The organism is Streptomyces sp. a15 (assembly GCF_059026085.1).
Genome location: NZ_JBWLKM010000043.1, coordinates 1 through 54,547, shown reverse-complemented (window position 1 = coordinate 54,547; position 54,547 = coordinate 1). Strand labels below are relative to the sequence as shown.

57 protein-coding genes and 12 pseudogenes (1 of these 69 cut by a window edge) are annotated in these 54,547 nt (G+C 69.6%); 40 read left to right on the top strand and 29 right to left on the bottom strand.

What is annotated here, in order from left to right:
* The 4 genes from AC5P09_RS32875 to AC5P09_RS32860 form a co-directional block, all read left to right on the top strand.
* Window positions 1-617, top strand: the 3' portion of a protein-coding gene (locus AC5P09_RS32875; RefSeq protein WP_493877363.1) for an extracellular solute-binding protein. Its footprint begins 694 nt before the window's first position; only the last 617 of its 1,311 coding nucleotides appear in the window; its start codon lies beyond the left edge, outside the window; its stop codon occupies window positions 615-617.
* A 109-nt stretch (window positions 618-726) separates the two neighbouring features.
* Window positions 727-1,731 (top strand): carbohydrate ABC transporter permease, encoded by a 1,005-nt coding sequence (locus AC5P09_RS32870; protein ID WP_493877362.1) that lies wholly within the window; start codon window positions 727-729, stop codon window positions 1,729-1,731.
* Window positions 1,728-2,669, top strand: a complete 942-nt coding sequence (locus AC5P09_RS32865) for a carbohydrate ABC transporter permease (protein WP_493877361.1) — start codon at window positions 1,728-1,730, stop codon at window positions 2,667-2,669. The genes AC5P09_RS32870 and AC5P09_RS32865 overlap by 4 nt, the downstream gene beginning before the upstream one ends.
* A 96-nt stretch (window positions 2,670-2,765) precedes the next feature.
* Window positions 2,766-4,229, top strand: a complete 1,464-nt coding sequence (locus tag AC5P09_RS32860) for a GH1 family beta-glucosidase (RefSeq protein ID WP_493877360.1) — start codon at window positions 2,766-2,768, stop codon at window positions 4,227-4,229.
* Between the two features lie 283 nt (window positions 4,230-4,512).
* Here the strand turns inward: AC5P09_RS32860 and AC5P09_RS32855 are convergent, their stop codons facing one another.
* The 9 genes and pseudogenes from AC5P09_RS32855 to AC5P09_RS32815 form a co-directional block, all read right to left on the bottom strand.
* The gene (locus AC5P09_RS32855) at window positions 4,513-4,899 is read right to left on the bottom strand and encodes a fic family toxin-antitoxin system, toxin component (RefSeq protein WP_493877359.1); all 387 of its coding nucleotides are present in this window, start codon (window positions 4,897-4,899) and stop codon (window positions 4,513-4,515) included.
* Window positions 4,896-5,189, bottom strand: coding sequence for a type II toxin -antitoxin system TacA 1-like antitoxin (locus AC5P09_RS32850; RefSeq protein ID WP_493877358.1), 294 nt, complete (start codon window positions 5,187-5,189; stop codon window positions 4,896-4,898). The genes AC5P09_RS32855 and AC5P09_RS32850 overlap by 4 nt, the downstream gene beginning before the upstream one ends.
* A gap of 139 nt (window positions 5,190-5,328) precedes the next feature.
* A complete protein-coding gene (locus AC5P09_RS32845; RefSeq protein WP_493877357.1) occupies window positions 5,329-5,511 on the bottom strand; it encodes a TetR family transcriptional regulator C-terminal domain-containing protein in 183 nt (60 codons plus the stop codon).
* A gap of 12 nt (window positions 5,512-5,523) precedes the next feature.
* The gene (locus AC5P09_RS32840) at window positions 5,524-6,081 is read right to left on the bottom strand and encodes a dihydrofolate reductase family protein (protein WP_493877356.1); all 558 of its coding nucleotides are present in this window, start codon (window positions 6,079-6,081) and stop codon (window positions 5,524-5,526) included.
* A gap of 56 nt (window positions 6,082-6,137) precedes the next feature.
* Window positions 6,138-7,076 (bottom strand): sigma-70 family RNA polymerase sigma factor, encoded by a 939-nt coding sequence (locus tag AC5P09_RS32835; RefSeq protein WP_493877355.1) that lies wholly within the window; start codon window positions 7,074-7,076, stop codon window positions 6,138-6,140.
* A gap of 83 nt (window positions 7,077-7,159) precedes the next feature.
* A pseudogene (locus AC5P09_RS32830) lies at window positions 7,160-7,314 on the bottom strand (IS5/IS1182 family transposase); the annotation flags it as partial.
* Between the two features lie 7 nt (window positions 7,315-7,321).
* Window positions 7,322-7,660 (bottom strand): hypothetical protein, encoded by a 339-nt coding sequence (locus AC5P09_RS32825; protein ID WP_493877354.1) that lies wholly within the window; start codon window positions 7,658-7,660, stop codon window positions 7,322-7,324.
* A 279-nt stretch (window positions 7,661-7,939) separates the two neighbouring features.
* On the bottom strand, window positions 7,940-8,482 hold the full coding sequence (locus AC5P09_RS32820) for a barstar family protein (protein ID WP_493877353.1): 543 nt from the start codon (window positions 8,480-8,482) through the stop codon (window positions 7,940-7,942).
* Between the two features lie 21 nt (window positions 8,483-8,503).
* Window positions 8,504-8,935 carry an imine reductase family protein gene (locus tag AC5P09_RS32815; RefSeq protein WP_493877352.1) on the bottom strand — a complete coding sequence of 144 codons (432 nt, stop codon included), beginning with the start codon at window positions 8,933-8,935 and terminating at the stop codon, window positions 8,504-8,506.
* 125 nt (window positions 8,936-9,060) lie between these two features.
* Here AC5P09_RS32815 and AC5P09_RS32810 point away from each other — a divergent pair, with 125 nt between their 5' ends.
* The 4 genes from AC5P09_RS32810 to AC5P09_RS32795 all read left to right on the top strand — a co-directional run bounded on the left by AC5P09_RS32810 (window position 9,061) and on the right by AC5P09_RS32795 (window position 11,794).
* Window positions 9,061-9,303, top strand: a complete 243-nt coding sequence (locus AC5P09_RS32810; RefSeq protein ID WP_493877351.1) for an ArsR/SmtB family transcription factor — start codon at window positions 9,061-9,063, stop codon at window positions 9,301-9,303.
* Window positions 9,278-9,613 carry a hypothetical protein gene (locus AC5P09_RS32805; RefSeq protein ID WP_493877350.1) on the top strand — a complete coding sequence of 112 codons (336 nt, stop codon included), beginning with the start codon at window positions 9,278-9,280 and terminating at the stop codon, window positions 9,611-9,613. Before AC5P09_RS32810 ends, AC5P09_RS32805 begins: the two co-directional genes overlap by 26 nt.
* A gap of 374 nt (window positions 9,614-9,987) precedes the next feature.
* Complete coding sequence (locus AC5P09_RS32800) at window positions 9,988-10,224, top strand: XRE family transcriptional regulator (protein WP_493877349.1); 237 nt, start codon at window positions 9,988-9,990, stop codon at window positions 10,222-10,224.
* A 439-nt stretch (window positions 10,225-10,663) separates the two neighbouring features.
* Window positions 10,664-11,794 (top strand): PP2C family protein-serine/threonine phosphatase, encoded by a 1,131-nt coding sequence (locus AC5P09_RS32795; protein ID WP_493877387.1) that lies wholly within the window; start codon window positions 10,664-10,666, stop codon window positions 11,792-11,794.
* A gap of 71 nt (window positions 11,795-11,865) precedes the next feature.
* Here the strand turns inward: AC5P09_RS32795 and AC5P09_RS32790 are convergent, their stop codons facing one another.
* Window positions 11,866-12,060 (bottom strand): VanZ family protein, encoded by a 195-nt coding sequence (locus AC5P09_RS32790; RefSeq protein ID WP_493877348.1) that lies wholly within the window; start codon window positions 12,058-12,060, stop codon window positions 11,866-11,868.
* On the opposite strand from AC5P09_RS32790, the gene AC5P09_RS32785 reads away from it, so the two are divergent.
* From AC5P09_RS32785 to AC5P09_RS32775, 3 genes and pseudogenes are all read left to right on the top strand, one after another.
* On the top strand, window positions 12,052-12,219 hold the full coding sequence (locus tag AC5P09_RS32785; RefSeq protein WP_493877347.1) for an FhaA domain-containing protein: 168 nt from the start codon (window positions 12,052-12,054) through the stop codon (window positions 12,217-12,219). The two genes, AC5P09_RS32790 and AC5P09_RS32785, sit on opposite strands and share 9 nt — an antisense overlap.
* Before the next feature lie 233 nt (window positions 12,220-12,452).
* On the top strand, window positions 12,453-12,872 hold the full coding sequence (locus AC5P09_RS32780; RefSeq protein WP_493877346.1) for an ATP-binding protein: 420 nt from the start codon (window positions 12,453-12,455) through the stop codon (window positions 12,870-12,872).
* A gap of 33 nt (window positions 12,873-12,905) precedes the next feature.
* Window positions 12,906-13,028: pseudogene (locus AC5P09_RS32775) on the top strand (S24 family peptidase); the annotation flags it as partial.
* Here AC5P09_RS32775 and AC5P09_RS32770 read toward each other — a convergent pair.
* Window positions 12,973-13,566 carry an SDR family NAD(P)-dependent oxidoreductase gene (locus AC5P09_RS32770; RefSeq protein ID WP_493877345.1) on the bottom strand — a complete coding sequence of 198 codons (594 nt, stop codon included), beginning with the start codon at window positions 13,564-13,566 and terminating at the stop codon, window positions 12,973-12,975. The pseudogene AC5P09_RS32775 and the gene AC5P09_RS32770 overlap by 56 nt on opposite strands.
* A gap of 130 nt (window positions 13,567-13,696) precedes the next feature.
* Window positions 13,697-13,963, bottom strand: a complete 267-nt coding sequence (locus AC5P09_RS32765; protein WP_493877344.1) for an Atu4866 domain-containing protein — start codon at window positions 13,961-13,963, stop codon at window positions 13,697-13,699.
* Between the two features lie 139 nt (window positions 13,964-14,102).
* Here AC5P09_RS32765 and AC5P09_RS32760 point away from each other — a divergent pair, with 139 nt between their 5' ends.
* Window positions 14,103-14,954 (top strand): helix-turn-helix domain-containing protein, encoded by an 852-nt coding sequence (locus tag AC5P09_RS32760; RefSeq protein WP_493877343.1) that lies wholly within the window; start codon window positions 14,103-14,105, stop codon window positions 14,952-14,954.
* A 202-nt stretch (window positions 14,955-15,156) separates the two neighbouring features.
* Here AC5P09_RS32760 and AC5P09_RS32755 read toward each other — a convergent pair.
* Window positions 15,157-15,378 (bottom strand): annotated as a pseudogene (locus AC5P09_RS32755) (IS5 family transposase); the annotation flags it as partial.
* 128 nt (window positions 15,379-15,506) lie between these two features.
* Here AC5P09_RS32755 and AC5P09_RS32750 point away from each other — a divergent pair.
* The 3 genes and pseudogenes from AC5P09_RS32750 to AC5P09_RS32740 all read left to right on the top strand — a co-directional run.
* A complete protein-coding gene (locus AC5P09_RS32750; protein ID WP_493877342.1) occupies window positions 15,507-16,565 on the top strand; it encodes a vWA domain-containing protein in 1,059 nt (352 codons plus the stop codon).
* Window positions 16,566-16,779: 214 nt separating this feature from the next.
* On the top strand, window positions 16,780-16,908 hold the full coding sequence (locus AC5P09_RS32745) for a hypothetical protein (protein WP_493877390.1): 129 nt from the start codon (window positions 16,780-16,782) through the stop codon (window positions 16,906-16,908).
* Window positions 16,872-17,665: pseudogene (locus tag AC5P09_RS32740) on the top strand (NF041680 family putative transposase); the annotation flags it as partial. The gene AC5P09_RS32745 and the pseudogene AC5P09_RS32740, both read left to right, overlap by 37 nt.
* A 19-nt stretch (window positions 17,666-17,684) precedes the next feature.
* Here the strand turns inward: AC5P09_RS32740 and abc-f are convergent.
* The gene (gene abc-f, locus AC5P09_RS32735; RefSeq protein ID WP_493877386.1) at window positions 17,685-19,352 is read right to left on the bottom strand and encodes a ribosomal protection-like ABC-F family protein; all 1,668 of its coding nucleotides are present in this window, start codon (window positions 19,350-19,352) and stop codon (window positions 17,685-17,687) included.
* A 379-nt stretch (window positions 19,353-19,731) separates the two neighbouring features.
* On the opposite strand from abc-f, the gene AC5P09_RS32730 reads away from it, so the two are divergent.
* On the top strand, window positions 19,732-19,890 hold the full coding sequence (locus AC5P09_RS32730) for a hypothetical protein (protein WP_493877341.1): 159 nt from the start codon (window positions 19,732-19,734) through the stop codon (window positions 19,888-19,890).
* Window positions 19,891-20,278: 388 nt separating this feature from the next.
* Here the strand turns inward: AC5P09_RS32730 and AC5P09_RS32725 are convergent, their stop codons facing one another.
* From AC5P09_RS32725 to AC5P09_RS32705, 5 genes are all read right to left on the bottom strand, one after another.
* Window positions 20,279-20,926 carry a response regulator gene (locus AC5P09_RS32725; RefSeq protein ID WP_493877340.1) on the bottom strand — a complete coding sequence of 216 codons (648 nt, stop codon included), beginning with the start codon at window positions 20,924-20,926 and terminating at the stop codon, window positions 20,279-20,281.
* A complete protein-coding gene (locus tag AC5P09_RS32720) occupies window positions 20,923-22,170 on the bottom strand; it encodes a sensor histidine kinase (RefSeq protein ID WP_493877339.1) in 1,248 nt (415 codons plus the stop codon). The genes AC5P09_RS32725 and AC5P09_RS32720 overlap by 4 nt, the downstream gene beginning before the upstream one ends.
* A 30-nt stretch (window positions 22,171-22,200) precedes the next feature.
* Window positions 22,201-22,902, bottom strand: a complete 702-nt coding sequence (locus AC5P09_RS32715; protein ID WP_493877338.1) for a transposase — start codon at window positions 22,900-22,902, stop codon at window positions 22,201-22,203.
* A gap of 88 nt (window positions 22,903-22,990) precedes the next feature.
* Window positions 22,991-24,334, bottom strand: a complete 1,344-nt coding sequence (locus AC5P09_RS32710; protein WP_493877337.1) for an MFS transporter — start codon at window positions 24,332-24,334, stop codon at window positions 22,991-22,993.
* Between the two features lie 439 nt (window positions 24,335-24,773).
* Entirely contained in the window at window positions 24,774-25,607 is an 834-nt protein-coding gene (locus tag AC5P09_RS32705) for a winged helix-turn-helix domain-containing protein (protein WP_493877336.1), read from the bottom strand.
* A 231-nt stretch (window positions 25,608-25,838) separates the two neighbouring features.
* Here AC5P09_RS32705 and AC5P09_RS32700 point away from each other — a divergent pair, with 231 nt between their 5' ends.
* The 8 genes and pseudogenes from AC5P09_RS32700 (at window position 25,839) to AC5P09_RS32665 (ending at window position 32,542) form a co-directional block, all read left to right on the top strand.
* Complete coding sequence (locus AC5P09_RS32700) at window positions 25,839-26,747, top strand: aldo/keto reductase (protein ID WP_493877335.1); 909 nt, start codon at window positions 25,839-25,841, stop codon at window positions 26,745-26,747.
* Window positions 26,671-27,042 (top strand): annotated as a pseudogene (locus tag AC5P09_RS32695) (helix-turn-helix domain-containing protein); the annotation flags it as partial. The gene AC5P09_RS32700 and the pseudogene AC5P09_RS32695, both read left to right, overlap by 77 nt.
* The gene (locus AC5P09_RS32690; protein WP_493877334.1) at window positions 26,963-27,955 is read left to right on the top strand and encodes an IS630 family transposase; all 993 of its coding nucleotides are present in this window, start codon (window positions 26,963-26,965) and stop codon (window positions 27,953-27,955) included. The pseudogene AC5P09_RS32695 and the gene AC5P09_RS32690, both read left to right, overlap by 80 nt.
* A 202-nt stretch (window positions 27,956-28,157) precedes the next feature.
* Complete coding sequence (gene lgt, locus AC5P09_RS32685; protein WP_493877333.1) at window positions 28,158-29,024, top strand: prolipoprotein diacylglyceryl transferase; 867 nt, start codon at window positions 28,158-28,160, stop codon at window positions 29,022-29,024.
* A gap of 79 nt (window positions 29,025-29,103) precedes the next feature.
* Entirely contained in the window at window positions 29,104-29,478 is a 375-nt protein-coding gene (locus AC5P09_RS32680) for a DUF6069 family protein (RefSeq protein ID WP_493877332.1), read from the top strand.
* Window positions 29,479-29,964: 486 nt separating this feature from the next.
* On the top strand, window positions 29,965-30,450 hold the full coding sequence (locus AC5P09_RS32675; RefSeq protein WP_329333517.1) for a MarR family winged helix-turn-helix transcriptional regulator: 486 nt from the start codon (window positions 29,965-29,967) through the stop codon (window positions 30,448-30,450).
* Between the two features lie 110 nt (window positions 30,451-30,560).
* On the top strand, window positions 30,561-32,054 hold the full coding sequence (locus AC5P09_RS32670; RefSeq protein WP_493877331.1) for an MFS transporter: 1,494 nt from the start codon (window positions 30,561-30,563) through the stop codon (window positions 32,052-32,054).
* A gap of 47 nt (window positions 32,055-32,101) precedes the next feature.
* Window positions 32,102-32,542, top strand: a complete 441-nt coding sequence (locus tag AC5P09_RS32665) for a pyridoxamine 5'-phosphate oxidase family protein (RefSeq protein WP_493877330.1) — start codon at window positions 32,102-32,104, stop codon at window positions 32,540-32,542.
* Between the two features lie 198 nt (window positions 32,543-32,740).
* Here AC5P09_RS32665 and AC5P09_RS32660 read toward each other — a convergent pair.
* Window positions 32,741-33,762: pseudogene (locus tag AC5P09_RS32660) on the bottom strand (zinc-dependent alcohol dehydrogenase family protein).
* Between the two features lie 334 nt (window positions 33,763-34,096).
* On the opposite strand from AC5P09_RS32660, the gene AC5P09_RS32655 reads away from it, so the two are divergent.
* Window positions 34,097-35,008, top strand: coding sequence for a helix-turn-helix transcriptional regulator (locus AC5P09_RS32655; protein WP_493877329.1), 912 nt, complete (start codon window positions 34,097-34,099; stop codon window positions 35,006-35,008).
* A 381-nt stretch (window positions 35,009-35,389) separates the two neighbouring features.
* On the opposite strand, the gene AC5P09_RS32650 is transcribed toward AC5P09_RS32655, so the two are convergent.
* A complete protein-coding gene (locus AC5P09_RS32650) occupies window positions 35,390-36,094 on the bottom strand; it encodes an SDR family NAD(P)-dependent oxidoreductase (RefSeq protein ID WP_493877328.1) in 705 nt (234 codons plus the stop codon).
* Between the two features lie 6 nt (window positions 36,095-36,100).
* Between AC5P09_RS32650 and AC5P09_RS32645 the strand changes: the two are divergent.
* Window positions 36,101-37,131, top strand: a pseudogene (locus AC5P09_RS32645) (tyrosine-type recombinase/integrase).
* Window positions 37,128-37,352: pseudogene (locus tag AC5P09_RS32640) on the top strand (helix-turn-helix domain-containing protein); the annotation flags it as partial. The pseudogenes AC5P09_RS32645 and AC5P09_RS32640, both read left to right, overlap by 4 nt.
* Before the next feature lie 329 nt (window positions 37,353-37,681).
* On the opposite strand, the pseudogene AC5P09_RS32635 reads toward AC5P09_RS32640, so the two are convergent.
* The 3 genes and pseudogenes from AC5P09_RS32635 to AC5P09_RS32625 all read right to left on the bottom strand — a co-directional run.
* Window positions 37,682-38,419, bottom strand: a pseudogene (locus AC5P09_RS32635) (ABC transporter substrate-binding protein); the annotation flags it as partial.
* A complete protein-coding gene (locus AC5P09_RS32630) occupies window positions 38,371-38,592 on the bottom strand; it encodes a hypothetical protein (protein ID WP_493877327.1) in 222 nt (73 codons plus the stop codon). The gene AC5P09_RS32630 and the pseudogene AC5P09_RS32635, both read right to left, overlap by 49 nt.
* 64 nt (window positions 38,593-38,656) lie before the next feature.
* On the bottom strand, window positions 38,657-40,696 hold the full coding sequence (locus AC5P09_RS32625) for a beta-galactosidase (protein ID WP_493877326.1): 2,040 nt from the start codon (window positions 40,694-40,696) through the stop codon (window positions 38,657-38,659).
* A gap of 119 nt (window positions 40,697-40,815) precedes the next feature.
* Here AC5P09_RS32625 and AC5P09_RS32620 point away from each other — a divergent pair, with 119 nt between their 5' ends.
* The 7 genes and pseudogenes from AC5P09_RS32620 to AC5P09_RS32590 form a co-directional block, all read left to right on the top strand.
* The gene (locus AC5P09_RS32620; protein ID WP_493877325.1) at window positions 40,816-41,559 is read left to right on the top strand and encodes an SDR family NAD(P)-dependent oxidoreductase; all 744 of its coding nucleotides are present in this window, start codon (window positions 40,816-40,818) and stop codon (window positions 41,557-41,559) included.
* A gap of 58 nt (window positions 41,560-41,617) precedes the next feature.
* Complete coding sequence (locus AC5P09_RS32615) at window positions 41,618-42,388, top strand: FadR/GntR family transcriptional regulator (protein WP_493877324.1); 771 nt, start codon at window positions 41,618-41,620, stop codon at window positions 42,386-42,388.
* A complete protein-coding gene (gene dgoD / locus AC5P09_RS32610) occupies window positions 42,385-43,530 on the top strand; it encodes a galactonate dehydratase (RefSeq protein ID WP_493877323.1) in 1,146 nt (381 codons plus the stop codon). The genes AC5P09_RS32615 and dgoD overlap by 4 nt, the downstream gene beginning before the upstream one ends.
* A gap of 62 nt (window positions 43,531-43,592) precedes the next feature.
* Window positions 43,593-44,213, top strand: coding sequence for a bifunctional 4-hydroxy-2-oxoglutarate aldolase/2-dehydro-3-deoxy-phosphogluconate aldolase (locus tag AC5P09_RS32605; protein ID WP_493877322.1), 621 nt, complete (start codon window positions 43,593-43,595; stop codon window positions 44,211-44,213).
* 50 nt (window positions 44,214-44,263) lie between these two features.
* Entirely contained in the window at window positions 44,264-45,184 is a 921-nt protein-coding gene (locus AC5P09_RS32600; RefSeq protein ID WP_493877385.1) for a sugar kinase, read from the top strand.
* A gap of 14 nt (window positions 45,185-45,198) precedes the next feature.
* Window positions 45,199-45,516, top strand: coding sequence for a hypothetical protein (locus AC5P09_RS32595; RefSeq protein WP_493877321.1), 318 nt, complete (start codon window positions 45,199-45,201; stop codon window positions 45,514-45,516).
* Window positions 45,414-45,848 (top strand): annotated as a pseudogene (locus AC5P09_RS32590) (SMP-30/gluconolactonase/LRE family protein); the annotation flags it as partial. The gene AC5P09_RS32595 and the pseudogene AC5P09_RS32590, both read left to right, overlap by 103 nt.
* Before the next feature lie 704 nt (window positions 45,849-46,552).
* Here the strand turns inward: AC5P09_RS32590 and AC5P09_RS32585 are convergent.
* The 3 genes and pseudogenes from AC5P09_RS32585 to AC5P09_RS32575 form a co-directional block, all read right to left on the bottom strand.
* Window positions 46,553-47,518 carry a YihY/virulence factor BrkB family protein gene (locus AC5P09_RS32585; protein ID WP_493877320.1) on the bottom strand — a complete coding sequence of 322 codons (966 nt, stop codon included), beginning with the start codon at window positions 47,516-47,518 and terminating at the stop codon, window positions 46,553-46,555.
* Window positions 47,519-48,030: 512 nt separating this feature from the next.
* Window positions 48,031-48,189, bottom strand: a pseudogene (locus tag AC5P09_RS32580) (peptidase); the annotation flags it as partial.
* Between the two features lie 220 nt (window positions 48,190-48,409).
* Window positions 48,410-49,105: a TetR/AcrR family transcriptional regulator gene (locus tag AC5P09_RS32575; RefSeq protein ID WP_493877319.1), complete on the bottom strand. Its 696-nt coding sequence runs from the start codon at window positions 49,103-49,105 to the stop codon at window positions 48,410-48,412.
* Between the two features lie 100 nt (window positions 49,106-49,205).
* On the opposite strand from AC5P09_RS32575, the gene AC5P09_RS32570 reads away from it, so the two are divergent.
* The 6 genes from AC5P09_RS32570 to AC5P09_RS32545 all read left to right on the top strand — a co-directional run bounded on the left by AC5P09_RS32570 (window position 49,206) and on the right by AC5P09_RS32545 (window position 52,172).
* A complete protein-coding gene (locus AC5P09_RS32570; protein WP_493877318.1) occupies window positions 49,206-50,144 on the top strand; it encodes an NADP-dependent oxidoreductase in 939 nt (312 codons plus the stop codon).
* Window positions 50,135-50,728: an SDR family NAD(P)-dependent oxidoreductase gene (locus tag AC5P09_RS32565; protein WP_493877384.1), complete on the top strand. Its 594-nt coding sequence runs from the start codon at window positions 50,135-50,137 to the stop codon at window positions 50,726-50,728. Before AC5P09_RS32570 ends, AC5P09_RS32565 begins: the two co-directional genes overlap by 10 nt.
* A 163-nt stretch (window positions 50,729-50,891) precedes the next feature.
* The gene (locus AC5P09_RS32560; protein ID WP_493877317.1) at window positions 50,892-51,296 is read left to right on the top strand and encodes a DoxX family protein; all 405 of its coding nucleotides are present in this window, start codon (window positions 50,892-50,894) and stop codon (window positions 51,294-51,296) included.
* A 52-nt stretch (window positions 51,297-51,348) separates the two neighbouring features.
* Window positions 51,349-51,744 carry an NAD(P)-dependent oxidoreductase gene (locus AC5P09_RS32555; RefSeq protein ID WP_493877316.1) on the top strand — a complete coding sequence of 132 codons (396 nt, stop codon included), beginning with the start codon at window positions 51,349-51,351 and terminating at the stop codon, window positions 51,742-51,744.
* Window positions 51,729-51,989, top strand: coding sequence for an NAD(P)H-binding protein (locus tag AC5P09_RS32550; RefSeq protein ID WP_493877315.1), 261 nt, complete (start codon window positions 51,729-51,731; stop codon window positions 51,987-51,989). The genes AC5P09_RS32555 and AC5P09_RS32550 overlap by 16 nt, the downstream gene beginning before the upstream one ends.
* 15 nt (window positions 51,990-52,004) lie before the next feature.
* Window positions 52,005-52,172, top strand: coding sequence for a hypothetical protein (locus AC5P09_RS32545; protein WP_493877314.1), 168 nt, complete (start codon window positions 52,005-52,007; stop codon window positions 52,170-52,172).
* Between the two features lie 165 nt (window positions 52,173-52,337).
* Here the strand turns inward: AC5P09_RS32545 and AC5P09_RS32540 are convergent, their stop codons facing one another.
* A complete protein-coding gene (locus tag AC5P09_RS32540) occupies window positions 52,338-54,353 on the bottom strand; it encodes a beta-galactosidase (protein ID WP_493877313.1) in 2,016 nt (671 codons plus the stop codon).
* A gap of 47 nt (window positions 54,354-54,400) precedes the next feature.
* Window positions 54,401-54,547: pseudogene (locus AC5P09_RS32535) on the bottom strand (carbohydrate ABC transporter permease); the annotation flags it as partial.

Genomic DNA, 54,547 nt, shown 5'->3' with positions numbered 1-54,547 from the left:
GCGAGTTGATCTACAAGACCAACCCTGTGGTGAAGGACGCGTGGAAGCTGGCCTCCGAGGCGGCCACGTCCGATCTGACCGCGAAGCTCCGCCAGTTCCAGCCCGGTTGGGACCCCGGCCTGGCCAACAGCACCTTCGCCACCACCGTCTGCCCGGCGTGGATGCTCGCGCACATCAGCGAGAAGGCGGGCCCGAAGAACAAGGGCAAGTGGGACGTCGCCAAGGCGCCCAAGGGCGCCAACTGGGGCGGAGCCTTCCTCGGCGTGATGGAGAAGAGCCCTGTCAAGAAGGAGGCGCAGGAGCTCGTGGCCTGGCTCACCGCCCCCGAGCAGCAGGCCTACCTCTTCAAGGAGATCGGCAACTTCCCCTCGTCGCAGACCGCGTTGTCCCTGCCCGAAGTGGTCGATGCCAAGTCGGACTACTTCAGTGGCGCGCCCATTGGCAAGATCTTCAGCGCCGCGGCCCAGGAGATTCCCGACGAGCAGGTGCTCGGCCGTAAGGACGGCACCATCAAGGACATCTTCTCGCAGGGTCTGACCTTGATCGAGGCGCAGAACAAGAGCCCGAACGAGGCATGGAAGACCACTGACACGCGCATCGAGAAGGCCGCCGGCTGACCGAGGGCCCTGTTGCCCATCTCCGCAGCAGCTCGGCGCCCCATGCACTGCCTGTTGGGCCGCCGGGCCCCTGCTCGCCTCTCCCACCCTCCAGGAAGGACGCCTTCCGGTGGCCATCTCCACCTCGACACCCCCACACGGTGCGGCCGGCACCGCCCCTCCGGGCGGCACCGGCGGGGACCGTCAGCGGCGCCGTACGCTGCTGCACCGCCTCGACCTCCGGGGCGCCCCGTACGCCTTCGTCGCCCCGTTCTTCATCGTCTTCGCCGCCTTCAGCTTCTACCCGCTCATCTACACCTCGTGGATCTCGCTGCACCGCGTCGAACTGTCGACCCTGAACCTCATGGAGTGGGTCGGCTTCGACAACTACACGGCCCTGTGGGACGACGACCGCTTCTGGAACGCGCTGCTCAACACCATCACCATCGGCGTCCTGTCGACCGTGCCGCAGCTGCTGATGGCGCTCGGGCTGGCACACCTGCTCAACTACCGGCTGCGCGGCTCGACGTTCTTCCGCGTCGCCGCCCTGACGCCGTACGCCACGTCGGTGGGCGCCGCGGCCCTCGTGTTCACGATGCTCTTCGAACGCGACTTCGGCATGATCAACTGGATGTTGAGCCTGGTCGGTGTCGACAACATCGACTGGGAGAACAACAAGTGGGCCGCGCAGACGGCGATTTCCTCGATCGTCATCTGGCGCTGGACCGGCTACAACGCCCTGCTCTATCTCGCCGCGATGCAGGCGATCCCGCGCGACCGGTACGAAGCCGCGGCCATCGACGGTGCCTCGCGGTGGCAGCAGTTCCTGAAGGTCACCGTTCCCGGCATCCGCTCCACCATCGTGTTCACCATCGTCCTGTCCACGATCGGCGCCACCCAGCTCTTCGGTGAGCCCCTGATCTTCGGCCAGGGCCCCAACGGCATCACCGGGGGAGCGGACAACCAGTACCAGACGCTGGGTCTGCTGCTGTACGAGGAGGGCTGGAAGAACTACCAGATGGGCCGGGCCGCCACGGTCGCCTGGGCGATGTTCCTGCTGCTCATTGTCGTGTTCGTCGTCCAACGAGTCGTCAAGCGCGTCCTGGCGCAAGGCCTGACCGGGAGGTTTCCATGACCACAGACAGCATCCCGGTCCGGACGGCGGACGCACGCCCCGGGACCGGGCGGAACGCCCGCAAGACCACCCCGTCCGGCAGACGCCGCCGAGGACTGTTCCGGCACCCGGGCGCCGGACGACAGCACCACGCGGGTCCCGTCGCCTACATCCTCCTGGGAATCGCGGCGCTGTTCTCGCTCTTCCCGCTCTACTGGACGATGGTGGCGGCGTCGACCGACAACACGCGTGTCACCCAGACGCCTCCGCCGTTCCTGCCGGGACCCCACCTGCTGGAGAACCTCGGCAAGGCCTGGCAGGACGCCGCGCTGGGCAAGGCCATGCTCAACAGCCTGATCGTGGCCGGCGTGATCGCCCTGTCCACGGTGCTGTTCGCCACCCTCGCCGGCTTCGCGTTCGCCAAACTCCGCTTCAAGGGCCGCAACATCCTGCTGATGCTCGTCATCGGCACCATGATGGTGCCGCCGCAGCTCGGCGTCGTACCGCTGTTCATGATGATGACCGAACTGGGCTGGGGCCAGAAGCTGCCCGCCGTCATCTTCCCCACGCTCGTCAGCGCCGTCGGCGTGTTCTTCATGCGGCAGTACCTGTCCGAGGCGCTGCCCGACGAACTCGTCGAGGCCGGGCGAGTGGACGGTGCGCACTCCCTGCGCATCTTCTGGAGCATCGTGCTGCCGATCGCCCGGCCTCCCATGGCCGTGCTGTTCATGATCACGTTCGTGCACGCCTGGAACGACTTCTTCTGGCCGTTCATCGTGCTCGACATGACCAATCCGACGGTGCCCGTCGCCCTCACCCAGCTCAGCGCGGGATACGTGCGCGACCAGTCGCTGATCATGGCGGGCGCGCTCCTCGGCACGCTGCCCCTGCTTGCCCTGTTCATCGTCTTCGGCCGTCAGATCGTCGGCGGCATCATGCAGGGAGCGGTCAAGGGATGAACACCCTGCCGTTCCCCCGATGCCGAGGCCCATCGACGCCGGCCACCCCGCTTCGCCGCTCCCGCCCCGCCTCGCAGTCCATCTGGAAGGACCCACGTGACCACCACCGCAGCCCGACCTGTCGCGCCCGCCCCGGAGAGCACCGCCGCCCTCAGGTTCCCGCAGGGATTCACCTGGGGCACGGCGACCGCCGCGTACCAGATCGAGGGTGCCGCCGCCGAGGACGGACGCACCCCTTCCATCTGGGACACCTACTCGCACACGCCCGGCAGAGTGCGCAACGGCGACACCGGTGACGTCGCCACCGACCACTACCACCGCTGGCGCGAAGACATCGCGATCATGGCCGATCTGGGCGTCAGCGCCTACCGGTTCTCCGTGTCGTGGCCGCGCGTGCAGCCGACCGGCCGCGGCCCGGCCGTCGAGAAGGGGCTCGACTTCTACCGCGCCCTGACCGACGCACTGCTGGAGAAGGGCATCGAACCGGTCGTCACCCTCTACCACTGGGACCTGCCCCAGGAGCTGGAGGACGCGGGCGGCTGGCCGGAGCGCGCCACCGCAGACCGGTTCGCCGACTACGCGACGCTGGCGGCCCGTGCGCTGGGGGACCGGGTGAAGACCTGGATCACCCTCAACGAGCCCTGGTGCAGCGCCTTCCTCGGATACGGCTCGGGTGTCCACGCACCCGGGCGCACCGACCCGGTCGCGGCCCTGCGCGCGGCGCACCACCTCAACCTCGCCCACGGCAAGGCCGTCTCTGCGCTGCGCGCCGAACTGCCCGCCCGGGCGCAGGCGTCCATCACGCTCAACATCCACCACGTCCGCGCGCTGACCGAGGCCGCCGAGGACCTCGACGCGGCCCGCCGGATCGACGCACTGGCCAACCGCGTCTTCACCGGCCCTGTGCTCGAAGGCCAGTACCCCCAGGATCTCCTCCAGGACACGGCGAGCCTGACCGACTGGTCCTTCGTACGGGACGGCGACACCGCCACGATCCACCAGCCGCTGGACTTCCTGGGCGTCAACTACTACACACCCACGCTCGTTTCCGCCGCCACCGGCGAGGCCAGCCACGGCTCCGACGGCCACGGGCAGAGCGAGCACAGCCCCTGGCCGGGCGCCGACAAGGTCGCCTTCCACCGCCCGCCGGGCCGTACCACCGCGATGGGCTGGGCGGTCGACCCCAGCGGCCTGTACGACCTGCTGATGCGACTGAAGGCAGACTTCCCCGCCATGCCTCTGATGATCACCGAGAACGGGGCCGCGTTCGACGACTACGTGAACCCGCAGGGCGAGGTGGCCGACCCCGAACGCATCGACTACCTCCACGGCCATCTGTCGGCCGTGCACCGCGCGATCGGCGCCGGCGTCGACGTGCGGGGCTACTTCCTGTGGTCCCTGCTGGACAACTTCGAATGGGGCTACGGCTACAGCAAGCGCTTCGGTGCCGTCTACGTCGACTACCCGACCGGCAAGCGCATCCCCAAAGCCAGCGCGCGGTGGTACGCCGACGTGGCCCGTACCGGCATTTTGCCGGAGGGTAGCGGCGGGAACCGCTGAGCAAGGGGGAGAGCCGCATGGCCGGCCGGGCCGCTGGGGCCCTCGCCACGGAGCGGTCTCCAAGCGGCAGCGCCCCTGTCGCTTGGAGACGCTCCGCGTCGGCCTTCGGATCCAACTCGCGCGGCGTAGCCGGTCACCGGTCATGGCGCTGGTGAGTCTCCTCCGGGGCTGTCGCGGGCGGCTGCTCGTCTGCCGGATCCGGCGCGGAGCGGTATCCCCCGAGACCAGGGTGTCCGGCCCGCACTCGGGTCAGAGCCCGCGGTGCCCCGGGCCAGGGAACAGATCAGGCGACGGTCCAGTCGTGCAGCTGGCGGGCGAGCAGGGCAACGCCGAGCGCTCCGGAACCGGCTTCGCGGACGAGCACGACGGCCGCCTTGGGCGGATAGTCGAGCCGCCGCCCGTTGAGGAACAGATACGCCTCCGTGGCGTGCCAGGTGAAGGCCTCGTTCGAGTGCTCCAGGCACGGCAGCTTTGCCAGGGTCTGCAGCAGCGCTGCCCCCTTGAGATGCAGAGATGCATAGATGTCACGCTCCATCGCCCGGGCATTGACCCGGGCGACAGCGGCATAGAGCGGTCCGTAGTCGTCGACCTGAGGATCACCGTCGAGCAGTTGAGCAGCATGCAGCAGGAACGTCACGTCGAGCGGGTGAAGCGGTTCCGGCTGGGTCACGCCGCATCCCCGCGCTGCTGCTGCTCAAGCTTCCGCCGCGCCTCCTGCTCGGCCGCCCGCTGCTCTGCGCTGGGATCCAGGCTGCCGGGTTCGGCCGCGAAACCCGCGCCACTGCGGGCCATGGACTCCTTGAAGCCCTCCAGGAACCGCTGCTCGACAGCGATCGCGCGGGAATAGGCAGCCGACAGGATGTACTCCTGCATGCTGACCCCCTCCTGCCTCGCGGCGGCCGCGATAGCCGCCCGCTGCTCAGGATCAGGAAAGCGCAGATTGATCGCCTTGGGTTCCATGGCCCCCACGGTACCAGCGGTACCACATGGAGGCCCACAGTGCGCACACAGGACCGCGCGCCCGCCGCTTCCGCCGTACGTCGCCCAGGGTGGCCTGCTTGGCTCTGAGTGCAGTGCGAGATCGGGCAGGCCGGGACCTTCACTGGCGCAGGAGTGGGAGGAAGACGCCGTCGACGATCTCTTCCAGCGTCTCCTCCGGTACGGGTGCCTGCGTGCGGAAGAGTTCGTGGCGTACCAGGTCGACCGGCAGCGAGGCCACGCGGGACGTGATGCGTTCGAGTTGCACCTCATCGCGCGCGTCGGCGCGCTCCAGGATGGACATGGAATCGAACCGTCATCGTGCTGCCCTCCCGTACTGCGCGAGCACGGTGGCGTCGGCCTGCTCGGCCGACAGGCACTCCAGGTGCGAGGGCGGGCCGCCGGCGGGGAAGAGTCGCTCGCCGCTGCCGAGGATCGTGGGGAAGGTCAGGAGCCGGTACTCATCGATCAGGTCCTCGGCCATCAGCGCGTGCACGACGCTCAGGCTGCCGGTGATGATCACATCGCGTCGCTCGCGCTTGACGGCGTCGACGAGGTCGCCGTCGACGACCTGTGAGTTCGCCCATGCCGACACGTCGGTCAGCGTGCGGGAGGCGACCAGTTTCGGCACGGCGTTCATCCGCGCGGAGAACGGGTCGTCGCGTCGCGGCCAGAGCCGCGAGAACAACTGCCAGGTGGTGCGCCCCAGCAGCATGACTCCGTCGTCCAACGCACTCCCGAGCCGGAACTTGTCTCCGGCGACCGTCTCGGGGCCGTGCCGGAACGCCCAGCCGCCGGTCGGCGTGTTCCCGGACCCGTCCGGGTCGGACACGATCCCGTCCAGGGTGATGAATTCGATGACGATGACGCTCACGATGGGTGTCCCTTCGACCGATGCTCACCCGTACGTACCGGCGGCATCGGCCGGACTCATCGCGTCTGGCGAAACTCGTCGGAAGAAATCTGCTGGGGCAGGTCGAATGCCTCGAACACGAGTGGATCGGCGAACACGACGTTGTGCGCGACCCGGCCGCTGGTGACCGTGAGGACCTGGAGCGTGTGCAGCCGATGCCCGCCGCCGGGCTCCGGCGCGTACGCCGCGAGCGCGGGCTGTCCGTTGGCGGTGAGGTGCCTCATGCCCCAGCCCGTTCCGCGCATCTCGAACACGCGGTGCATGAACAGGCCGTAGTCGCGGCTGCCCCGGTACCACAGCGGCACCGGCGGCATCTCCAGGACCGCCTCGTCCGTGAGGAGTTGTACGAGCGCGGGGACGTCCGCCGCCTCGAACGCCCGCGCATACCGTTGGATCACCGCGAGGACCTCGGGATCGTCCGGCTCGGCGATCTCCCCCATGTCGCCCACGTCCGCGAGAGCGGCGCGGGCCCGCTGGAGAGCGCTGTTGACGGCCGTGACCGTGGTCCCGAGCTGCGTGGCGACCTCGGCGGCACTGAACTCCAGTACCTCGCGGAGCACGAGCACGGCCCGCTGCCGCGGCGGCAGGACCTGCATCGCCGCCACCAGCGCGAGCCGCATGTCGGCCCGCGCCTCTGCGTCGAACCGCGCGTCGGGGAACGGTTGCAGCCAGGGGATGTCGAACGTCGGTGTGAGCGGCGCCCCGGGATCGTCGCTCGGCGCGGCAAGGCCGGACGGCAACGGCCGCCGCGCACGACCCTCCAACGCGGTCAGGCACGCGTTGGTCGCGATCCGGTACAGCCAGGTCCGTACGGACGCGCGCGTGCGGTCGTACCGGTCGCGGGCCTTCCACGCGCGCAGCATCGTCTCCTGCACCAGGTCCTCGGCCTCGTGAAACGAGCCCAGCATGCGGTAGCAGTACGCCACCAGCTCACCCCGGTAGGGTTCGAAGTCCACGAGCCCATCATGGCGTACGTGGCAGGTCCGGACGGCCGCCCGCGATCCCCAGCATGGGGTCGTCGGGTTGGACGATCAACGTCGCGGTCCTCCAACTGCAGACTCCAAGGCCGGCCCTTGCGCACCGGATCTGCACCCTCGCGCCCAGCGCGGTGATCGGCGTGGCGAACTGACGCAGGCTCAGCCCGCTGAACGGGGCTGTCCAGGACGGCTCCGTTGCCGTGATCACACCAGTCATCGCGTGATCATTCCACTGCTTCAGGCTCTCCCTGTTCGAACGCGATGCGGCAGCGTTCAACCTGCTCGGCCACGTGCTCCGTGAACCAGCGCATGATCTCGTAGGGAATGACGTGCTCGTCGTGGCTGTGGATGTGGACGGTCGGCTCCAGGTCCGGATCCTCGTCTGGTATCACCGCCACCAGGAAGGCAGATCCAGGCAAATGCGCTGCCGCGTTGGGAATCTCGGCCCACGCGGCCGGCGCCGGGACGGCCTCGCTCAGCTCCACACACCATGCGTCGTCCGGCAAGGCGTAGTGGAACTGGATGGCGTAGTGACGGCCTGCATGAACACGCAGCTCTGGCATGTCCGCAGGCTGCCACAGCCCCGCGTGGGAGTCTCGCGAGTATCTGGCTCAGCACCTGGTGCGCGCCCCAGTCAGCCTTTGCGGGACAGCACTTGGCCGTGACTCGGATCTCGTTCGACCGCGTGAACGCAAGGGCAGGGTCGTTCAGTCGGCGACGCGCGGCGTTGCACAAGATCTCCCTCGTCTCAGTGCACCTGCTGCAGGCAACCCCCCCCCCCGTATCGCGTACGAACACAGATCAGGTGTCCGTGGGGCGCTAGCGCGGCGCGGAAGACCCGGTCAGTCCTCGCCGGTGAAGGTGGCGGTCAGCCGTCCGTCCGTCAGGGCCACCCCCACGCCCGCCCCGCCCGCCGCCGCTTCGGCGAAGGCGGCGGGTGGGGTGTGGTCCAGCAGTAGGACGAAGTGCAGAGCGAACGGCGGACGGTCCTCGCACGGGATGCCGTCGGCGTCGAGCTGGAAGTTCGCGGTCCAGGCCGCCTGACAGAGCACCGAGACGAACAGTCCCAGGAACTCCGCGCCGAGCAGGTCGTCGGCGTTGTCGATCAGGATGACGACATCTCGGTGGCCGTGCCCGGGGCCATGCCAGTCGTGGAGGCAGTCCACCAGCGCGTCCCAGTTGTGGCCGAAGTATCCGAGGAAGGACAACTCCCGCGCGAAGGTACGGAACAGTGAAGCCGGTTGGAGCAGCTCTCGGCCATTCAGTCGGAAGGCGATCCCACCCTGCTCCTGGAGCGCGGCTGTTTCGGCGGTCACCCACGGGTCGCTGCTGGAGGTGAAGACGACCCAGGGTGATCTGCGCGCGGCGAGGGTGGGCGCATTCATGATGGGGATCCTCGCACGGGGTTACACCATCTGCTCCCGCTTCCTGAGCACCTCGGTCAGGGCGGCGATGCTGTGGTCTCCATGGCCGGCCTCGACGGCCCGCCTCAGCAAGTCGTGCAGGGGGGCGTGCCAGGCCACGTCGATGTTGGCCTCCTGGCCGAGCTGTTCGTCGTAGGCGATTCCCGCGTGGAAGACGTTGACGGTGGAAAAGGGCTTGCTGTAGTCACCGCTGTCGATCTCCTGAGCCAGCAGCGGAAGGATGGAGTTGATCATCTCCAGCCACTTGACGGTGAACCGCACCAGCGTGCGCGCTTCCAGCCCGCGTGCCTGGACTACGGCGGCCCCCTGGAAGAAGCCGACAAGCGCCGGCAGCAGGGTGCCGCCCACCGCCATCTCGTAGAGGGCGGCCAGGTCGGGCTCGTCGCCGAGATGGACGGTGTCACCGCCCCGCACCTTCAGCGTCGACTCGTACGCGTCGAAGACGGTCTTGTCGCCGCCGTAGTACAGCAGGGTGTCTGGCGCCGCGTGGCGCAGCCCCGGCCGGACAGCTGACCCTGCGGGATCTGCACCACCGGCTGATGGCGCTGACCTCGCCCGCCCGGATGGACCTGTGCCGCCATCTGCTGGGCGAGCCCATCACCACCTCGGAACTCGCCGCCCGGCTGGGCTCCAGCGAACCACAGGTCTCCCGCGCCCTGCGCACCCTGCGCGACGCGGGCCTGGTGCGCTCCACCCGAGACGGCAAACTGGTGCGGCACCGGCTCGCCACGGACGTCATCCAGCGACTGGGCCACGATGTCCTCGCCACCGTGGCACGGTGAACCGACGAGGAAAACCCTGGCCGTCTCCGGCGCCCCGGTCGAGCGGACCCGGGAAGAGGCAGACCACCGGGTCGCGGGCATCCGCGTCGACCGGGTGGCCACCTGTCCGCCGGCCCTCATCGACCCCGGCTCCGACATCGACATCGACCCCGGCTCCGACACGTGCACTATCTCCGGCGCGAGTCATCCTCCGCCGCCCGGAGAGGTGCTCCTGCTGTACACCGACGATCTGGTCGAACACCGCCGGACGGACAGCGATGCCTCACTGCGGCGCCTGTTCTGGTGCACGGACTCACCGAAGACGACGTGACCCTGTCGCCGCCGGCTGCGGGCCGCACCACTCGGGCTGGGGGACGGCGGGACAAGCTTCCCGCAGTCTCTGTCCGACTCCGCGGGTGAGATGCGCGAGGTCAACGGCAGGGAAGTTGGCCAGGTGGCGTGCGAGCAGTGGCCGACCTCCCGGCTCAGAGCTTCCTTGCGTCCCACCGGCCCGTGTTGGGGTGGTTGCCTCGGGGTGGTGCCTACCGCCGCGCGGAGAGCTTCGCTTCGAGCCGGTTCAGGGTGCGGTTCAGGGTGCGGGAGACGTGCATCTGGGTGATCCCGAGTTCCTCACCGCCGTGCCTCAGAGTCACGCATGCAGGTGAGGGCGGCTATAAGTCGGATAGTTCAGGGCAGGTGAAACAAATGGCCGAACTTTCACAGCTGTTGCAACAGACCATGCGACGCAGGCACCTGAACGCACAGGACCTCGCCGACCGTACGGGCATTCGCACCCCGCGGATCCGCGTCTTCGCCGCGGACGGCGCCCACGGCCCAGTGCGGCCCACCCCGGAGGAACTGTCGGAGCTCGCCGAGGCTCTGGCACTGCCCTTGCTGGATGTCCAGGAAGCTGCCCGCACCGCTGCACCGGCGCCGGCCTGACGGCTGCCGCGGGACTCCCCCGTCACGCCGCAGTCCCGAGACCTCGGACGTGGCGGATTCGGGACCTGATCACTTTCGCCCCGGCCGGGTTGGCCGGGGCGGCAGCCGAATGGGCCTGGAGGCGAGGCGCACCAGCGCGGCCCGCGCCACATGCCCCGCAGGCCCGCAACGTCCCAAGGCGGCGCCATGGCCAGTGATGCAGGGCATCAGGCTCTGCCGCGGCTGCGCAGAACACCATAAGGACATGATCCGCCCCGTGCCCTGCCTCTGCTGGGCCGGTCGCCCAGCCAGGCAGCTGCGTGTGCCCAAAGGATGGAGGTTCGCCGGGCCAGGAAGACTAGAGTGAGCGAGCCCCCTACACAGCGCCGTGCCGGGGTCGGTTGAGGATGCGGGGTGAGGGAGAACGCCTGTGAACGATCAGGGCCGGGGTGGCGGGAAGATGCTGGCCGGTCTGCTGGCCTCGAGTCGGCTGATACCCCTGGAGTGGTTGCCGGCCAAGACGGCCGAGCATGCGGCGTCCGCAGGTTTCACGCAAGCACTGATCTATCTGGCCGACCTGCAGCGCGAGACGCTGCACCTGCTGACCGGGCAGGGACTGGACGCCGCAGGTGAACCCGGCGGTGAGGAAGCCGGCATCAAGATCGAGGGCACGCTGCCGGGCCGGGCCTACCAGTACGGGCAGATACTGCACGGTGGCCGCTCGGATCCCGAAGAACAGCAGTGGTGGGTGCCGTTGCTCAACGGCACCGAGCGCCTGGGCGTACTGCGCCTCACCACGCAGGCGGACGACGCGCGCACACGCGAGAACATGGAACTGCTGGCCTCCCTGCTCGCACTGATCATCGTGAGCAAACGGCAGAGCAGTGACTCCTATGCCCGGCTGATGCGCACCGAACCGCTGAACATCGCCGCCGAGATGCAATGGCACCTGATGCCGCCTCCCACCTACGCCGACAGCCGCGTGGCGATCTCCGCCGCGATGGGCCACGACACCGCTGCCGGCCTGACCGCGGCCCTGGCCATGGGGACCTGCCGCAACACACGCCGCCAGGGCGGGAGCCTGCTCGACATCGGCGAAGCGGTCGAGAACGCGCTGATCAAGCAATACGACAGGACGCGATACGTCACCGGCATCCTCGCCGATCTCGACACCGACACCGGAGTCCTGACGTGGGTCAACCGAGGCCACCTGCCGCCGGTACTCATCCGTGACGGCCGCTCCAGCAGCCAGCTGAACTGCAAACCCGCACACCCGATGGGCACGGCACTGGGGCTGGAAGCCACCATGTGCCGTGAACAGCTGGAACCCGGTGACCGCATCGTGTTCTACACCGACGGCATCACCGAAGCCCGCGGCAGCGGCGATACCGAACTCGGTGTGGAACGCTTCACCGACTTCCTGATCCGCCACCACGCCGACGGACTGCCCGTCCCCGAAACCCTGCGCCGCCTCATCCACACACTCCTCGACTACCACGACGGCCAGCTCCAGGACGATGCCACCATCCTGATCTGCCAATGGCTCGGCCCCGCCGATGCCCCCGTGGCAGACGAGACGGACCGCACCTGAACCCGCCCCTCCATCCGTCTGTCGGCGGGCCCTCAGCCGGCGGCAGTGGCCGATCGTTGCGTGAAGCGGTGCTACCAGTGGCGGCGCCTGGGGTACACGGCGCGGCTCAGCTGACGACCGATCAGCAGGTAGCCCAGCAAGGCGCCCGACGTGTTGAGCAGGACGTCGTCGATGTCGAAGGCCCGTCCGGTGATCACGGCGCCTGGGACGAGTTCGACCAGCAGCATCACCAGCGCCATCACGCCGACGTGGTCAGAATGCTGCACCGGGAGTGCGACGACCGCGCCTTGATCCTGGACCGGCGACGTGTCTTGGTACCCAATGCATTCGTCATCGAGCTCCCACCGGAATCACACCAGCAACTGTCCAGCTCATCCCGGCGGAGGGGAACGAGGTCCACCGCTTCAGTGTCCGCAGACACATAGTCCCCATAGGTGACGGTCCTGCGGCCTCTCTGCACCAAGTCCCCAGGTGAGCGCGGGTTGCGTGGCCCTCCGGCAGGCCGGCCCCGTCAAGTCGCCCGCATGCATGCGGGTTGGCGATCACCGTCCAGGGGCATCAGGACTGGGCAGGACCGGCCGCCCAAGATTTGGCGCGGCCCCGGCGAGCGGCCAGGCCGCGGGCATGCCGGGTGTCCTAGGAGGGGAAGTGATCCGCCATGCGTACGCATCGGCGTACCCATCGGCGTTCCGTACGAGTGGAGTATCTGCTGCCCGACGAGGCCACTTCGGCCGGACTGGCGCGGAGGCTGACCTCAGCGTTTCTCGCCCGGCCTCGCCACCGGATGGCGCCGGTGCATGCCGAGCAGATCGACGACGCGACGCTCATCGTGTCCGAACTGGTCGCCAACGCCACCCGGCACGGCCATGGTGGCTGCCGCCTGCGCCTGTGGGTGACCGATGGGCAGGTGACCGTCGAGGTCTCCGACGACAGCTCGGCCCGGCCCCGTCTACGGCCACCCGCGGCCGATGCCGAGAGCGGGCGGGGCCTGGCCATGGTGCGGTGCCTGGCCGAGCGCTTCGACGTCACTCCGGTCACCGGGGGCGGCAAGCGGGTACGCGCGGTCCTGGCCATCTGACACTGCACCCACGCCCGGTCGACCGCCGAGGGGATCGCCGCGCTCCTGGAAGACGAAGCAACCGTCAACGTATTGGGCCGGCAGGAGCGGCAGGTGGGGCTCATCCCCCGCAACCCCGCCTACGAGCCGATCCCCGACGACCAGGCGCAGATCCTCGGCAAGGTCGTCGGCGTGCTCCGCCTGCTCCAGAACCGCGAGGCGCGGTAGGCGGCGCCTCGGGCAGGGCGACGGTGCAGGTGTAGGAGCCGGTGCTGACGATGGCTCCGCCGCCGCGGGCCCTCATGGCCCGGAAGGCTTCGCGGGCGCAGAAGCAGGAGCCGCGGGCGTTGACTGCCATCATGGCGTCCCAGTCCTCAGCGGTGGTTTCGGTGACGGGCTTGTTCAGGGTGCGTCCGGCGTTGTTCACCAGGATGTCCAGCCCGCCGAAGGTGTCCACGGCTGACTGCACCGCGCGGGCAGCGGTCTCTTCCTGCGTGATGTCGCCACGCGCGGAGGAGACATCGAGGCGGGCAGCGAGGACCTCCACGCCGTGGGCCTCGATCCGGTGGGCCAAGTCCCGCAGGGGACCTTCGGCGACTTCAGTGATCACTATCCGGGCGCCTTCGCGGGCGAAGAGTTCGGCGGTTGCTGTGCCGAGGCCGCCGGTCGCGCCAGTGATCAGGGCGACCCTGCCGTCAAGTCGTGGTCCTGGCATGGAAATGGTCCTTTGATTCTCGTTGATGCTGACTGCTGTGTCGGGCTTCTTTGTGCCGCCGATCCCGCTGCCCGCTGCGGTGACAGGAGGACCTTGGCGCGTGACCAGGAGGACCTTGGCGCGGCCTCCGTTACGGTGACTTCTGCTCCCGGTAGAGCACGAGGTGCTCGTGGTAGAGCACTCCGTCCCGGATGTCGCCCGTCGCGGTGAACCCGGTGTCGTCGATGTAGTCCAGGTGACTGCCGGTCACCGTGTACCGGCCCGTGTACGCGCTGCGCCGCTTGCCGCGGGCTTCGTCGTAGCGGCCGTCCGGCAGCAGCTCCTGGCGGATGTGACCGTCCGCGGTCACCCACATCCCGACCACGTCGACGTGGTCGCTCTCAGCGGTCCCGGCCATGGCGGACTCCTCTCCTCGGTTGGTGCGGTCCTTCCCGTTCCACCGAGTCTGGGCAGGTCGGCGGCCATCAACCAGGACGCGTGCTGCCTGGGTGTGGCACACCCAGGCAGCACACCGGGCCGCCGCCTAGCCTGAACTCATGGACGACAACCACCTGGGAGACTTCCTGCGCTCACGCCGTGCCGGCCTGCGGCCGGAGGACGTCGGCATGGCGAGCTACGGGGCCCGCAGAGTCGCCGGACTGCGCCGCGAGGAGGTCGCCGTCCTGGCCGGAGTGAACGCCGACTACTACACCCGCCTGGAACAAGGGCGCGAGCGCAACCCCTCACCCCAGGTACTCGAAGCGCTGAGCCGCGCGCTGCGCCTGGACGCGGATGCCGGCGCGCACCTGTACCGGCTGGCCGGGGCCACACCGAGTGACCGGCCTGCCGTTCACGCCGCCGAGCGGGTCAGTCCCGCGCTGCGCCAGTTGATGGACGGCTACCCGAACACACCGGCGTTCGTCATGAGCCGAACCCTGGACCTCCTCGCCGCCAACGCCCTGGCCAACGCCCTCTACGCACCGTTCGAGCCGGCGGACAACCTGGCCCGCATGACCTTCCTCGACCCCGCGGGCCGGCACTTCTACTCGGACTGGAACCGGGCGGCCCAGGCCACCGTCGCCAATCTGCGCCAGGCGGCCGGCTTCGACCCCGACAACCCACGGCTGCGCGAACTCGTCCGCACCCTCACCGAGCACAGCACGGACTTCACCCGCCTCTGGAACGCCCACACCGTGCGCGGCAAGACCCAGGACGCCAAGCAATTCCTCCACCCGGACGTCGGCCCCCTCACCCTCACCTACCAGGCCTTCGACGTACGCGACGCCCCCGGCCAGCAACTCGTCATCTACCACGCCGAACCAGGCAGCCCCAGCGCCCAGGCCCTCAATCTCCTCGGCTCCATCCACGCCACCCGGCGCCAGGCCGAACCCAGGCCCCACCACTACTGAGTCGACGCACATGGAGATCGGCGGCAATGGTGCCCGGCAATCCTCACCTTGGCGTGGCTGAGGTCGGAGACAAGAGTCTGGGGCCGATGCACTGCGGCTGCCATCGGGTGGAGGCGGCCGAGGTTTTCGTATGCCGCGATGGTGATCAAGTCGGTGCTCGGCGTGTCCATAGCGACCATGATGCTGGGCGATCGTGCAGGTGTCATAGCCATTCGTTGAGAACGGCGATGAGGAGGGTGGCCTCGTAGCGGACCGCGAGCTTGTCATAGCGAGTGGCCACCGTCCGGTGCCGCTTGAGCCGGTTGATCCCGGACTCGACAGCGTGCCGAGCTTTGTAGTCCTCACGGTCGAAGCGTGGCGGTCGGTCACCATCGGGGCCACGCCGCCGCCGGTGACCAACTTGGTCGGCAGGTTCGGGAACGGTCGTGGGCATCTCCTGGATGCCGGACACAGCACTGACGCAGGCAGGTGATTGAGCGTCAAACTCAGTTGTCAGTGCCTCCCCATAGAGTGGAGACATCACTCGGGGAGCCTCGGAGGGGGAGCAGAAACATGTCCGCAAACAAGATCCAGCACAAGGTGAATCACGTCGCGCTGGTAGTGGACTGTTCGGGTTCAATGCGTCCGCACCAGAGTCAACTCATTCGCGTTGTGGACGAGTTCGTGGCGGGGTTGAAGGCCGAATCGGACAGCCTCGGCCACGAAACCCGGATCAGCCTCTACTCCTTCGACCATAGGGTGGAGAACCTGGTCTGGGACATGGACGTGAAGCATCTGCCGTCCATGCGGGGGCTGTACCAGGTCAACAATGGCGCTACGGCCCTCATTGAGGCTTCTCTGAAGTCCCTGGACGACCTGGGCCATATCTGGGAGGAATACGGCGAGCACAGCTTCCTCCAGATCGTGGTGACGGACGGCGAGGAGAACGCCTCCGGCGGCGACAGGCGGCACGACGGCGACATGGCCATCCTTGGCCCCTGGCTCGACAGGATCACGGCGAAGATGAGCGGGCTTCCGGGCCACTGGACCTCCGCGATCCTCGTTCCGAACTCCCTGGCCAAGCGGACCGCCCAGAACTACGGTTTCCCGGCCGGAAACATCGCCATCTGGGATGCGGATTCCCAGAAGGGCGTCGAGGAGGCGATCGGCACCGTGCGCGCTGCCGCCACCAGCTTCCTCCGCGGACGAGAGCAGGGGGTGCGCGGCACGAAGAACCTGTTCGCCGTCGGTCAGGACATATCGGTTGACGAGGTGCGGGCGAAGCTCGAACCGATTCCGGCCGACAAGTACCGGCTCCTGAAAGTTGACAAGGAGGTCGAGATTCGCTCCTTCGTCGATTCACATCCGGGCGTGACGTACGAACGTGGTTCGTGTTACTACCAGCTGGGCGCCCGGGCTCAGGTTCAGCAGAACAAGGAAGTCATCGTGGTCGAGAAAGACACCGACCGCGCCTATACGGGCGACGCGGCGCGCAGCCTTTTGTTCGGTACGGGTGTCCAGGGGACCGTCTCCGTGAAGGCGGGGAACAACCCCAAGCTGGAGGTGTACGTACAAAGTCGTTCGGTGAATAGGAAGCTCAAGCCGAAGACGCGTCTGCTCATCATGCTCTGAAATCAAAGAGCGACGAGCGGGGGGCTCGGGAGCAGTCTGCTCCCATCGCTCGATACCTCCGGCAGCAACAGATGTCGCCCCGTGCGGTCACCGGCGGCACGGGGTGGCGCGAAGGCCGGGGATTGTTCACAGACACTGACGGCGACACCTGATTCGCCTCCTGACGAAGTGGGTGGCCCCGGCGCCCGCACCAGCCCAAAGGGGCAGGAGCATTGTGTTCGAGCTGGTGGACGCGTTGCTGTGTGCGGACGGGCCGGTGAGGGCGCCGGTGGACCTGACGCTGGTGGCCGAGCAACGGCGCGGGCTGTGGAGGTCCTCGGGCGGATACGTGCGGACCGGGTGATGCGCAAGCTGATCCCGGTGCCGTGGATCTCATCGTCACAGGGCGGACGATCGCCGAAGCGCGGCAAGGAGTTCCGCTTTGCCGAGCCCGACACCTGGGGCGAGCCTGACGCCGTAACCGTGCAGGTCACCAACCGCTACGGCACCGCTCGCGCGATGGCCTGGGAGCCGCATCTGTCCTTGTCTGACCACCCGATCGGCGTAGATCGACAACGTCGGCGAACTCCCTTTGAACGAAGGCACGTTGATTCGCCTGGAGACGACCGCCTGCCCGGCGCCCACGATGCACTCCCGGTCTGGCTGCGGACGTCGGCCACCGGGCTGTCCGGCGAGGACGTCGACCTGCGCTGGCTGGCGTTCTTGCGCAGATTCGATCTCGAGCACGCCTTCTGGATGATCAATCAGACGCTGGGCTGGACACCCCCCGAAGCTCCGCACGCCCCAGGCGGCGGGCCGGTGGACGTGGCTTGTCGTCGCCGCCCACACCAACGCTGCTTCGCCCGGCCGCTGGCCGCGGATCTCCGCCGCCGTTGGGAGAAGCCGGCCGAGCCCGGGCCGGCTCACCCCGCCCGGGTCCGCCGGGAGTTCAGGACCTCCGCCCGGACTTGTCCTGTTCGGCCCGTGCGCCGAAACCCAACCGGCCTGGCCCCGGCAGCCCACTCGGCTCGAAGAACCGACACCCAGCCACCCACCACGACGTGGGGAAAACCGCCACGCGACCCGAGACCATCGCCGGATTTGACCAAGTCAGACCATAAGCACGAGCTCAGAACTCGACTACGAAGCAGGTAGTTCCAGGCGGGGACCGTGGAAGCGTTCGCGCAGGAGCCGGTCGTGCGTCACCACGACCAGCGTGCCGGTGTAGTGGGCCAGGGCTGCCTCGATCTCTTCCACCAAGGCGGGGGCCAAGTGGTTCGTCGGCTCGTCGAGCAGGAGCAGATCGAGTGGGCCGGCCGTCACGAGCCGGGCCAGTTCGAGCTTGCGGCGCTGCCCGACCGACAGATTCCGTACGGGAACAGCGAGGTCGGCGGCCTGGAACAGGCCGAGCGCAAGGAGTGCGTCGGCGTGCTCGTCGGGCTGCCCCGTCCTGTCGGCCGCGAATGCCGCGAGCAGCGTTCGGGCATCGAAGGCGTCGTCGGGCGCGCTTTGCTGACGTAGGAATCCGACCCGGCGCGGTCGGTGCACGATGCCGGCGTCAGGCGTCAGTTCCCCTGCCAGCAGCTGGAGAAGGGTGCTTTTGCCGACACCGTTGGGGCCAGTGACGAGGAGTCGGTCACCAGGGGCGAGTTTCAGGCACGGAAGGTACAACCGCCCTTTGACCAGGACGCCTTCCAGGTGTGCTGTCGTTGGTGTTTCCCCGGCGGTCGGCGTGCCTTCGACGCGGCCTGTGAACCGCAGTGGCTGCGGAGGTGGCGGCACGGGGTGCTCCGTGAGCCGTTGCAACCGCTCGCGTGCGTTCCGGATGCGGCTTTGTGCGCCGTGTGCTCGCGAGCGCGCTCGAAAAGCGCCGGCGCCGCTGAACGCCCACGGCCCCTTGCGGGGGATCTCGGCCAGCCGCCCGATACCGGAGTCGGCGAGGTGTTCCTGCCGGGCGACCTCATTGCGCCATTGCTCGTGATCCCACGCCCACCGGGCGCGGGCCGCCGCCTTGGCGGCCAGAAAGCCGGCGTATCCATTGCCGTAGCGCCGTACCGTGCGCTGATCGTGGTCCACTTCCAGGATGGTGTCGGTGACGCGTTCCAGGAACGCCCGATCGTGCGTGGCCACGATGACTGTGCCCCGATGACGGCGCAGATGTCCTTCGAGCCAGGCCACGGCCTCGTCGTCCAGATCGTTGGTCGGCTCGTCGAGCAGCAGCAGTTCGGGGGCCAAGGCGAGGGTCGCGGCGAGCGCGAGCCGGGAGCGCTGCCCTCCGGAGAGGGTGCTCAGCACACGCTTCCGGTCCAGTGGCGCGTGCTCGCCGAGCCGGCGCAGGCTCACCTCGACCCGGCGATCCGCTCCGTGCCCGCCCCGCGCATCGAACTCGGCCACCAGTGCGGCGTAGCGCTCGAACTCAGCGGTGCCGGCCGTGCCCAGTGTGGCCTCGGCGACACGAATACGGTGCTCCAGGGCGCGCAGTTCGCCCAGTACGTGATCGACGGCATCGCCCACGCCCGCCGAGCCGGGCAGATCGAGAGTCTGGCTGAGGTGGCCGATCCCGCCTGGTGCCATGACGGTCAGGCTGCCGTTGTCGACAGGCTCCTGTCCTGCCAGCAGCCGTAGGAGCGTGGACTTCCCAGAGCCGTTGTCCCCGACGATCCCGACCTTTTCGCCCGGCCGGACTGTGAGAGACACGCGGTCCAGCACCATGCGATCGCCGTAGCGCTTGGTCACCTCGGCGAGAGCGATCTGAGACGCCGTGAGAGGAAGAGCGGTGGCGGTGGTGTCGACGGAAGCACAGTGCAAGGGCAGTCCTTTGCTGGGTGAACAGGATCGCGCGGCAAGCAGAAGGCGCGTGAGCTGCTGACCGACGAGCAATAAGTTAGACGAGACGTTTCGTCTCGTCAATAGGTTGAGGCGGCCTGCAGCGGAAAGGTCCTCGACAACGGCAACGTCACCATCCAGGGCAGCAACATGATCCAGTGGTCGTGGAACGGCGGCTCTCCGCCACGGTGGGCCATGACGAAGATCGGCTGAAGCGCGCCCAACCCAGCCCTCCGCCTCGCCTCACCCCCTACCGCCGTTTCCGTCGCTGCCCACGCTGTGCGACTCCGAGGATGCTGGGTTCTCGCGCCCATGTCCCCGTGGTCCCCATGTGTGGCCGGACAGTGAAGCGGGACGGGTCATGAGCGGGGTCGACCTGCTCGGGATGCTGGAGCGGGCCGACACATCGGCCGAGCAGATCCTCGGCCGCGTCCGCGCCACCGTCCCGGTGTTGCCGCACACCCCGCCCGGCGGTTTCCGAGTCATCCGCGACATGTGCGTTGCCAACCTGTCCTCTTGAGTGACGTGCGAAAGCATGACCGGACGGCTCGGCCAGGCTCCAGGAGTTGCTGCCGGGGTCCACGGACGAGTGCAGCCCCACGGGCCTGGTGGACAACAACGCCGGGGGCCGTGGCCGGCGACGGCGGGGTGCTGGTCATCGACACGTGCGCGTCCAACCCAACCGTGATCTGGGCCGTTGCCGCCACGTATCTCGAGGCCGGCAACATCCCGGTCGACCCACCCGCGAACGGCTCACCGCACTCGCCCACGAACTGAACAATCCGCGCTGCACCGCCGCACGGAGCGCGGCCATGCTGCGGACCCGGAAGCCTTGAGCATCCGTCGCACACGGCTATCCGCCAGATGGATCCGGGCACATCTCAGGCCTGGTTGATCGGATGAGGCGTTCAGTCGATGCGGATGATGCCCCGGCCCAGTGCGGCGGTGACGGCAGCGGTGCGGTCGGCGACGTCGAGCTTGGCGTAGATGTGCAGCAGATGGGTTTTCACCGTTGCCTCGGACAGGCGTAGGGCGCGGGCGATCTGCTTGTTGCTCTGCCCGCGGGCCAGGGCGGACAGAACCTCGAGTTCCCTGCCGGACAGGCCGGCGCCCCGGTCGCCGCGCATGTGGGCGAGGACTTTGGCGGCCACCGTGGGGGACAGTGCCGCTCCTCCCCGGGCGGCGGTGCGCACGGCCTCGCACAACTCGTGTCGTCCGGTGTCCTTGAGCAGGTAGCCGACCGCGCCGGCGTCGATGGCTGCGGTGATGTCGGCGTCCGTGTCGTAGGTGGTCAGGACGAGGACCTGGACCTGGGGATGGGCGGCGCGGATGGCGGCGGTTGCGGCGGTGCCGTCCATGCCGGGCATCTGCAGGTCCATGAGGACGACGTCGGGTGCGAGTGAGGTGGTCTGGTGCACTGCCTCGGTACCGCTGGCTGCTTCGCCGACGACCGTGAGGTCGGGCTGGGTGGCGAGTATGGCGGCAAGCCCTTCGCGGACGATGAGGTGGTCATCTGCGAGGAGGATGCGGATCTTGGAACCGGTCGAAGTGCTCATGATGCCGGGGCCATCCGCTCGGTACCGGCCACGGGTGAGGCTTCGGCGGCCGAAGGGTCGACAGGGACGTGGACCGAAGGTGCGATCGGGAGCGTCACCGTGACGGCGACGGTCGTACCCTCGCCCGCGCCGCTTTCCACCGCGAACGTGCCGCCCAGGGCGGCGATGCGCTCCCGCATGGTGATCAGCCCGATGCCGGCATGCCGGGCAGCGGGTGCGAAACCGGTGCCGTCGTCCTGGACGTCGATGGCCAGGAGGTCTCCGAGGTAGGACAGCGTGACCGACACGCTCACCGCGTGGGCGTGCCTCCGGGCATTGGTCAGTGCCTCCTGCACGACACGCAGCAACTCGCCCTCGCTGCTGGGAGGCAGAGCGACGGGTCGGCCGGTCACGACCGCGTAAGCCTCGATGCCGGTCTCCTCCGTCAGTCGGGTGGTGAGTTCGCGGACCGCGTCCGCCAGGTGCGTGCGGTCCAGCGGCGCCGGGCGGAGGGCCTGCACGAGGCGGCGGCTCTCGGCCAGGTTGTCCCGGGCCGTCCGCATGGCCTGCTCGACGCGTCGGGCCGCGCGGGAGTTGGGTGGCAGGTCGTCGCGTGCGGCGTCCAGCAGCATGGAGATGGACGCGAAGCCCTGGGTCAGGGTGTCGTGGACCTCTCGGGCCAGGCGCTGACGTTCGGCCAGGGTGCCCGCCTGACGTTCCGCCGCCGCTCGTTCCGCCTGGGTGGCGGTGAGCTCGTCCAGGAGCCGCTGGCGCTTGTGGCTCTCGTGGTCGAGGGTGGCGACGTAACAGACGATGGTGACCGCCACCGCGGTCGCGAGCACGCAGCCCGTGAGCGTCCGCGCGCCGACGGAGCCGTCCGTGCTGAATCGCTGCCACGACCAGGCGCCGCCCAGCACCAGCACCCCGCCGGCCGACCACCAGGCCCTTCGCAGCCAGTACGGGGTCAACACGGCCAGGGCGACCGGGAGTAGCGCGGGGTCCACCACGGCCATGATCACCCACCCCGCCAGCGCCCCGACGAGGTAGGGCAGCGGCGGTCGATCGGCGCCGCCCCGCAGCACGATCCAGTACGCGTACCAGGCGGCGATTCCGACCGCCAAGCCGATCCCCAGCAGTGCCGTGCCGGTCGTCAAGTCGGTCCCGGCGAGGGCACCCAGTACGGACAGGGTGAGCACGACAGCGAAGAAGGCGTGCTGTCCGACGGCCTTCCAGTGTTCCTTCTCCCACACCTGACCCAGTTCCATGGCCCTCAGCTTAGAGTTCGCGCGGATAGGTCACGGGCGTCGGGCGGGTCGTGTGTCCCATCGGTAGGCCGCCCATGCTTTGCGGATCAGGCGCCGGATCACGATGACCGCGCTGGCGAGCGCTACCCACGCGGCCTGCACCACCGCACGCCGGTCCGTGACGATCGCCAGTGACTTGAAGCCCCGCGTGTGCCAGGAGTTCGTCCGTTCGACAACCCACCGGCGGGTGTGGTTGATCGGCAGGAACGCGCCCTTCGGAGTGATCTGCCATCCGCAGCCGAGCTCGGTCAGCAGATTGCGGGTCACGCGCGAGTCGTAGCCCGAGTCCAGATGCACCATGATCCGGTCGGGCAGATGGAAGCCGAAGCGCCCAAGAGTCTCCAGGGTGGGGCGTAACAGTGGTGAATCATGCCGGTTGGCACCGGCGAGCGCGCACCCGACCGGGAGCCCGCCGCCGTTGACCAGCAGCGATCGTTTGATCCCTGATTTTCCGCGGTCCACAGGCGATGGGCCGGTGTTCTCCCCACCGCCGTGGGCTTTCACGGTGCAGCCGTCCACGGCGAGGTTATCCAGGTCCAGGCCGATGGCCTGGACATAGGCATCCAGCGCGGCCTGGTGCAGGGTTTCGAAGACTCCTGCGGCGATCAGCGGATGAGCGACCTGGCGGCGTGGGATCAGCGCGTGGAACTGCTCCCATAAAGGGTCGGTGATGGAGGAAGGCAGGACGGGCACGTGACCTTCTGCTTGACCGGTGGTGATCGTGGGCCTGTCCACGGCTGCGCCCGGCCGGACCGCCGGACGGGCGCAGCCCTGTCTGGGATCACCCGAGCGTTTCCTCCATCACCGTGGCGGGCAAGGAGATCCGCCAGGCGACGAACCCGGCGGCGGCGAGCCCGGCGATGGCCAGGAAGCTACTGGCGAGGAACGGGTCGGTGCCGTCCAGGATGGGAGCGAACCCGATGCCGACGTAGATCGTGATACCGGTGGAACCGCCCAGTTGGTCGGCAGCTCGCTGGACGCCGGAGGCGATGCCGGCGTCGTCTTCGGTCACTCGGCTCACCGCGACGTACTGCAGCCCGACGATCCCGAACCCCATCCCGGCAGCGATGAGCATCATGGCCGGAACCATCGCCAGAGCGGTGGCTCCGAGGTGGGAGACCAGCGCGATGGCTGCCACCGCCAGCATGGTGAAGCCGATGCCGGTCAGGACACAGGCCCGGGCGCCCCACCGTCCGAGCAGCCGGGGAACCAGCACCGAGGCCACAATCAGGGACACCGCCAGGGGCAGCATCGTCAGACCGGCCTGGAGTGGGCCGGCGCCCAGCCGGTCCTGCAAGTAGTAGGTGAACAGCAGGAACGAGGTGGACAGTGCCGCACTCAGCAAAGCGGTGGCAAGGTTGGCCAGGACGCGCGGCCGGTTGCGGAAGAACCGCAGCGGCACGAGCGGCTTGCGCGAACGGCGCTCGACGCTGATGAACAGGGCCCCGGCTGCTACCGCGCCGACCAGCGCCACTGGCGCCAGCCAGGGCAGCGTGCTGTCCGCCTCTCCTGCCTCGACGACGCCGAGGGTGAACAGCAGCGGAGCCGCGATCAGCAGGAGCGAACCGGGAAGGTCCAGCGGTGCGGGCTCGGCAGGCCGTTCGCTTGGCACGAGGAAGACTGCTGCAGCGAGTACGACCAGGATGAACGGCACGGACACCAGGAAGATCCACCGCCAGCCGAGCAGTTCGGTGATGATCCCGGAGACCACGAACCCGAGGACAAGGCCACAGCTCGCGACGGCCGCCCACACGCTCAGCGCCCGCGACCTGCGTGGCCCCTCGGGGAACATGAGCACGATCACCGCCATTGCCGCCGGAAGCGCGATCGCCTCCCCGGCACCCTGCAGCAGCCGGGCCGTCACCAGCACTGCGAAGGAAGGCGCGAGCCCGGCCAGCAAAGACGCGGCACCGAACAGAGTCGTGCCGAGCAGGAGGATGCGGCGCCTGCCGAGCACGTCGCCCAGCCGGCCGCCGAGCATCAGCAGCCCGCCGCCGGTGATCGTGTACCCGACCACGACCCAGGTCAGGGCGTGACCGTCGACGCCGAAGTCGGCGCCGATCGAGGGCAGGGCGACATTGACCACGGTCACGTCAACCGCGATGAAGAACTGCAGCATGGCCATGCAGCACAGCACCAGCCACGCACGCACCGGGGACGATCCGTCCCGGAGCGGAAAGAGAATGCCTGAGAACACCGAGTACTCCGTTGCCCAGAAGAAGTTCCGAGCAGCACGAACGTGCCGCTCCGGTCCAACCACGGAGCGGCAGAACGTTCAACAGAAGTGAGACGAACGCCCCGCCGCTAGCGGAGCGTCCTCGTCACCGCGGCACAAGCCGCGCACGAAGCACCAGACATGGCACCGATGCTACCGGAGCCGACGGCACGTAATCCCTAGGGATCACTCCGCCACAAATCTGTCAACTGCCCCGACACCGCACCCAGTTCCTGGTCGGTCCCGGCCGAACAGCGCCGTCGGACCAGATGCTGCCTCTATTACTTCCTCCTATCCGCGCGACCTCTTAGTGGTCGGCTCCGGAAGTCCTTCGGGGTCGACCCGAGTCTCAGGCGGATGCTGCTTTGAGGAGGGTTTCGGCCGCAGTGGTGCTGGCGTAGAGGACGGAGCGGCCCGCGCGGTGGGCGCTGACCAGGCCCGCGTTGCGTAGCGCGGTGAGATTTTGGGATACCCCGGCTGAGGAGAGTCCGGTGCGGTGGGCCAACTGTGTGGTGGAGGCCGGGGTTTCGAGTTCGGTCAGCAGTAGGGTTCGCGAGCGGCCGAGTACGGCGGCGAGGGTGTGGGCCCGGGTGGCGGGCCGGGCCTGCCATAGTGTGCCGACGCCGCGGGCCGGATAGACGAGTTGCGGTGGATCCGGCAGCGTCGTCCGGGTGCGCAGTCCCGGCCCCGTGAATGCCGACGGGATCAGCAGCAGTCCTGTCCCTGCCGTCTTGCGGGTCAGCGGCTGCTTTCGGCGCGCCATCCGCAGCGCGTTGTCGTCCCAGCTCACCGAGGTGTGCAGGTCGTTGAAGAGGCGGCCCGCGCCGTGCTCGGCGACCATGCGGGCCCGGTAGAAGATGTCGGCGTCCAGCACTGTCCGCATTCGGTCCCAGTAGGGGGCGAGTGCCAGCTCCCAGTACGTTTCGATCTCTTCGGTGACCTTGGCCAGGCGGGTCTGCGGGTCGGCGTGCAGAGTCCGCAGCCGAGGGCCGAGTTTGCCTTGGTGGCGGGCGAGGTGGTCGAGGTCCTGGCGTACCCGGTCCACAGGCGAGGCCCGGATCGCATCACACTCTGCCGCCGGTGTGGGGGCCGGTCCTGCGGGGGCCGGGTTGAGGAAGTCGGGGACGTAGCCGGTGGGCGGAATCAGCTCGGACAGCCAGCGCCGGTCCAGACCGGCGGCCATCACTCGCGGCCCGTACCTGGTCGACCCAGGGCTGGTGGACCGGATGCGCGGCGGCGGACCTCAAGAGCCGGAAGCTGGGCGCCGCCTCCCACATCGGGGAGACGGCGAACCGCACCTGCGCCAGATCGCTCGCCGAGAACGACAGCTCCGCCAGGATGACCACTCCTCAATGGATTCAGTCATGTGTGAATCAATGGCGGGCCAGCCCAACGTGCACAGATCATCCTGCCCATGACCTCACAGACGATCAACGCGGCGGCAGCGGGCACCTGGACGCTCGGCGACCGCACGGTCAACCGGATCGGTTTCGGCGCGATGCGCCTGCCCCAGAGCGGCGAGGCGTTCGCGGCCGATGCCGTCCCACGCGACCGCGACCAGGCGATAGGGGTGCTGCGCCGGGCGGTCGAACTCGGCGTGAACCACATCGACACCGCCGCGTTCTACTTCTCGCCGCTGCGCAGTGCCAACGAGCTGATCAACCGGGTACTGGCCCCCTACCCGGACGACCTCGTCATCACCACCAAGGTCGGCCCCGGCCGCTATCCCTCGGGTCAGTGGCTGCCGCACGCCACCCCCGAGCTGCTGCGCGGCCAGGTCGAGGAGAACCTGCGCCAGCTCGGCCGTGACCACCTCGACGTGGTGAACCTGCGCATCGTCGGCACCGATTCGATCGCCGAACGCTTCGGCGCACTCGCCGAACTGCGCGGGGCCGGACTCATCCGTCACCTGGGCCTGTCCAACGTCCGCCCCCACCACCTCGCCGAGGCCCAGGCCATCGCGCCCGTGGTCTGCGTGCAGAACATGTACGGAATCGGCGCATCACTTGAACAGAAAGAATTCCTGGACCTCTGTGGTGAACAGCGCATCGCGTTCGTGCCGTTCTACTCGATCGCCGGCACCGGACGCACGGCTGGCGCGACCACCGATGACAGCAACGAGATGCTCGCCGTCGCCCGCGCCCGCGGGGTGAGCACGGCCCAGATCCGGCTGGCCTGGACACTGCACCAGGGGCCCCACGTCCTGGCCATCCCCGGTACCGGCGACCCCGGCCACCTCGCCCAGAATGTGGCCGCTGGCTCCCTGCTTCTGTCCGAGTACGAACTCACCGCCCTGGACTCCCTTCGCCACGAAACGGTATGAACAAGCTCCTCGGAACTGTGATCCGCTTCCGCTGGTCGGCTTGGCTGTCGTGTCTGTTCCTGCCGCGCGTCCGGTAGTCCTTGCCGCCGCCGAGCGGCGACGGCTGAAGAAGTCGGCCTTCGGTCATAAGACTGCGCACCAGGCCAGGATCCGCTCCCAGACCGTGCTCCTGGCGGCTCGAGGCCGGCCCAACGCGCGGATCGCGCGCGAGGTGGGTGTGCACGTGGACACCGTGCGCACTTGGCGGGGCCGGTTCGCCGAGAAGGGACTGCCCGGCCTGCAAGGACCGCAAGCGGCCGGGGCGGCCACCGGCTTTCACACTCCTGCAGACGGCCGAGATCAAGGCCCTGGCTTGCCGACTGCCCGCCGAGAGCGGGGTGCCGCTGTCCCGCTGGTCGGTCCCGGAACTGGCCCGCGAAGCCGCCCAGCGCGGCATCGCGACCTCCATGTCGGCCACCGTGCGCCGCTGGCTCACCCGGGACGCACTCAAGCCCTGGCAGCACCGCTCCTGGATCTTCATCACCGATCCGCAGTTCCGCACCAAGGCCGAGCACGTGCTGGACCTGTACGCCCGAACCTGGCGGGCGAGCACCTGGGCGAGGACGAGTACGTCATCAGCGGGGACGAGAACCTCCATCCAGGCCCGCTGCCGCTGCCACCCCCTCGCACCCGGCCAGGCCCGCGCCATGCGCGTCAACCACACCTACGGCCGCGGAGGCGCACTGGCCTACCTGGCCGCCTACGACGTCCACCACGCGAAAGTATTCGGCCGTACCGAACCTCGCACCGGCATCGAGCCCTTCATGAACCTGGTCACCCAAGTCATGAGCCAGGAACCCTACGCCAGCGCCAAACGCGTGTTCTGGATCGTCGACAACGGCTCCTCCCATCGCGGGCAGAAGGCCAACGACCGCCTGACCGCCACCTTCCCGAACGCGCTCATGGTCCACACCCCTGTCCATGCCTCCTGGCTGAACCAGATCGAGATCTACTTCTCCGTCGTGCAGCGCAAAGTCGTCTCACCCAACGACTTCACCGACCTCAACGAGGTCAGGGACCGGCTCCGAAGATTCGAAGACCGCTACAACGCCACGGCACAGCCGTTCCAGTGGAAGTTCACCACCGCCGACCTTGACGATCTGCTGGCCAGGCTCGACCGGCATACCGCCGATCGCCCAGAAGAATCCTCGTTCCACCTCACCGCTTGATCAACCCCCGAAGGACTTCCGAGGCTGACCACTCAGGCGCAGGGAGGTGGCCGCAGGATCAGCCGGCCGGTGCGGACGGGGTCCACCGATCGGTGGTGACTGATGCGTCGATCGGTCGATGTGCCAGGCCGGTGCGGGCGGCGACGATCGGTCCCGCCCCCGGGCGGCCGCAGCCCTCACCGCACCTCGTGAGGAACCACCAGTGTCCCTGGCCTTCATTCCCAGCCCGTCCATCGGCGAGATCCACCTGGGCCCGCTCCCGCTGCGCGGCTACTCGCTGATGCTGATCCTCGGGATCGCCGCGGCGGTATGGGTGGGCGGTCGTCGCTGGGCCGCCCGCGGTGGTGAGAGGACCGTCGTGACGGATGTCGCCCTGTGGGCCGTTCCCTTCGGGGTGGCCGGCGCTCGTCTCTACCACGTGGTCACGTCCAGCGAACCGTACTTCGGTAAGGACGGCGATCCCCTCGAAGCCCTTTTCATCTGGGACGGGGGCATCGGCATCTGGGGCGCCATCGCCGGAGGTGCGCTCGGAGCCTGGATCGGCTGCCGCCGCAGCGGCGTCCCCCTGCCCGCGTTCGCCGACGCCGTCGCCCCCGGCATCGCCCTGGGGCAGGCCATCGGCCGCTGGGGCAACTGGTTCAACCAGGAACTCTACGGGCGGGCCACCACCCTCCCCTGGGCGTTGGAGATCGATCCCTCGCACCGGCCCGAGGCCACCCCCGGACTGGCCACCTACCACCCCGCCTTCTTGTACGAGTCGCTGTGGTGTCTCGCCGTGGTCGCCCTCATCCTGTGGGCGGATCGCCGCTTCCGCCTCGACCGGGGCCGCACGTTCGCGCTGTACGCCGCCGCCTACTGCGTCGGCCGCTTCTGGATCGAGTACCTGCGGGTGGACGAAGCGCACCACATGCTCGGCCTGCGCCTGAACGACTGGACCGCGCTGCTGGTCTTCGCGGCCGCCCTCGCCTACCTCATCGCTGCGACACGGCGGGCGGCCGACAGCCGTGGCGATGCCGACGCCGACCGTCTCCTTCAGCGCGTGGACTCGAGCAGCAGTCCCACGAACTGACCATGTCCCTCTCTCGAAATCTGGAGTTGCTATGTCCCCTGTCTCCGAAACGCGCTCTTCGCAACGGGGCCCGCTGGTGGTGGCAGGAGGCGTTTTCATCGCCTTCCTGCTGTCCTCCCTGGCGAACGCCTTGATCGCTGTGCTTGCGCACGTGATGGGCGCGCCGGACGACTTCGACCCGCTGGAGCCCCCGTCGTACGTCTTCCTGACCGCCCTGGGGGTGCTGGCGGGAGCCGTCGGCTGGGGCATCGTCCGCAGGGCTTCCCAAAACCCCGAACGGCTGCTCCGCCGACTCGTCCCCTCGGTCGTCGTCATCTCCTTCGTTCCGGATTTCTTCCAGTTCGGCGAGGGCGGGGCGACCGGTGTGGCGGCGCTGCTCATCATGCACGTCGCGGTCGCGGTGATCGCGGTGCGGGCGTACCGCAGGGTCATGCCACTGGGCTCGGTGCGGTGACCTGAAAGAACACGCTGACGATGCGGATGACGGCGGGCGGGAGCCTTGAGCCATGTACTGCCGGAGCTCTTCAGGGACCTCCGGAGGGTGTCGTACAGGCAGGGCTGGGATCGTGTCCCGTCGAGTTGTTCCATCGAGTGGTGAAGCCCCCGATCGACCAGGTGTGCGCACGGCTCTCGCCCGGGGCACGCATGAACGCCAGTTGCTGCCGCTGGCCGGTCCGAAGCACACGGCGCACAGCCGCCAAGTCCTTCTCGACGTCTGGGCGCGGACGGCACTCCGGTGCGCGCAGCGCTCGGACCAGCTCGCTCTGCGCGAGGTGCACCTCGAACGCGCTCGGTGTGCAGGGAGCGTGTGGGCCGCCGGACGCAGCGTTGTGCGACCGCCCGCAGGTAGCGCTGGCTTGGACGATCTGGTCTGCCCGGGCCCCATTAAGGTCGCTTCGGGATAATCCGCCTCGGATCGATCTGCTCTACCCTGGCAGGTATGACCGCCATGACGCCCGCGCGCACCGAACCGGACCTGTCGTTCCTCCTTGACCGCACCAGTCACGTCCTGCGGAGCAAAATGTCCGCCGCTCTCGCCGAGATCGGCCTGACCGCCCGCATGCACTGTGTGCTCGTCCATGCCCTGGAGGAGGAGCGCACCCAGATCCAGCTCGCCGAGATCGGCGACATGGACAAGACCACGATGGTGGTGACGGTGGACGCCCTGGAGAAGGCGGGTCTGGCCGAGCGCCGCCCCTCCAGTACGGACCGGCGGGCCCGGATCATCGCCGTCACCGACGAGGGTGCCCGCGTCGCCGGGCAGAGTCAGGAGATCGTCGACCGCGTGCACCGCGACGCCCTGGCCCCGCTTCCCGAGGGGGACAGGGAGGTCCTCCTGCGAGCCTTGAATCGTCTGGTCGACGACGGTCTGGCGACCCCTGTCGAGACCCCGCGCGCCGCCCGCCGGGCGCGCCAGTCGAGGTAGGTGGGGGAGCGGGGCCAAAGTAAGTCCAAAACTAAGTCCGAAAGAAATAGTCTGCAACGAAACCATCTGTTACGGTCTCTCCTGTCGTTCCAACTGACAGGAGAGACCGCATGTTTGCCGCATCCGACTCCGCGCCGTCACCCGCATCTCCCGCCGCTCCGCGCTCACGTCGGCTCGCCCTCGGCGTCATCGCCACCGCGATGCTGATGATCATCCTCGACGGCTCCATCGTGACCGTGGCGATGCCGGCCATCCAGAACGACCTGGGGTTCACCCCCGCCGGCCTCAGCTGGGTCGTCAACGCCTACCTCATCGCGTTCGGCAGCCTGCTCCTGCTGGCCGGCCGGCTCGGCGACCTGATCGGTCGCAGGCGCATGTTCCTGGCCGGCACCGCCGTCTTCACCGCCGCCTCGCTGCTGGCCGGCGTGGCCACCTCGCCCGCCGTACTGATCGCCGCCCGCTTCCTCCAGGGCATCGGCAGCGCGATGGCCTCCGCCGTCAGCCTGGGCATCCTCGTGACGCTGTTCACCGAGCCCAGGGAGCGCGCCAGGGCCATCGCCGTCTTCAGCTTCACCGGCGCGGCGGGCGCGTCCATCGGCCAGGTCCTCGGCGGCGTACTCACCGACGCGCTCAACTGGCACTGGATCTTCTTCATCAACCTGCCGATCGGCATCGCCGCCCTCGCGATCGCCGTCCGCGTCCTGCCCCGTGACGTCGGTCTGGGCCTCAAGGCGGGCGCGGACGTCGTCGGCGCGGTGCTGGTCACCGCAGGTCTGATGCTCGGCATCTACACCGTCGTCAAGGTCGAGGAGTACGGCTGGACCTCGGGCCGCACCCTCGGCTTCGGCGCCCTCGCCGCCGTACTGCTCGCCGCGTTCCTCGTCCGTCAGGCCACCGCGAAGAACCCGCTGATGCCGCTGCGGATCTTCCGCTCGCGCAGCGTCTCCGCCGCCAACCTGGTCCAGACCCTGATGGTCGCCGCGCTCTTCTCCTTCCAGATCCTCGTCGCCCTGTACCTCCAGAAGGTCCTCGGATACGGCGCCGCCGAGACCGGCCTCGCGATGCTCCCGGCAGCCGCCGTCATCGGTGCCGTCTCCCTGGGAGTCTCCGCCCGTCTCAACGCCCGCTTCGGTGAGCGCAACGTCCTGCTGGCGGGCATCGTGCTCCTCATCGGCGTCCTCGCCCTCCTCGCCCGCGTCCCCGTGCAGGCCAGTTACGCCGTCGACCTCCTCCCGGTCATGCTGCTCGCCGCGGGCTTCGGCCTCGCGCTGCCGGCGCTGACCACACTCGGTATGTCCGGCGCGAACGAGGAGGACGCCGGCCTCGCGTCCGGCCTGTTCAACACCACCCAGCAGATCGGCATGGCGCTGGGCGTCGCGGTCCTGTCCACCCTGGCCGCCTCCCGCACCGAGAGCCTCGCAGCGGAGGGCCGGACAGCGGCCGAGGCGCTGACCGGCGGCTACCGGCTCGCCTTCGCGGTGGGTGCGGGACTTCTGGTCATCGCCTTCGCCGTCGCCTTCACCATGCTGCGCCGTCCCGAGCGGCAGGCCGCCCAGGAGCCGGCCGCCGACACACCGGCTCCCGCCCCCGCCACAGCCGTCTGACCCGCCCTCTCACCCACCCACACCCCGGTCACGAAAGGCTGATCCCCATGAGCGAGAACACCACCACCGACACCACCACCGACACCACCAAGAACGACAGCCCGGCCCCCCGCGTGCTCACCGACCAGGAGCTCTCCGAGCTGCTGCGGCAGCAGCAGTTCGGCGTACTCGCGAGCGTCAGGAGCACCGGCCACCCGCACCTGTCGACCGTCGTTTACGACTGGAACGCCGAGGAGCGCATACTGCGCGTCTCCTCCACCGCCGACCGCCTCAAGGTCCGCCAGCTGCGCCGCAACCCGCACGCCTCACTGCACGTCAGCGGCCCGGACGTCTGGTCGTTCGCCGTGGCGGAGGGCGGGGCGGAGATAGTGGACCCGGCCGACGGGGCGGCCCCCGGCGAGCAGCCGCTGCCCGACCGGCGCATGGTGATCCTGATCCGGGTCTCCCGCCTGTACGGGACCGCCCTCGACATCCCCGCCCAGGACTGAGGACTCAGCGCGTGCGCCGGACCGCGGAGGATCGATGTAGCGCAGGGCGGAGGGCTCTCCCGCCCGAAGTAGCGTTCGCCGACGTCACCGGCGCCGAGAGCGAATCGGTGCTGCACTGCCGAGGGCGAGTGAGTGAAGGTGCCGGTCCGCCCCGGTGCTGCGATAGGGGGGGCGGGCCGGGAGTGCGGCCGGCGTCGGTCAGAGGGTGAGGAGCACCTTGGTGGCGCGCCGCTCGTCCATGGCCTTGTAACCCTCGGCGGCCTCGTCCAGCGGCAGGGCGAGGTCGAAGACCTTGCCGGGGTCGATCTTGCGGTCCCAGATGAGCTGGATCAGGTCGGGCAGGAACCGGCGCACCGGGGCGGGGCCGCCCTCCACGTGGATGCCGGCGAAGAACAGCTCGATGCCCTGGATCGTGACGTCGTAGTTCACGCCGACGAAGCCCAGGTGGCCGCCGGGCGGGTGGAGTTGATCGCCTGCATGGTCGACTCCTGGGTGCCGACGGCCTCCACCACCGAGTGCGCGCCGAGCCCGCCCGTGAGTTCCTTGATCTTCGCGACGCCCTCGTCTCCGCGCTCCTCGACGATGTCGGTCGCGCCGTAGAACTTGGCCAGCTCCTGTCGCTCGGGGTGACGGGACATCGCGATGATCCGCTCCGCGCCCAGCTGCTTGGCAGCGAGGACGGCCATCAGGCCGACCGCGCCGTCGCCGACGACGGCTACCGTCTTTCCGGGGCCGGCCTCGGCCGCGACGGCGCCGTACCAGCCGGTGCCGAGCACGTCGGAGGCGGCCAGCAGCGAGGGGATCAGCTCCGGGTCCGGCTGCCCCGGCGTGGCCACCAGGGTGCCGTCCGCGTGGGGGATACGCGCCTTCTCGGCCTGGGTGCCGATCGCCTGCGCCACGAATTCACGGTGCACGCAGCCGGACTGGTAGCCGGAGCGGCAGATCTCGCAGGTGTTGTCGGAGATCACGAACGACCCGACGACGAAGTCGCCGACCTTGACGCTCTTCACGTCGGGGCCGACTTCCTCGACCACGCCCGCGTACTCATGTCCCATGGCCGTGTGATCGGCGGGCTCGACCCCGCGGTAGGGCCACAGGTCGGAGCCGCAGATGCAGGTCGCGGTCAGCCGGACGACGGCGTCGGTGGGCTCGATGATCTTCGGGTCGTCACGGTCCTCGACCCGGACGTCTCCGGCCTTGTACATGACTACGCCACGCATACCTGGATCTCCTTGCTTTTCTTGCTTCACTTGCTGTGCGTGTACCGGTGCCTGCGGCCCCGAATCATGTCCTCGGGCTCGTTCGGCCGTCCTGCGTGCGATCTGAGGGACCGATCGGCTGCTGCGCGGTGTCGCCCCTGACCTCACCCGCGTCCGTGTCCGTGTCCCGGACGGAACCGTCCGGGCGGGGGCACCCGCCGCGCCACCGTTGACGGCGAAGCGGAAAGCACCATGTCATCCATGCAAGCCCCCTTCCGCGCGCGCAGCGAGTTACTGGTGAGGGGTGTACTGGCAGTACACCCCAACCTGCCGGACCCGGCCGTACGGTCGTGTTGTGGACAACCGTGACGTAGCCCGCGAGTTCTTGACCTCGCGGCGAGCAAAGATCACCCCGGAGCAGGCCGGCCTGCCGGCCGGCACCAGGCGCCGCGTTACGGGTCTGCGCCGCAGCGAGGTTGCCGCGCTGGCCGACGTCAGCGTCGAGTACTACGCCAAGCTGGAGCGCGGCAATCTCGCCGGTGTCTCACCGGCCGTGCTCGAAGCGATCGCCCGCGCCCTCCAGCTGGATGACGCCGAACGAGCTCACCTGCTCCACCTGGCCCAGGCTCAGGAGGGATCCGACACCCTCGCCCGTCCCCGACGGCGCTCCGGCAGGCAGCGGACCTTGCACAAGAGCCTGCAGTGGACCCCTGGACCCCTGGACGCCGTCACAGCCGGGCCGGCGTTTGTCGTCAACGGCCGCCTGGACGTGCTCGCTGCCAATCAGCTCGCCCGTGCCTTCTTCACCGACTTGTACACGGGCCACGTCCAACCGCCGAACCTGGCCCGCTACCAGTTCCTGGATCCCGCGGCCCGCCGCTTCTACCCGGACTGGGACCGCGCCGCCGGCATGACCGTGGACCTGCTGCGCACCGAGGCCGGCAGCAATCCGCACGACAAGGGCCTGCACGACCTCGTCGGTGAGCTGTCCACTCGATGTGACGCCCTCCGCACCCGCTGGGTCGCCCACAACGTGACTCATCACGGCACCGGTTCCAAACGGTTCCACCACCCCGTCGTCGGCGACCTCACCCTTTCCTGGGAGTCCCTGGTCATGGCCGCCGAACTCGGCCTCACCCTCATCATCTACACCGCCGAGCCCGGCTCACCTTCCCAAGAAGCCCTGCACCTGCTCGCCTCCTGGGCAGCCACTCAGCAAGCTGCCACCACCCCTTCTCTTCGGCCTCCGACCGCTCCGCCGAATTGATCGCCGAAAAAGAAAGCCATCGGCTGAGTTCGCGTAGATCCCGGTCGTGGGGGCGCGTCCGGCCTCGGCCCGCAGCAGGGCCGCGGTGGAGACGACGGCGGCGTTCCAGTCGACGAAAAAGTCGAGGGCGCCGTCTGCGAGGAAGATGAAGCGGGCGATGTCGGGCGGCCGTGCTTGTCAGCGGTGGGGTTGCCGAGCATCGGCGCGTGCACGTCCGCGCCAGTGCACGGTACTTGGTGGCCTTCATGACGCCGGAGGTCGCGAACGGGGCGGTCGGCAATGTCCAGTGGAGCGGAACCCCCCTCCTTGATCGCGCCGCGGACCGGAACGCCGCGGCGTGATCAGGGTTCGATGAGGGGGCGGGTACGGCTCGGTGGGCTGTCAGCCGCGGGGGAAGCCGTCGTCGAGCTTGAAGACGAGCTCGGCCTCGTCTCGCTTGGTGGTGTGCAGTTCCCAGTAGAGGGGAGTGATCTGCTCGGGCCGGGCCGCCTCCACGCCGGGGATGACGGAGACGCCGATCGACGAGTCGATGCCGACGTGTGCGGCCTGGATGCCGGTGCCGGCGTCGGCCAGCTCCTTGTGCAGGTTCGTCACCCAGTTGCGCAGCGCCGCGGCGGCGGCGTTGACGTTGGCGACCCGCGGGTCGGGCCATATCGAGCCGGCGCCGGTGGTGTAGAGCAGGGTGCCGGCGCCGGCCTCGCGCATCGCGGGCAGTACCGCCTGGGTGGCGGCGATAGCGCCGTACAGCTGGAAGTTCATCTCGAACTCCACGTCCGAGGGTTCGGTGGTGGCCGGAGCGGTCAGCGTGGTGACGCCGAACGTCCCCACCGGGGAGTATTCCAGGACGCCGATCCCGCCGAAGTGTGCGGCCGCATCCTTGAGGGCCTGGGTGAGCGCGTCGCGGTCGAGCACGTCCGCGGGGAACGGGGTGGCGGTGATGCTCTCGGCCGCAAGCTTGCTGACGAGGCTGTCGAGCTTGTTGCGGTTACGGGAGATCAGGGCGACGTCGAAGCCCTGGGAGCCGAAGGTGCGGGCGATGGCCAGGCCCATCTGGGGGCCGGCTCCGACAATGGCGATGCTGGTCACAGCAAGATCCTTTCGGGAAGAGGTGGGTGGCGCTGGGCGCGGGATGCGGCAGGGTTGATGCCGTCGTCGATCGACCAGCTGGTCAAGCCGGTGATCGAGCTGTGCGAGCACTACGACGTCGTGCCGTGGCAGCTCACGCCGGCCGCGTTGGACCGCTACTTCGCGGGTCCGGGCAAGCGTGCCCGGTCGACGGTCCTTGCGAAGATCAGCAAGATCGACGCGTACTTCGCGTTTCTGGAGCAGCGGTACGCCGGAGAGATCCATCGTCTGTTCGGGGCGGTCGTGGAGTCGCCGGTCGATCCGTTCAACCGGCCCCGTCACCGCGGCGATTTCGGGTTGCGGGTGCCTCCGTCGCAGCGGGCGATGCGGGAGTTCTTCACCGCGTGGCGGAATGCTTTGCCGCAGACCCGTAAGGAGGCGGTGGCGTGCCGGGACTACGTCATGGCGAAGATCGCCTACGTGTCCGGGGTGCGGGCTGCGGAGCTGTGTGGCGTGGCGCTCGGGGACGTGCACTGGGAGTCGGGCCGCTGGGCCGATATGTGGTCCAGGGCAAGGGAGCTCGCGGGTCCGGTCCGAGGCCGCGGGAGGCGTTCCTGTTCGAGGAGGGCCGCGAGCTGCTGTGGTGGTACGTGGAGGAGGTCCGCGGCCTGTTCCAGGACGATCCGGAGCATCCCGCAGCGCCGCTGTTTCCCTCCGAGCGGCTGCCGAAGCCGGTGGCGGCGCTGAACCTTCCGATCGCGCCGGCGATCGTCCCGGCGACGTTCCGGCGGGCGCTGAAGTCGGCGTCGCGGCTGTATCTGCCGGGGCCGGTGCCGGAGTTGTTCCCGCATCTGCTGCGGCACGCGTGCGCCACCCAGAACTACGAGCGCGGCATGACGTTGTGGGAGGTGCAGCGGATGCTCGGACATACCTGGACGACTACGACGGTCAATTACCTGGCAACGGCCCAGGCCGATCCCGAGCAGGCGGACCGCTGGCGGCAGTCGGCGGCGCGGGCCGGGCAGCGGCTGGTCGCGGATAGGGGGAGTTTGCGGTGAAGTGGAATCTGCGCTGGGCAGCGGCCAAGCGCGACATCTGGCGGCCGGTCGACCTGCAGGCGGCGTTCGCGAAGGTGGGGTTCACGCCGTCGCTGAGCAAGGTCGCCGCCCTGTGGGGCGGCACTCCGGTGACGGTGCGGCTGGAGGACCTGGACAAGATCTGCGCGGCGCTGGGGTGCACGGTGGCCGACCTGCTGGAGGCCGAGCCAGTGGCCGCCGCCGGGGGCCAGGAGGAGCAGGAGCGGGCGGCCAGCGACGAGGCGAGCGTGCCGTTTCCGGCTATGGCGGCGCCGAAGGAGTCCCCGAGCCGGAAGAAGTCGGCGTCCGTGGTGGGCGACCACTTCCAGGAGGTGTCGATGGCCCGGTCGGACGCGGTGAACACGTCGTTGTACCGCTGGCCGCCGAAGAACGGGTCGGGCTTGTCGAGCGCCGATCCGCGGAAGATGCCGGTGGCGGCGGGCCAGCCGTAGCAGACCGAGATGTTCAGGTCGACGGCTTTGGGGTCGGTGTTGACCCAGTGCGCGAACCGCAGTGACTCCCGTGGGTGGCGCGTGCCCTGGAGGACGGCGGTGGACGATCCGCCCCAGTTGGCGGAGGAGTTCTCTCCCCGAGCCCACTGCGGCAGGGGAGCGACCCGCCACTTCCCCTTGGTGCCGGGTGCGTTGCTGCGCAGCATGGCATCGCCCCACTGCGGCCCGACCCAGGCGGAGATCTGCCCGGTCTGGACCTGCCGGAACCAGGCGCTGGACATGTCGGGCCCGACGAACACGAGGTCGTCGCGGACCATCCGCTCCCAGAAGTCGGCCACCTCACGAGAAAGGTCGCCGTCCATGTCGACGACCCAGTCGTCGCCTTCGGTCCGTATCCACCGCGCACCACGCTGCCAGCACATCGCGGCGAACCAGCTGGGCTGGTTGGGTGCGAACGTGCACAGTCGGGCGCCGCCGCCGCGGGCCTTGACCACGCGGGCGGCCTGTTCGAACTCGGCCCAGGTGGCGGGTGTTTCGATGCCCCACTTCTTGAAGAGGTCCTGGCGGTAGAAGAGGCCCATCGGGCCCGACGCCTGCGGGATGGTACGGACCCGCCCGTCGAAGACGCCCTGGTTCCACTGCCACGGCACGTAGCTGTCGCGCAGCTCGTCGGCACCGTACGCGCTCAGGTCCGTCAGTCCGTTGACCAGCATGAAGCCGGGAAGCTCGTGGTACTCGACCTGCGCCAGGTCCGGGGGGTTCCCGGCCGTCAGCTGGTCTGCATCTCGACCTGGATGTCGGGGTGCGTCCGGTTCCACAGGTCGACGGTCTTCTGCATCGGCACCCAGGTCCAGAAGACGAGTGTGACCTTCTGGCCGGGGCGTGTGGGTTGCTGCCGGGGCGTGCGGGCGGCTCCGACGGTCTCGCCGCAGGCGGTGAGGGCCGGGAGTGCGGCCAGTGACCCGGCCGCTCCGGCACTCCAGCGCAGCACAGACCTCCGCGAGGGTGGTGAGGTGTGTCCTTTGTGTTCCTTTGTCTACCGCTCGATCGACTGTCTACGGCTCGATCAGTACGGCTACTCCGGCTGCCGGCAGCGTGACGCGGTCGGTGGGAGCAGCCCCTTGGGCCAGGGCGTCGGTCATCGGCGCGGGGAGCCTGATCTCCACCTCGTCCTGACCGTGGTTCAGCAGGAAGACGAACCGTCCGTCCCCGCCCTCGCGCACGGTCGCCTGGACGTGCTCGGGAAGCCCGGGGAGTACGGAGGCGACGGACGCCGTACGGCACACGGCGTCGGTCAGGGCCCGCATGGCCTCCGGCGCGAGACGCGTCGCGACGTACCACGCGTTTCCCTCGCCGAAGGAGTGCCGGGTGACGGCCGGTTGCCCTGCAAGCTGCCCGGATCCGAACTCGGCCACCGCCTGGGCTCCTTCGGGCACGACGGCCTCCGACCACAGGTCGGCGCGGCTGACCGTGCCGTCCGAGTGCCGGATGTCGACCGTCTCCTGCTCCGCCAGCGGCCAGAACTCCTCGACGCGCAGGCCCAGTACCTCACGCAGCGGAGCGGGATATCCGCCCAGGTGGACGCGGTCGCACTCGTCGACGATGCCGGAGAAGAAGGAGACCAGCAGGTGGCCGCCGCCGCGTACGAACTCGGTGAGGCGTTCGGCGTCCTGTTCCTTCAGCAGGTACAGGTTGGGCGCGACGACGAGGCGGTAGCCGGACACGTCGCGGTCGGGGGGTACGACATCGCAGGCGATCCCGGCCTCGAACAGCGGCCGGTAGTGGGCGAGCGCGATCTCCACCTGGTTCAGCGCGGTGGACGGGTGCGAGTCCAGCTCCAGGGCCCACCAGCTGTTCCAGTCCAGCACGAGGGCGACCTCGGCGGTGGAGCGGGTGCCGGCGATCTGCGGCACGGAGGCCAACTCGCGGCCCAGTTCGCTCACTTCACGGAACGTACGGGTGTCGGTGCCGCCGTGCGGGACCATCGCCGAGTGGTACTTCTCGGCACCGCCCCGGGACTGGCGCCACTGGAAGTACAGCACCGCGTCCGCGCCCTGGGCGACCGCCTGCCAGCTCCACAGCCGCATCCGCCCCGGCGGCTTGGGCCCGTTGCGGTCACGCCAGTTCACCGCGCTGGGCGCCTGCTCCAGCAGCATCCACGGCTGGCCGGCGCGGGCGGAGCGGGTGACGTCGAAGATGAACCCCGCCGAGACGTGGGTGTCCTCGTCGTGCGGGTCCTGGTAGACGTCGACCGAGACGACGTCCTCCTCGGCCGCCCACCGGAAGGCGTCGACGGGCTTGTGCACGCCGATGAAGTTCGTCGTGACGGGCACGTCCGGGGTGATCCGCCGCAGCACCGCCTTCTCGGTCAGACAGCACTGGAGCAGCGCGTCGTCGGAGAACCGGGCGAAGTCCAGCTGCTGGGCGGGGTTGGGGAAGGTGGGCGCGAGCCGTGGCGGCAGCACCTCGTCGAAGGTGTCGTAACGCTGGGCCCAGAAGGCCGTCGACCAGGCGTCGTTGAGTGCCTCGATGTCGCCGTACCGGTCGGACAGCCAGCGCCGGAAGTCGGCGGCCGACTCGTCGCACCAGCACTGCGGGGTGTGGCAGCCGTACTCGTTGCCGATGTGCCACATCTCCAGCGCGGGATGGTCGGCGTACCGGGTGGCCAGTCGCTCGACGAGGCGCGCGGCGTACTTGCGGTACACGGCGCTGGAGGGGCAGTAGTGCTGGCGTCCGCCGGGCCACATCCGGCGGCCGTCGGAGGTCTCGGGGAGGATCTCGGGGTGCAGCCGGGACAGCCACGGCGGCGGGGACGCCGTCATGGTGGCCAGGCATACGGCCACACCCGCCCCGGTGAGGTTGTCCATGACCCGGTCGAACCAGGTGAAGTCGTACTCCCCGGGCCGCGGTTCCACCTTGGCCCACGAGAAGATCCCGGCCGTCACCATGGAGACGCCCGCCTCCTTCATCAGCGCGACGTCCTCGGCCCACACCTCCTCGGGCCACTGCTCGGGGTTGTAGTCGCCTCCGAAGGCGATTCCGGCCGGGCGCAGGCGCCGCCGGGCGTCGATCGGTACTGAAGGTGCCTGATGCATGCCGGTCAGTCTTGGAGCGGCATCGCCACGCCGTCAAGATATATTCATAATTAATTGAAACAGCTATGGTGGGTACAGGCATCAGAGGGGAGACACACGCGATGACGGAGTGCCACAGGATGGCGGGGCGCGTGGCGGTGATCACCGGCGCCGCGCACGGAATCGGCGCGGCCACGGCTCGAAGGCTCGCCGACGAGGGCGCGAACGTCGTGGTCACGGACGTGGACGACGCGGCGGGCAAGGCGCTCGCGACGGGCATCGTGGAGAGCGGGGGACGGGCGGAGTACGTACGCTGCGACGTGACCTCGGCCGCCGACTGGGAGAACCTGGCCCGTCACGTGGACGAGCATCACGGGCGGCTGGACGTACTGCACAGCAACGCCTTCTCCCAGCTGAACAAGCCCGCCCACGAGCTGAGCGAGGCCGAGTGGGACGGTCAGATGGCCGTGCTGCTCAAGCCGGCCTGGCGCGGGATGAAGACCTTCGCGGCCATGCTGCGCGAGGCATCGGGGTCCGTCGTCCTCACCTCCTCGGTGCACGCGGTCTTCGGCCTGCCCGGCCATGCCGCCTACGCTGCCGCGAAGGGCGCGCTGTGCTCGCTGGGGCGGCAGTTGGCCGTCGAGTACGGGCCCGACATCCGGGTCAACACGGTGCTGCCCGGCCCCATCCTCACCGCCGCGTGGGAGGGGATCCCGGAGCCCGACAGGGCGCGCAGCGTGGCGGCCACGGCGGCCAAGCGGTTCGGGCAGCCGGAGGAGGTGGCCTCGGCCGTAGCCTTCCTGGCATCGGCGGACGCCTCCTATGTGACCGGAGCGAGCCTGGTGGTCGATGGAGGATGGAGCGTCATGAAGGAGTCCTCGTGAGCGGCGCACACCATGCCGGGCATGCGCCGACAGGATCTGAACGGAAACGGAGAACGTGGTGACCCATCCCGCCAGGGGGCTGCACGGCCAGGCCGTGGAGGAACTGGGCCGGCGCATCATCCGCGGCGACTACCCTCCGGGCTCCGTCGTGGACCCGGTGAAGTTCGAGACCGAGCTCGGCGTCAGCAAGACGGTCGTGCGCGAGGCGCTGCGCGTGCTGGCGTCCAAGGGCCTGCTCGAGTCGAAGCAGAAACGCGGTACGACCATCCGGCCCCGCGCCGACTGGAACCTCCTCGACAGCGACCTGCTGCGCTGGCAGGGCAGCAGCGATCCGACCGAAGGCTTCCTGGAGGACCTCGCCGAGGTCCGCGCGATAGTGGAGCCCGCGGGAGCCCGCTTCGCCGCGGTTCGCCGCACCACAGCCGACCTGGACGCGATGCGCCAGGCCCTCGAATCGATGGCGGCGGCAGGGACGGACGCGGACGCGATGGTCGAGGCGGACCTGGCCTTCCACCGCGCGCTGCTGGACGCGGCCCACAACGAACTGCTCAGCCGGATGGAGGTCGTCATCGAGGCCGGCCTGCGCGTTCGCGACCGGATCGTGCACGGCGCCCGGCACTTCTCCGACTCCATCCCCGTGCACCAGGAACTGCTCGACGCTGTCGAAGCGGGCGATCCGGACGCCGCCGTGGCTGCCGTCGAGTCACTCCTGGCGCAGGCCTCTGACGACCTGGCGGCTGTGCGTGCCGGGGACGACGGGGGAGACGGGGACGACGGGGGAGACGGGGACGACGTCGTGACCGACACGCTGCCGAAGGAAGCTCCTTGAAGATAACCGCACTTGAGACGTTCCTGGTGGCTCCGCGCTGGCTGTTCCTGCGCGTCGCCACCGACGAGGGCGTCACCGGCTGGGGCGAGCCCGTGATCGAGGGCCGCGCCGAGACCGTACGCGCCGCGATCCACGAAATGGCCGACTACCTCGTCGGCCGGGACCCGCTGCGCATCGAGGACCACTGGCAGGTACTCACCAAGGGCGGCTTCTACCGCGGCGGCCCCATCCTCTCCAGCGCCGTCGCCGGCATCGACCAGGCCCTGTGGGACATCGCCGGCAAGACCTACGGCGTCCCGGTGCACCGCCTCCTCGGCGGCCCGGTACGCGACCGCGTCCGGATGTACGCCTGGATCGGCGGAGACCGCCCCAGCGACGTCGCCGAGCTGGCCGAGGAACAGATGAAGGCGGGCTTCACCGCCGTGAAGATGAACGCCTCGGCCGAACTCGCCGCGATCGGCACCCCCGCACGCACCGCCGAGGTCGTCGAACGGGTCGCGGCCGTCCGCGAAGTGCTCGGCGACGAGCGGGACATCGCCGTCGACTTCCACGGCCGGGTCTCCACCGCCATGGCGCGCCGCCTGCTGCCCCTGCTGGAACCGCTGCACCCGCTGTTCGTCGAGGAGCCCGTCCTGCCGGAACACTCGGGCCACCTCCGCAGCCTGGTGGAGTCCACGAGCATTCCGCTCGCGACCGGCGAACGCCTCTACTCCCGCTGGGACTTCCGCGAGGTCATGACCAGCGGCATCGCCGTCGCCCAGCCCGACCTCTCGCACGCCGGCGGCATCTCCGAGGTCCGCCGCATCGCGGCCATGGCCGAGACGTACGACGTCGCCATGGCTCCCCACTGCCCCCTCGGCCCGATCGCCCTGGCCGCCAGCCTGCAGATCGCCTTCGCCGTACCGAACTTCCTCATCCAGGAACAGAGCATGGGCATCCACTACAACCAGCAGTGCGACCTGCTGGAGTACGTGATGGACCCCGAACCCTTGCGTTTCGAGGGCGGCTACGCCGTCTCCGGGTCCCGCCCGGGTCTCGGCGTCGAGATCGACGAGAAGGCGGTACGCCGCGCCGCCGAGACCGGACATCGCTGGCGCAATCCCGTATGGCGGGGCGCCGACGGGGCGTTCACCGAATGGTGACCATCGTCGGCCCGGCCCCCCGAACCCCACGCCCAAGCCATGCCCAAGGAGAGCCCGCTCCCATGAACCTGGTGGAATCCCTCCGAGCCCACCGCCTGTTGGCGATCGTACGTGGCAAGGATCCCGCCGCGGCCCTGCGCACCGTACGTGCCCTCACCGAAGAGGGCATCGCGGCCATCGAGGTCTCACTGACCACCGCTGACGCCCTGACAGTGATCAGGCAGGCGCGTACCGAACTGGGCCCCGACGCACTCCTCGGCGCCGGAACGGTGCGCTCGGCCGCGGACGCCGCCCGCGCCGTGGACGCCGGAGCGTCGTATCTCGTCACCCCGGCACTGGTCGACGGGCTGGAGTCCTACGGCGTACCCGTACTGATGGGAGCCCTGACGCCGACCGAGGTGGAAACAGCCCTCGCACGAGGCGCCGCGGCGGTCAAACTCTTCCCCGGCACTCTCGGCGGCCCCGACTATCTGCGGGCCCTGCGCGACCCCTTCCCCGACGTGCCCTTCGTGCCCGTCGGCGGAGTGGACGCACAGGCCGCCCGCGACTACCTGGACCGTGGCGCCATCGCCGTCGGCGTCGGCTCGCCCCTCGTCGGGGACGCGGCCGACGGCGGCGACCTGGACCAACTCCGCGCCCGCGCGGCCGTGTTCCGCACGGTGGCCGCAGGGGAGACGCCGTGACGACTCCGGCCGTCCAGGCCCCGCCCGAAGTGGTGACCTTCGGCGAGACGATGGCGGCGCTCCGGGCCCACAGCGTGCTGCGGCTCGGCGGCACCCTCGGCCTGTCCGTTGCGGGAGCCGAGTCCAACGTCGCCATCGGCCTCGCCCGGCTCGGCCACCGGGTGCGCTGGGCCGGCCGGGTCGGTGCGGACGAACTCGGCGCACTGGTACGGCGCACACTGCGCGCCGAGGGCGTCGACACCGACCACGCGGTCACCGACGACACCGGCCGGCCCACGGGACTGCTGCTGACCGAACCCCGTCTGGGCACGCTCACCCGAGTCAGCTACTACCGTGCCGGATCGGCGGGTTCGGCCGTCTCACCGGCCGACATACTGCCCGCGCTGGCCTCCGGATCCCGGATCCTGCATCTGACCGGTATCACGCCGGCGCTCAGTCCGTCGGCGGCCGAGGCGGTCCTGGCCGCCGCCACGACCGCCCGTGACGCCGGGATCACCGTCTGCCTCGACGTCAACTACCGCTCCCGGCTGTGGACCACTGACCGCGCCCGCACCGCGCTCCGGCCGCTGCTGGCCCACACCGACCTGCTCATCGCCTCCGAGGACGAGCTGCCGCTGGTGCTGGAACGGCCCGACGCGGGCGAATCCCAGGCCGTGCACAGCATCCTGGCGGCAGGCGTCAACGAGGTGGTGGTCAAGCGTGGCGCACACGGCGCGACCAGCTTCACCGCCGACGGGACGACCGACTGCGCGGCGCGACAGGTCGACGTGGTCGATCTGGTCGGCGCGGGCGACGCCTTCGTCGCCGGATACCTGTCCGGACTCCTCCACGGCGCCGACATCCCCACCCGTCTGCACCGAGCAGTCACCACCGCCGCCTTCGCCGTCGCCACCCGCGGCGACTGGGAGGGCCTTCCCACCCACGACGAACTCGGTCTGTTCGACCAGCCCGACGGCACGACGATTCGCTGACCAGGAGACTCCTCATGACCTTCACGGCAGCGCATGCGACGGTCGTCGTGGACGGAGCGTACGAACTCGCGGAGGGCGGCCGCTGGTTCGACGGCCGGTACGTGTACGTCGACAACCTCAGCGGCCGGCTCTTCGAACTGCGCGACGACGACGGACCCGACCCACGCCAAGTGGCCCGGACCGACGTGCCGTTGGGCGCCGTCGCGCCGGTTGACGACCGGCCGGACGCGTGGATCGCGGCCGCGGGCACCGGATCGCACTGCTCACCGCCGACGGCGCACTGGAATGGCTCGACCGACCCGAGGACCGCACCCCGGTCCCCAGCCGGATGAACGACGGCGTCGCCGACCCCGCCGGCCGCTTCTGGGCCGGCAGCATGGCCTACGACGGCACGCACGGCGCGGGCTCCCTCTACCGAACGGACCCCGACGGCACGGTCGTACGCGTCCTCGACGGCCTGACCATCGCCAACGGCCCGGCGTTCACCGCCGACGGCACGACCATGTATCTCGCCGACACCGCCGCCGGCACCATCCTCCGCTGCCGCGTCGCCCCCGTCTCCGGCGACCTCTCCGGCGGCCCGCAGACCTTCGCCCGACTGGGGGACGGCGAAGGAAGCCCCGACGGAATGACCGTCGACGCCGAGGGCTGCCTGTGGGTCGCGATGTGGGGCGCCGGCGCGATCCGCCGGTACCATCACGACGGCCGCCTGCTCCACACCCTGGTCCGTGCCCGCCCCGCACCCCACGTCGGTGTGCCTGCACCCCAGAGACAACCGCCTCATCGTCACCACGGCTCGGTACGGGGTGAAGAGCCCGACCGCGGCCTCCGGCGCGGTGCTCAGCGTCTCCGTACCCGTCAGGGGAACAGCGGCCTGCTCCTGGCGGGGCCGCCGCTGAAACCCTCGGCACGCGGAAGGTTGTACAGGGTGGGGTGGCGCTCCAGCACGACCACGTCGTGTCTTGCCCGCCCGAGTGACGCCGCGGTGAGCCATGTCGCCGCGACCACGGCCACCGTGCGCCCAGTGCGCGCATGCCGGTGGCGATGGCCCGGGCGCTCTCCCGGGAACGCGAACCAGCAGACCGCGTCGACGGATGGTGGCGGCAACGCCAGGAGGCAGCGCCCTTGGAGACACCTTTCCGTTTTCCGCGGCGGGCCGTTTCGGCTTCCATTGCGCCTTGTGTCGCCGAAGGCGGTGTCGCCCGGGGAGTTGCCGCCGAGCCCGAACTCCGTGTCGTGGGCGGTAAACCCGGCCACCCAGGTCGTGGCCGGGCACGGGGATCCGCACGGCAGCCCGCGCTGTCCTGGTCGGCCCGCGCGGCTCACGTCAGTGAGGCTCGGCCCGCACCACATTGTCGCGGGTGGGGGTCATGGCCCGGATCCTGGGTCCGGGTGCACGGCGTCGGTGATTCCGGCCCGGGCCGCTTCGAGTTGTGCGGCGAACGCGATGCCCAGGAACAGTGCCACACCGGTCAGGTTGGCCCACAGCAGCAGGGCCACGAACGCCGTCAGCGGTCCGTACACGGCGCCGAATGATCCGCTCTTGGCGACGTAGAGCGCCAGTAGCCACGTGGCGGTGATCCATAGGACCAGGTGGACCGCGGAACCGAACGCGAGCCACGTGTAGCCCGGCTGGTCCCTGCGTGGAGCCCAGCGGAAGATCACTGCCGATGCGGCCCAGGCGAGGACCGTGCCCAGTGGCACTTCGAGGGGCCGCCACCAGTCGAGCCACTCCCGGGGCCAGCCGAGGGCTTCCACGACCGCGTTGCCGATGGCATCGCCCGCGACGAGCACGAGGAATCCCAGGACCATCGGCATGCCCGCTGTGAGGGCCAGGAGCAGGGATCGTCCGTACTTGGGCATGAACGGCCGGTCGCGTTCGATGCCGTAGATGCGGTTGGCGCCTCGCTCGACCTGCCCCATCGCCGAGGCGAGGTTGAGTACGGCGAAGGCCAGCCCCAGCCACATGGCGACGGCGTTCCAGACTCCGGAGCCGGCGCTGCGCGCGGTGGCGTCCACAGCGTCCTCGACCAGACTCGCACTGGCGCCCGGCACGATCTGTCCCAGGGTGAGTTCGATAATCCGCCCCACGCTCTGCGTGTGCACGGTGGTGGCCACGCCGATCAGCGCGATGGTGAACGGCACCAGGCCGAGGACCACTTGGAAGGCGAGCGAACGGGAGTTGGTGAAGCCGTCGGCGTAGCGGAACCGGGCGAACGCGTCGAGGAGCAGTCGGCGGCCGCCGTATTGCCTCAGCGCGGTGAGCGCCTCGTCTCCGGAAAGCTCGTCCCCGATCATGTCCCGGGTCTGCGGGACGTGCACAACGGTCCCCATCGAGAACGCCTCCTCCTGTCGTGCGTACGGCCAGACGAGGAACGCGATCTTGCCGCCGGGAGAACCGTACAGCCGGACGACTGCGGCGGTCGGCCGTCAGGTGGATTGAGGCCGGCTGCCGGGCCCGCTGGTGTGGTGGGCACAGGAGCGGGCGAAACGGCGGTGTCGTCCTCGCCGGGCTCCAGGGGGTGCCGACGGCGCTGGTGACGGGCGGACCCGGGGTACCGGCCGTCCGGTGCGGTCCGTGCGCGGCAACAGGCTGCGCATGGTGTCCAGGCGGGCGCGGCGTTTGTCGTTGTTCTTGACGATGCCGGAGTCAGAAGGGCATGCGGCCTCGGATGCGGCGACCGGCCGAGCCGCGACCTTGTGCCCGGCGAACTCGGTGACGATCTCGGCCGGGACCGGGGTAGGGCCCCACTCAAACGCGCCCGTGAACGACGACCTGGTCGCCGGCGAGAATGGCGCCAGCGCCTGGCCCTCGTCGTAGGCCGGGTGCGCTTTCCACCACAGGGCAGCGCCGTGAAGAAGCGGTTCAGATCCACCGAGTCGGAGATCATCTCGCCCGCCGCGCCCGCGACGGACGGGTTGTACTCGGTGACGTCGTACTTCTTCTTCTCCTCCGGAGCCCGCAACTTCGAGTAGGCCCGGCTGCTCGGCTGCGGCACGTGCGTTGATGGAGATCAACGGGAGGGACCCGGACGGCGTGCGCGAAGGTTGCCCGCCCACAGGCGGTTGAGCGGCTTTCGGCCCTTCTTCAGGACCAGCGCCGCAGCGCGGTCGCCCTCCGTGCCTGGAAGGGTTCGCGCCTGCCCGGCGCGTTGAACGACAGCTCCCGGCGGAGGGCAGGCGGGCAGGATCCCGCACGCCCTTTTGACACCCACCCACTCCATATCAGGTGTGCTGTCCCGGGCCGGTTCGTGAGAGGCGGACCATGGCGCGGTAGAGAGCAGTGGGCCTTGGGGCTTCGGGCAGCGCGGGGATCGGTGCGTCGGGGGCGGCGTAGGAGCGGAGCATGTGGCCGACGAGGCGGCGCCAGGTGTCGGGGGCGGCGTCGCCGGTGGCGGCGATGACGCCGGCGTTGGCCATGAGCAGGATGACGACGTCCTGGTGGGTGAAGTCGTCGCGCAGGTGTCCGCTGTTCTTGGCGCGGGTGATGAGCTCGAGCAGCCGGTCGTACGCCTCGGCGCGGCGGGCCTCCAGGGCCTTGGCGGCGGGGAAGGTCATGGTCAGGACGTCGGCGAAGCCACGGTCGGCGGCCTGCATGGCGCAGACGGCGTGGAGGTAGCCGATGAAGCCGTGCCAGGGGTCGGGGTCGGCGAGTGCCTCGGTGACAGCGTCGGCGTAGGCGTCCATGCGGTCGGTGAAGACCGCGTTGACGAGTTCCTCCCGGGTGACGAAGCGCCGGCCGAGGGTGGCTTTGCCGACGCCTGCCTCGCGGGCGACGGAGGCCATGGAGACGCCGAGCCCTTCGGTGGCGTAGAGGCGGCGGGCGGCGGCCAGGATGCGGCAGCGGTTGCGCTCGGCGTCGGTGCGCAGTCCCGTGCCGGGTTGTTGGCCCGGTGTCCGGTCGGAAGGTGGCGAGGTCATGCGCCCACTCTACCCAAGTGGAACGCCCGGGCCGGTTCCGGTGTACGGTGAGTGACAGTGAAACTGGGCCGCCCGGCCCACTTAATCGAAGGGTGTAGTCATGCGTGCCGTAACGCTGGAATCCGTCCCCTCGGCCCCGGCCGTGACCGAGGTGGACACTCCTCGCCCGGAGGCCGGGGAAGTGCTGGTCAAGGTGGCCGCCGCCTCACTGAACGGCATCGACATCGCCGCCGCCGCCGGCTACACGCAGGCGTTCATGGAGCACCGGTACCCGCTGGTCCTCGGCCAGGACTTCGCGGGCACCGTCGAGGCGCTCGGCGAGGGCGTGGAGGGCTTCGCGGTCGGCGAGGCGGTCTTCGGCGTCGTGCTGAAGCCGTACCTGGGCGCCGGGTCGCTGGCCCAGTACGTCACCGTGCCCGCCGGACACGGAGTCACCCGCATCCCCGCGGGCCTGAAGGCGGGGGAGGCGGGTGCGCTGGGCGTGGCCGGGGCCACTGCCCTGGTGAGCCTGGACGCGGTGGCCTTGGCCGAGGGCGAGACGCTGCTGATCTCCGGCGCCTCCGGCGGAGTGGGTTCGCTGGCCGTGCAGCTCGCCGCCGCCCGTGGCACGAAGGTGATCGCGACCGCCCGCCCCGGCGCGCAGACCGACTTCGTCACCGGCCTGACCGACGCCGAAGTCCACGTGGTCGACTTCACCGGTGACCTGGAGGCGCAGGTCCGCGCGATCGCCCCGGGCGGTGTGGACGCGGTGCTGCACCTGGCGGGCGACGGCGCCCAGCTCGCCGGCCTGCTGCGGCCCGGCGGTCAGCTCGCCTCGACCACTGGCCTGGCCCAGGACGCCGTCAAGGGGCAGGACGGCACCGTCCACACGATCATGGCCAACCCCGACGCCCAGGTCCTGACCTCCCTGGCCGAGCAGGTCGCCTCCGGCGCCCTGCGCGTGCCGGTCACCGCCACCTACCCGCTGGAGCAGGCACCCGAGGCGTTCGCCGCCTTCGGCGCCGGCACCCCGGGCAAGATCGCCGTCTCCTGCTCCTGAACACACGTCCAACGGAAGAGAAACGACCGTGCCACTCTTGCCATCGTCGGCGCCGGCCCCGGTATGGGCCTGGCCATCTCCCTTCGGCGCGGTATGGGCGCCTGGCCATCGCCCGCACCTTCGGCAGCCGCGGCTTCGACGTCGCCCTGATCTCCCGCACCAAGGAGAGGCTTCAGACGCTGGTCGACCAGCTCGGCCAGGAAGGCATCACCGCCGAGGCGTTCACCGCCGATGTCCTGGACCGGCCCTCCCTGACCACCGCCCTGGACGCCGTGAAGGCCCGCTTCGGCGCCATCGACGTACTGGAATACTCGCCGGCCCCGCACTCCCCGGTGCCCGGCCTCACCCTGGCCGCCCCCTCGGAGGCCACGGTGGACAATCTGCAGCCGCAGATCGAGTACGTCTTCTACGGCGCCGTCGCCGCCGCCCGCACGGTGCTGCCCGCGATGCGCGAGGCGGGCGCCGGCACCCTGCTGTTCACCACCGGGGGCGGTTCGGTGGATCCCGTCCCCATGAGACGTCACGTACGGATTCCTTGCCAGAGGGGGACGGGACAGGGAGGGAGCGGATGCACCCTCCCCTGAAGCGGGATGGTCCGGCCGGTACTGGGACCTGCACGCACACCGCGACCGCTCCGAGGCCGTCTTCAACGCCTTCGGCAACGTCAACGCCCCCGCGGCAGCTCTGCGCAACTGGGTCATCAACCTGGACAAGGAACTGGTCGGCAGCGGTGTGCACGCCGCCCACGTGGCGATCAACGTGTGGATCGGCCAGGGCGGGCCCGAGGGCTTCTTGTGGATCGTGCAGGCCGTGCTGGCCGCCATGTTCGCCATGGCCGGCGTCATGAAGTCCACCCAGCCCAAGGACAAGCTGGTCGGCCGGCTGCCCTGGACGGCCGACTTCTCCCAGGGCACCGTCCGCTTCATCGGCATCGTGGAGTTCGCCGCCGCGCTCGGGCTGATACTGCCCGCGGCCACCGGCATCGCCCCCGTGCTGACCCCGCTGGCCGCGACCGGCCTGGTCGTGGTGATGGTGCTGGCCGCGATCACCCACGCCCGCCGCAAGGAACCCGGCGCGATCGCCTTCAACGCCGTCCTGCTGATCCTGGCCGCCCTGGTGGCCTGGGGCCGCTTCGGCCCGTACAGCTTCTGACCCCTCCTTCTCATCCCCTCCTTCTGACCGCCACCGTGAGGAACCACCCCTGATGCGTGTCACCGTCTTCGGCGCGACCGGCGGTATCGGCCGCCTCGTCGTCCAGCAGCTCCTGGACGACGGCCACCAGGTCACCGCCCTGGTCCGCAACCCCGCCAAGCGGCTCATCCTCACCCACTCCCACCTCACGGTCGTCACCGGACAACTGTCCGACCGCGATGCCGTCGAGCAGGCCGTCACCGGCGCCGACGCGGTGATCAGCGCGCTCGGCCCTTCCCTGAAACGGTCCACGACCGGCACCCAGGTGACCGACGGAACCCGCACCATCGTGCAGGCCATGGAGGCGCAGAAGGTGGACCGCTTCATCGGCCTGGCCACGCCCTCACTGACCGATCCGCAGGACAAGCCGCACTGGAAGCCAAGGTGCTGCCCGTGTTGGCCGGGCTGATGTTCCCCAACGCGCTGGCCGAGTTGAAGGGCATGACCGAGGCCGTCACCGACTCGGGTCTCGACTACACGATCGCCCGCATCACCAACCCGACGGACAGGCCGGCCACCGGCCGCATCCGCTCCGGGTTCCTCGGCCACGACAAGGTCGGCTCCGCCATGAGCCGCGCCGACATCGCCGCGTTCCTCGTCGCCCAGCTCACCGACGCCCGCTACCGGCGGGCCATGCCCGCCATCAGCAACTGAGGCCAGGACCCCGCCATGACCTTCGAACTCGGCGTCTACTCCTTCGGCGACACCCCGCGCCTGCCCGACGGCAGCCGCGGCCCCACCGCCCAGGCCCTCCGCGATGTGCTGGAGGCCATCAAGCTCGCCGACGAGGTGGGACTGGACGGTACGACGCGGTCGTACGGGTCAACAGCGAGGTGACTTGCGCCTTCCGGCCGCCTCCGCCGATGCGGTCCGTGAGGGACGTGCCCGGTGGCCACGGGTGGACGGCGTGCGGTTCCTCGGCACGACGGGCTCCGGTAGAGCGGAGGCGACCAGGCCGCGTACCTGGTGTGGTGCCGCGGTCCGGTCACTTCGGCAGACGGGTCAGCGTGGCTCGCGGACGACGGCGACGCCTCCCGGTGGGATGGTGACGGTTCCGGTGATCGGTGTGCCGGTGAGGAGTTCGACGCCGTCGGCGGGTGCTTCGGCTCCCTTTCCGGTGTGGTCGATGAGGAACAGGTAGTCGGCCTCCGTGCCGTGGCGCCTGACGACCTCGATCCCGGCGGGTGCCTCGTGCTCCGGTGTGACGTCGGCATCCTGGCGGATGCGGTGGAGCAGGGCGGCGAGCGTGTCCTGGTCGGGGTGGGTGGCCAGATACCAGGCGGTGCCGTTGTCGTGCCGGTGGCGGGTGACGGCGGGGTGGCCCGCCAGGGGGCCGTCGGCGTAGGAGGCGACCGTCTGCGCGCCCGTGAGCCGGGTGCGTTCCGACCACAGGTCGGCCGTGGCGCCCGCAGGGACGTCGCCGGTCAGGCCGGTGGTCTCTCCGGGAAGCAGGGGGAAGAGCTCGTCGGTGACCACGCCGAGGACATCGCGGAAGGCGCCGGGGTAACCGCCCAGGTACACATGGCAGTTCTCGTCGACCATGCCGCTGTGGAAGCCGACGGCCAGGGTGCCCCCGCGTTCGGTGAACCGGGCGAGGCTCGCCGCGGCTGCCTCCGTGACGAGGTACAGCGAGGGTGCCAGGACGAGTTTGTAGCGGTCGAGTTCGGGGTCGTCGGGGCGTACGAAGTCGACGGCGACCCCGGCCCGCCACAGGGGGGCGTACCAGTCCCGTACCAGGTCCTGGTAGCGCAGTTCGCCGCTGGGCTGGGAGGGCAGTTCCAGTGCCCAGCGGGCGTCCCAGTCCCACACGATCGCCACCTGCGCCGTGCTGGTGGAGTCCCGAACTTCGGCCAACGCCCGGAGGTCGGCGCCGAGTTGGACGACGTCGCGCCAGATCTGGCTGTCGGTGCCGGCGTGCGGGAGCATCGCCGAGTGCCACTGCTCGGCGCCCGCCCTCGCCGCCCGCCACTGGAAGAACGCGATGCCGTCGGCGCCGTGGGCCACGTGCGCGAGCGCGTTGCGGCGCATTTCCCCGGGGAGCTTGGCGCGGTTGACGGGCTGCCAGTTGACGGCGCCGGTCGAGTGCTCCATGAGGAACCACGGGCCGCCCGCGAGCGAGCGCATCAGGTCGCCGTGGAGGGCGATGTCGACCTCGGCCTCCGGGTCGTCGGACAGCAGGTAGTGGTCGTTGGAGAGGATGTCCAGCTCGGGTGCCCAGCGCCAGTAGTCGAGAGCGTCGATGGTGCGCAGGACCAGGAAGTTGGTGGTCGCGGGGGTGTCCGGAGCGGCCCGGCGCAGTACCTCGCGTTCGGCTGTGCACAGGGAGAGCAGTTCGTCGGAGCAGAAGCGGCGCCAGTCGAGCTGGTGGGTGGGGTTCGGGGGAGCCGCGGTGGTGCGGGGCGGCAGGATCTGGTCCCAGTCGTAGTACCACTGGCTCCAGAAAGTGGTGCCCCAGGCGTGGTTGAGGGCGTCCAGGTCGTCCTCGTAGCGGGCGCGCAGCCAGGTGCGGAAGGCGGCGGCGCTGGTGTCGCAGTAGCAGGCGTCGTTGTGGCAGCCGTACTCGTTGTGGATGTGCCACATGGCGACGGCCGGGTGGGTGGCGTAGCGCTCGGCGAGGGCTTCGGCGATCCGCAGCGCCGCTCTGCGGTAGGCGGGGCTGGACGGGCAGAAGGTCTGGCGGCTGCCGTACGACAGTGTGCGGCCGTCCCGGTCGACGGGCAGTGCCTCCGGGTACGCCTTGAAGAACCATGCTGGTGGGCAGGCGGTCGGGGTCGCCAGGTCGGCGGCGATGCCGTTCTCGTGGAGCAGGTCGAGGATCTTGTCCATGCGGGCGAAGTCGTAGACACCTTCGGAAGGTTCGAGCAGCGCCCAGGAGAAGATGCCGACGCTGACCATGGTCACCCCGGCCTCGCGCATCAGGCGCATGTCCTCGGCCCAGACCTCCTCGGGCCACTGCTCGGGGTTGTAGTCACCTCCGTAGGCGATTCCAGGAATGCGAAGACGGCGTGCGGTACTCACTGGTGGTGCTCCGGGAGGGGTGTAGGGGAGGGGCAAGCGGGGGGCGGTCAGCCCTTGTTGGCGCCCAGGGTCAGTCCGCTGACGAACTGTCGTTGGAGCACGAAGTAGACGATCAGGGTGGGGATCGCGGTGAGCAGGGCGCCGGCGGCGACCAGGTTGGGGTCGGTGAAGTACGCCCCGGTGAGGTTGTTCAG

Bases quoted from the DNA above. Each gene is read 5' to 3' on its own strand.
- AC5P09_RS32570 (WP_493877318.1), top strand. From the start codon at position 49,206: ATGCGTGCCGTAACGCTGGAATCCGTCCCCTCGGCCCCGGCCGTGACC.
- AC5P09_RS32730 (WP_493877341.1), top strand. From the start codon at position 19,732: ATGAGCGGGGTCGACCTGCTCGGGATGCTGGAGCGGGCCGACACATCG.
- AC5P09_RS32850 (WP_493877358.1), bottom strand. From the start codon at position 5,189: ATGGAACCCAAGGCGATCAATCTGCGCTTTCCTGATCCTGAGCAGCGG.
- AC5P09_RS32805 (WP_493877350.1), top strand. From the start codon at position 9,278: ATGTCCTCGCCACCGTGGCACGGTGAACCGACGAGGAAAACCCTGGCC.
- AC5P09_RS32705 (WP_493877336.1), bottom strand. From the start codon at position 25,607: ATGGCCGCCGGTCTGGACCGGCGCTGGCTGTCCGAGCTGATTCCGCCC.
- AC5P09_RS32865 (WP_493877361.1), top strand. From the start codon at position 1,728: ATGACCACAGACAGCATCCCGGTCCGGACGGCGGACGCACGCCCCGGG.
- AC5P09_RS32785 (WP_493877347.1), top strand. From the start codon at position 12,052: ATGCTGCACCGGGAGTGCGACGACCGCGCCTTGATCCTGGACCGGCGA.
- AC5P09_RS32620 (WP_493877325.1), top strand. From the start codon at position 40,816: ATGGCGGGGCGCGTGGCGGTGATCACCGGCGCCGCGCACGGAATCGGC.
- AC5P09_RS32750 (WP_493877342.1), top strand. From the start codon at position 15,507: ATGTCCGCAAACAAGATCCAGCACAAGGTGAATCACGTCGCGCTGGTA.
- AC5P09_RS32555 (WP_493877316.1), top strand. From the start codon at position 51,349: ATGCGTGTCACCGTCTTCGGCGCGACCGGCGGTATCGGCCGCCTCGTC.
- AC5P09_RS32710 (WP_493877337.1), bottom strand. From the start codon at position 24,334: ATGGCCATGCTGCAGTTCTTCATCGCGGTTGACGTGACCGTGGTCAAT.
- AC5P09_RS32725 (WP_493877340.1), bottom strand. From the start codon at position 20,926: ATGAGCACTTCGACCGGTTCCAAGATCCGCATCCTCCTCGCAGATGAC.
- AC5P09_RS32810 (WP_493877351.1), top strand. From the start codon at position 9,061: ATGGCGCTGACCTCGCCCGCCCGGATGGACCTGTGCCGCCATCTGCTG.
- AC5P09_RS32675 (WP_329333517.1), top strand. From the start codon at position 29,965: ATGACCGCCATGACGCCCGCGCGCACCGAACCGGACCTGTCGTTCCTC.
- AC5P09_RS32585 (WP_493877320.1), bottom strand. From the start codon at position 47,518: ATGGGGACCGTTGTGCACGTCCCGCAGACCCGGGACATGATCGGGGAC.
- AC5P09_RS32625 (WP_493877326.1), bottom strand. From the start codon at position 40,696: ATGCATCAGGCACCTTCAGTACCGATCGACGCCCGGCGGCGCCTGCGC.
- AC5P09_RS32545 (WP_493877314.1), top strand. From the start codon at position 52,005: ATGACCTTCGAACTCGGCGTCTACTCCTTCGGCGACACCCCGCGCCTG.
- AC5P09_RS32665 (WP_493877330.1), top strand. From the start codon at position 32,102: ATGAGCGAGAACACCACCACCGACACCACCACCGACACCACCAAGAAC.
- AC5P09_RS32825 (WP_493877354.1), bottom strand. From the start codon at position 7,660: ATGCCAGAGCTGCGTGTTCATGCAGGCCGTCACTACGCCATCCAGTTC.
- AC5P09_RS32765 (WP_493877344.1), bottom strand. From the start codon at position 13,963: ATGGCCGGGACCGCTGAGAGCGACCACGTCGACGTGGTCGGGATGTGG.
- AC5P09_RS32720 (WP_493877339.1), bottom strand. From the start codon at position 22,170: ATGGAACTGGGTCAGGTGTGGGAGAAGGAACACTGGAAGGCCGTCGGA.
- AC5P09_RS32595 (WP_493877321.1), top strand. From the start codon at position 45,199: ATGACCTTCACGGCAGCGCATGCGACGGTCGTCGTGGACGGAGCGTAC.
- AC5P09_RS32700 (WP_493877335.1), top strand. From the start codon at position 25,839: ATGACCTCACAGACGATCAACGCGGCGGCAGCGGGCACCTGGACGCTC.
- AC5P09_RS32670 (WP_493877331.1), top strand. From the start codon at position 30,561: ATGTTTGCCGCATCCGACTCCGCGCCGTCACCCGCATCTCCCGCCGCT.
- AC5P09_RS32780 (WP_493877346.1), top strand. From the start codon at position 12,453: ATGCGTACGCATCGGCGTACCCATCGGCGTTCCGTACGAGTGGAGTAT.
- AC5P09_RS32605 (WP_493877322.1), top strand. From the start codon at position 43,593: ATGAACCTGGTGGAATCCCTCCGAGCCCACCGCCTGTTGGCGATCGTA.
- AC5P09_RS32600 (WP_493877385.1), top strand. From the start codon at position 44,264: ATGGCGGCGCTCCGGGCCCACAGCGTGCTGCGGCTCGGCGGCACCCTC.
- AC5P09_RS32575 (WP_493877319.1), bottom strand. From the start codon at position 49,105: ATGACCTCGCCACCTTCCGACCGGACACCGGGCCAACAACCCGGCACG.
- AC5P09_RS32800 (WP_493877349.1), top strand. From the start codon at position 9,988: ATGGCCGAACTTTCACAGCTGTTGCAACAGACCATGCGACGCAGGCAC.
- AC5P09_RS32820 (WP_493877353.1), bottom strand. From the start codon at position 8,482: ATGAATGCGCCCACCCTCGCCGCGCGCAGATCACCCTGGGTCGTCTTC.
- AC5P09_RS32795 (WP_493877387.1), top strand. From the start codon at position 10,664: ATGCTGGCCGGTCTGCTGGCCTCGAGTCGGCTGATACCCCTGGAGTGG.
- AC5P09_RS32760 (WP_493877343.1), top strand. From the start codon at position 14,103: ATGGACGACAACCACCTGGGAGACTTCCTGCGCTCACGCCGTGCCGGC.
- AC5P09_RS32770 (WP_493877345.1), bottom strand. From the start codon at position 13,566: ATGCCAGGACCACGACTTGACGGCAGGGTCGCCCTGATCACTGGCGCG.
- AC5P09_RS32845 (WP_493877357.1), bottom strand. From the start codon at position 5,511: ATGTCCATCCTGGAGCGCGCCGACGCGCGCGATGAGGTGCAACTCGAA.